General features: G+C 66.3%; 42 protein-coding genes (2 of these 42 running past the window's edge). 23 read left to right on the top strand and 19 right to left on the bottom strand.

The features are described 5' to 3' along the window. A protein-coding gene (locus tag ACNI3R_RS17415; protein ID WP_426185669.1) for a nuclear transport factor 2 family protein crosses the window boundary here: on the top strand, positions 1-227 show its 3' end. The gene continues 295 nt to the left of window position 1, outside the view; the window shows 227 of its 522 coding nt (coding positions 296-522); the start codon falls outside the window, past its left edge; its stop codon occupies positions 225-227. A gap of 43 nt (positions 228-270) precedes the next feature. Here the strand turns inward: ACNI3R_RS17415 and ACNI3R_RS17410 are convergent, their stop codons facing one another. Genes ACNI3R_RS17410 through ACNI3R_RS17400 form a run of 3 tightly spaced genes read right to left on the bottom strand, consistent with a single transcriptional unit; the run spans position 271 to position 4,328 of the window. Beyond that, entirely contained in the window at positions 271-1,365 is a 1,095-nt protein-coding gene (locus ACNI3R_RS17410; RefSeq protein ID WP_426185667.1) for an NADH:flavin oxidoreductase, read from the bottom strand. A 35-nt stretch (positions 1,366-1,400) separates the two neighbouring features. Continuing rightward, the gene (pcaF, locus tag ACNI3R_RS17405; RefSeq protein ID WP_426185665.1) at positions 1,401-2,606 is read right to left on the bottom strand and encodes a 3-oxoadipyl-CoA thiolase; all 1,206 of its coding nucleotides are present in this window, start codon (positions 2,604-2,606) and stop codon (positions 1,401-1,403) included. A gap of 45 nt (positions 2,607-2,651) precedes the next feature. Next, complete coding sequence (locus ACNI3R_RS17400) at positions 2,652-4,328, bottom strand: long-chain fatty acid--CoA ligase (RefSeq protein ID WP_426185663.1); 1,677 nt, start codon at positions 4,326-4,328, stop codon at positions 2,652-2,654. 270 nt (positions 4,329-4,598) lie between these two features. Between ACNI3R_RS17400 and ACNI3R_RS17395 the strand changes: the two genes are divergently transcribed. The 6 genes from ACNI3R_RS17395 to ACNI3R_RS17370 all read left to right on the top strand — a co-directional run bounded on the left by ACNI3R_RS17395 (position 4,599) and on the right by ACNI3R_RS17370 (position 12,953). Continuing rightward, positions 4,599-5,747: an acyl-CoA dehydrogenase family protein gene (locus ACNI3R_RS17395; protein WP_426185661.1), complete on the top strand. Its 1,149-nt coding sequence runs from the start codon at positions 4,599-4,601 to the stop codon at positions 5,745-5,747. Between the two features lie 29 nt (positions 5,748-5,776). Continuing rightward, positions 5,777-7,810 (top strand): 3-hydroxyacyl-CoA dehydrogenase NAD-binding domain-containing protein, encoded by a 2,034-nt coding sequence (locus ACNI3R_RS17390; RefSeq protein ID WP_426185659.1) that lies wholly within the window; start codon positions 5,777-5,779, stop codon positions 7,808-7,810. Positions 7,811-7,859: 49 nt separating this feature from the next. Continuing rightward, positions 7,860-8,630: an enoyl-CoA hydratase/isomerase family protein gene (locus ACNI3R_RS17385; RefSeq protein WP_426185657.1), complete on the top strand. Its 771-nt coding sequence runs from the start codon at positions 7,860-7,862 to the stop codon at positions 8,628-8,630. Between the two features lie 335 nt (positions 8,631-8,965). After that, positions 8,966-11,131, top strand: coding sequence for an asparagine synthetase B family protein (locus ACNI3R_RS17380; protein WP_426185655.1), 2,166 nt, complete (start codon positions 8,966-8,968; stop codon positions 11,129-11,131). Then, positions 11,128-11,871, top strand: coding sequence for a hypothetical protein (locus tag ACNI3R_RS17375; protein WP_426185653.1), 744 nt, complete (start codon positions 11,128-11,130; stop codon positions 11,869-11,871). The genes ACNI3R_RS17380 and ACNI3R_RS17375 overlap by 4 nt, the downstream gene beginning before the upstream one ends. Continuing rightward, positions 11,868-12,953, top strand: coding sequence for a GSCFA domain-containing protein (locus ACNI3R_RS17370; protein WP_426185651.1), 1,086 nt, complete (start codon positions 11,868-11,870; stop codon positions 12,951-12,953). The genes ACNI3R_RS17375 and ACNI3R_RS17370 overlap by 4 nt, the downstream gene beginning before the upstream one ends. 3 nt (positions 12,954-12,956) lie before the next feature. On the opposite strand, the gene ACNI3R_RS17365 is transcribed toward ACNI3R_RS17370, so the two are convergent. Further along, complete coding sequence (locus ACNI3R_RS17365; protein ID WP_426185649.1) at positions 12,957-13,925, bottom strand: methyltransferase domain-containing protein; 969 nt, start codon at positions 13,923-13,925, stop codon at positions 12,957-12,959. Between the two features lie 119 nt (positions 13,926-14,044). On the opposite strand from ACNI3R_RS17365, the gene ACNI3R_RS17360 reads away from it, so the two are divergent. From ACNI3R_RS17360 to ACNI3R_RS17345, 4 genes are all read left to right on the top strand, one after another. Then, entirely contained in the window at positions 14,045-15,229 is a 1,185-nt protein-coding gene (locus ACNI3R_RS17360) for a sulfotransferase family protein (RefSeq protein WP_426185647.1), read from the top strand. Beyond that, positions 15,226-19,131: a glycosyltransferase gene (locus ACNI3R_RS17355; RefSeq protein WP_426185645.1), complete on the top strand. Its 3,906-nt coding sequence runs from the start codon at positions 15,226-15,228 to the stop codon at positions 19,129-19,131. Before ACNI3R_RS17360 ends, ACNI3R_RS17355 begins: the two co-directional genes overlap by 4 nt. A 96-nt stretch (positions 19,132-19,227) precedes the next feature. Then, positions 19,228-20,214 carry a M23 family metallopeptidase gene (locus tag ACNI3R_RS17350; RefSeq protein WP_426185643.1) on the top strand — a complete coding sequence of 329 codons (987 nt, stop codon included), beginning with the start codon at positions 19,228-19,230 and terminating at the stop codon, positions 20,212-20,214. A gap of 76 nt (positions 20,215-20,290) precedes the next feature. Then, positions 20,291-21,553, top strand: a complete 1,263-nt coding sequence (locus ACNI3R_RS17345; protein ID WP_426185641.1) for a glycosyltransferase — start codon at positions 20,291-20,293, stop codon at positions 21,551-21,553. 76 nt (positions 21,554-21,629) lie between these two features. On the opposite strand, the gene ACNI3R_RS17340 is transcribed toward ACNI3R_RS17345, so the two are convergent. The 7 genes from ACNI3R_RS17340 to ACNI3R_RS17310 all read right to left on the bottom strand — a co-directional run bounded on the left by ACNI3R_RS17340 (position 21,630) and on the right by ACNI3R_RS17310 (position 32,766). Then, positions 21,630-23,051, bottom strand: coding sequence for a calcium-binding protein (locus ACNI3R_RS17340; RefSeq protein WP_426185639.1), 1,422 nt, complete (start codon positions 23,049-23,051; stop codon positions 21,630-21,632). A gap of 245 nt (positions 23,052-23,296) precedes the next feature. Continuing rightward, positions 23,297-24,802 carry a calcium-binding protein gene (locus ACNI3R_RS17335; RefSeq protein WP_426185637.1) on the bottom strand — a complete coding sequence of 502 codons (1,506 nt, stop codon included), beginning with the start codon at positions 24,800-24,802 and terminating at the stop codon, positions 23,297-23,299. 610 nt (positions 24,803-25,412) lie between these two features. Continuing rightward, entirely contained in the window at positions 25,413-27,020 is a 1,608-nt protein-coding gene (locus ACNI3R_RS17330) for a calcium-binding protein (protein WP_426185635.1), read from the bottom strand. Positions 27,021-27,194: 174 nt separating this feature from the next. Next, positions 27,195-27,950, bottom strand: coding sequence for a sulfotransferase domain-containing protein (locus tag ACNI3R_RS17325; protein WP_426185633.1), 756 nt, complete (start codon positions 27,948-27,950; stop codon positions 27,195-27,197). Position 27,951: 1 nt separating this feature from the next. Next, entirely contained in the window at positions 27,952-29,355 is a 1,404-nt protein-coding gene (locus ACNI3R_RS17320) for an HlyD family type I secretion periplasmic adaptor subunit (protein WP_426185631.1), read from the bottom strand. Beyond that, complete coding sequence (locus tag ACNI3R_RS17315; RefSeq protein WP_426185629.1) at positions 29,352-31,088, bottom strand: type I secretion system permease/ATPase; 1,737 nt, start codon at positions 31,086-31,088, stop codon at positions 29,352-29,354. The genes ACNI3R_RS17320 and ACNI3R_RS17315 overlap by 4 nt, the downstream gene beginning before the upstream one ends. An 88-nt stretch (positions 31,089-31,176) precedes the next feature. After that, positions 31,177-32,766 carry a TolC family outer membrane protein gene (locus tag ACNI3R_RS17310; RefSeq protein ID WP_426185627.1) on the bottom strand — a complete coding sequence of 530 codons (1,590 nt, stop codon included), beginning with the start codon at positions 32,764-32,766 and terminating at the stop codon, positions 31,177-31,179. Between the two features lie 324 nt (positions 32,767-33,090). On the opposite strand from ACNI3R_RS17310, the gene ACNI3R_RS17305 reads away from it, so the two are divergent. Together ACNI3R_RS17305 and ACNI3R_RS17300 are read left to right on the top strand one after the other, a co-directional pair. Then, complete coding sequence (locus ACNI3R_RS17305) at positions 33,091-37,398, top strand: glycosyltransferase (RefSeq protein ID WP_426185625.1); 4,308 nt, start codon at positions 33,091-33,093, stop codon at positions 37,396-37,398. Positions 37,399-37,416: 18 nt separating this feature from the next. Beyond that, positions 37,417-39,954: a class I SAM-dependent methyltransferase gene (locus ACNI3R_RS17300; RefSeq protein WP_426185623.1), complete on the top strand. Its 2,538-nt coding sequence runs from the start codon at positions 37,417-37,419 to the stop codon at positions 39,952-39,954. A 69-nt stretch (positions 39,955-40,023) separates the two neighbouring features. Here the strand turns inward: ACNI3R_RS17300 and ACNI3R_RS17295 are convergent, their stop codons facing one another. From ACNI3R_RS17295 to ACNI3R_RS17270, 6 genes are all read right to left on the bottom strand, one after another. Beyond that, the gene (locus tag ACNI3R_RS17295; RefSeq protein WP_426185621.1) at positions 40,024-40,995 is read right to left on the bottom strand and encodes a class I SAM-dependent methyltransferase; all 972 of its coding nucleotides are present in this window, start codon (positions 40,993-40,995) and stop codon (positions 40,024-40,026) included. A 94-nt stretch (positions 40,996-41,089) separates the two neighbouring features. Further along, positions 41,090-42,244, bottom strand: coding sequence for a class I SAM-dependent methyltransferase (locus ACNI3R_RS17290; protein ID WP_426185619.1), 1,155 nt, complete (start codon positions 42,242-42,244; stop codon positions 41,090-41,092). A 113-nt stretch (positions 42,245-42,357) separates the two neighbouring features. Then, entirely contained in the window at positions 42,358-43,524 is a 1,167-nt protein-coding gene (locus tag ACNI3R_RS17285; RefSeq protein ID WP_426185617.1) for a lipopolysaccharide biosynthesis protein, read from the bottom strand. 29 nt (positions 43,525-43,553) lie between these two features. Then, a complete protein-coding gene (locus tag ACNI3R_RS17280) occupies positions 43,554-44,348 on the bottom strand; it encodes an ABC transporter permease (RefSeq protein WP_426185615.1) in 795 nt (264 codons plus the stop codon). Further along, positions 44,345-45,613, bottom strand: a complete 1,269-nt coding sequence (locus ACNI3R_RS17275; protein WP_426185613.1) for a glycosyltransferase family 4 protein — start codon at positions 45,611-45,613, stop codon at positions 44,345-44,347. Before ACNI3R_RS17275 ends, ACNI3R_RS17280 begins: the two co-directional genes overlap by 4 nt. A 42-nt stretch (positions 45,614-45,655) precedes the next feature. Next, a complete protein-coding gene (locus ACNI3R_RS17270; RefSeq protein WP_426185611.1) occupies positions 45,656-48,001 on the bottom strand; it encodes a glycosyltransferase family 4 protein in 2,346 nt (781 codons plus the stop codon). Between the two features lie 249 nt (positions 48,002-48,250). On the opposite strand from ACNI3R_RS17270, the gene rfbC reads away from it, so the two are divergent. The 5 genes from rfbC to ACNI3R_RS17245 are packed head-to-tail and all read left to right on the top strand — an operon-like array spanning position 48,251 to position 52,137. Further along, positions 48,251-48,817 (top strand): dTDP-4-dehydrorhamnose 3,5-epimerase, encoded by a 567-nt coding sequence (gene rfbC / locus ACNI3R_RS17265; RefSeq protein ID WP_426185609.1) that lies wholly within the window; start codon positions 48,251-48,253, stop codon positions 48,815-48,817. 2 nt (positions 48,818-48,819) lie between these two features. Next, entirely contained in the window at positions 48,820-49,878 is a 1,059-nt protein-coding gene (gene rfbB, locus ACNI3R_RS17260; protein ID WP_426185607.1) for a dTDP-glucose 4,6-dehydratase, read from the top strand. After that, positions 49,875-50,777, top strand: coding sequence for a dTDP-4-dehydrorhamnose reductase (gene rfbD, locus ACNI3R_RS17255; protein ID WP_426185605.1), 903 nt, complete (start codon positions 49,875-49,877; stop codon positions 50,775-50,777). Before rfbB ends, rfbD begins: the two co-directional genes overlap by 4 nt. Next, positions 50,774-51,643 (top strand): glucose-1-phosphate thymidylyltransferase RfbA, encoded by an 870-nt coding sequence (gene rfbA / locus ACNI3R_RS17250; RefSeq protein ID WP_426185603.1) that lies wholly within the window; start codon positions 50,774-50,776, stop codon positions 51,641-51,643. The genes rfbD and rfbA overlap by 4 nt, the downstream gene beginning before the upstream one ends. Next, the gene (locus ACNI3R_RS17245; protein WP_426185601.1) at positions 51,643-52,137 is read left to right on the top strand and encodes a Crp/Fnr family transcriptional regulator; all 495 of its coding nucleotides are present in this window, start codon (positions 51,643-51,645) and stop codon (positions 52,135-52,137) included. The genes rfbA and ACNI3R_RS17245 overlap by 1 nt, the downstream gene beginning before the upstream one ends. Before the next feature lie 4 nt (positions 52,138-52,141). Here ACNI3R_RS17245 and ACNI3R_RS17240 read toward each other — a convergent pair whose 3' ends face one another. Continuing rightward, a complete protein-coding gene (locus tag ACNI3R_RS17240) occupies positions 52,142-52,366 on the bottom strand; it encodes a hypothetical protein (protein ID WP_426185599.1) in 225 nt (74 codons plus the stop codon). 117 nt (positions 52,367-52,483) lie between these two features. On the opposite strand from ACNI3R_RS17240, the gene trxB reads away from it, so the two are divergent. Next, positions 52,484-53,455: a thioredoxin-disulfide reductase gene (gene trxB / locus ACNI3R_RS17235; RefSeq protein ID WP_426185597.1), complete on the top strand. Its 972-nt coding sequence runs from the start codon at positions 52,484-52,486 to the stop codon at positions 53,453-53,455. 41 nt (positions 53,456-53,496) lie between these two features. Here the strand turns inward: trxB and ACNI3R_RS17230 are convergent, their stop codons facing one another. After that, on the bottom strand, positions 53,497-53,769 hold the full coding sequence (locus ACNI3R_RS17230) for an acyl carrier protein (RefSeq protein ID WP_426185595.1): 273 nt from the start codon (positions 53,767-53,769) through the stop codon (positions 53,497-53,499). 126 nt (positions 53,770-53,895) lie between these two features. Between ACNI3R_RS17230 and ACNI3R_RS17225 the strand changes: the two genes are divergently transcribed. The 4 genes from ACNI3R_RS17225 to ACNI3R_RS17210 all read left to right on the top strand — a co-directional run. Further along, positions 53,896-55,434: an acyl-CoA ligase (AMP-forming), exosortase A system-associated gene (locus tag ACNI3R_RS17225; RefSeq protein WP_426185593.1), complete on the top strand. Its 1,539-nt coding sequence runs from the start codon at positions 53,896-53,898 to the stop codon at positions 55,432-55,434. After that, entirely contained in the window at positions 55,431-56,672 is a 1,242-nt protein-coding gene (locus tag ACNI3R_RS17220) for a pyridoxal-dependent decarboxylase, exosortase A system-associated (protein WP_426185591.1), read from the top strand. The genes ACNI3R_RS17225 and ACNI3R_RS17220 overlap by 4 nt, the downstream gene beginning before the upstream one ends. A gap of 105 nt (positions 56,673-56,777) precedes the next feature. Then, entirely contained in the window at positions 56,778-57,422 is a 645-nt protein-coding gene (locus tag ACNI3R_RS17215; protein WP_426185589.1) for an XrtA/PEP-CTERM system exopolysaccharide export protein, read from the top strand. A gap of 32 nt (positions 57,423-57,454) precedes the next feature. Next, on the top strand, positions 57,455-57,671 hold the 5' portion of the coding sequence (locus ACNI3R_RS17210) for an XrtA system polysaccharide chain length determinant (RefSeq protein ID WP_426185587.1). 1,307 nt of this gene lie beyond the right edge of the window; only the first 217 of its 1,524 coding nucleotides appear in the window; its start codon is at positions 57,455-57,457; its stop codon lies off the right edge, out of view.

Below are 57,671 nucleotides of genomic sequence, written 5' to 3'. Positions count from 1 at the left end.
AGCGTCAGCCGGGGCCCGAGGGCGGGATGAAGCAGTGGGACATGAAGGGCCGCTATCTCGACTGGTTCGTCGAGCGCGACGGCGAATGGCGCGTGCTCAGGCGGCAGGTGGTGTTCGACTGGGTCGAGGAAATGCCGCTGCCGACCGCGAGCGAAGCCGAACGTTTCGGCTTGCGCCAGCCGATCGGATCGCGCTGGCCCGACGATCCTGTCTATTCGATCGGCTGAGCGGGAATGGGGAGCGCCGGAGCGTTCCCCGCCCCGCAGGACATCAGACCAGGCTGGCGAGGGCCTCGCGCGAGAAGGGGCGGATCTCGTCGACCTTTCCGTCGCGGATCTTGGCCGCCCATTCGGGATCGCCGATCAGCGCACGGCCGACCGCCACCAGATCGATCTCGCCGTCCGCCAGCATCTCTTCCAGCCGGTCGAAATGCCCGGCGTCGACGTCCGGATCGACCCCGGTGCGCGTCACCAGAAACTCCTCGCTGAGCCCGACCGAACCCACCGTGATGACCGTCTTGCCGGTCAGCTTCTTGGTCCAGCCGGCGAGGTTGAGCCGGCTGCCGTCGAACTCGGGGGTCCAGAAGCGGCGGTTGGAACAGTGGAAGATGTCGACCCCCGCATCCGCCATCGGCACGACAAAGGCTTCGAGCTCCTCCGGCGTGGCGAACAGGCGGGCGTCATACTCCTGCTGCTTCCACTGCGAGAAGCGCATCGAAATGGGGAAGTCGGGCGCGGTCCGGCGGCGGCATTCGCGGACGATCTCCAGGCCGATCCGGTAGCGGTCGGCGCCATAGGCGTCGTCGCGGAGGTTGGTGGGCGCCCAGAAGAACTGGTCGACCAGATAGCCATGCGCAAAGTGGAGTTCGATCCCGTCGAAGCCGATTGCCCGGGCGTCGGCGGCCGCCTGCCCGTAAGCGAGGATGATCCGCTCGATCCGTTCGGCGGTCAGCGCATCGCCATTGGGCTGGTCGGGCGCGAACAGGCCCGAGGGAGAGACCGCCGGGACTTCGGGCGTGCTCGTATTTTCGGCTTTGCGTGCGGCGCCGACATGCCATAGCTGGGGGAAGATGCGCGCGCCGGCCGCGTGAACGGCGTCGCAGATCGCCTGCCAGCGCGGCAGCGCATCGGGGCCATGAAAGACGGGGATGTTGGCTTCTGCGAGCGCGGCGGGATCGTCGATCGCCGTGCCCTCGGTGATGATCAGGCCTACGCCCGCAGCGGCGCGGCGGGCATAATAGGCCAGCACATCGTCGCCGGGCAGGCCATCGGGGCTGAAGCGCCGGGTCATCGGCGCCATGACGATGCGGCTCGGCAGCGTCAGCGGACCCTGGCGAAAGGGCTGGAAGAGGGTATCAGCGACCATGATGCGCTCCGCTATGCAGGATATGTGGAGGTCTGTCAGACCCGTTCGATCGCGAGGGCAAGGCCTTGGCCCACGCCGACGCACAGCGTGGCGAGTCCGCGCCGGCCGCCGCTGCGCTCGAGTTGGTTCACCAGCGTCGTCACCAGCCGGGCGCCCGACATGCCGAGCGGGTGGCCGAGCGCGATTGCGCCGCCCTGCGCATTGACCTGGGGGGCGTCGTCGGGAAGGCCGAGCGCGCGCAGCACCGCCAGCGCCTGGCTGGCGAAGGCCTCGTTGAGTTCGATCGCGTCATAATCGCCTATGCCATGGCCGAGGCGCGCGAGCAGCTTGCCGACGGCATCGACCGGGCCGATGCCCATGATGCGCGGCTCGACGCCCGAACTCGCCATGCCCAATATCCGGGCGCGGGGCGTCAGGCCCTGGGCGCGGGCGGTCGCCTCATCGGCGACGATCAGCGCGGCGGCGCCGTCATTGACCCCCGATGCATTGCCGGCGGTGACGCTGCCGCCTTCGAACAGCGGTGCCAGCCGGCTCAGCTGCTCGACCGTGGTGTCCGGGCGGCCATGCTCGTCCTTAGCAAAGCGCACGGTTTCGCCGCGCTTCCGGCCAGGGACGTCGACCGGCACGATCTCGGCCTTGAACAAGCCTTCCGCTTGCGCACGTCCGGCGCGCTGCTGGCTGCATATGGCGAAGGCGTCCTGGTCGGCGCGGGCTATGCCGAACCGTTCGGCGACATTCTCGCCCGTGCGGGGCATCGATTCGCTGCCATAAAGGCGGTCCATCGCGGGATTGACGAAGCGCCAGCCGATCGTCGTGTCGAACATTTCCTGCGATCGTCCGAAGGCGGTCGTCGCCTTGCCCATCACATAGGGCGCGCGGCTCATGCTCTCCACGCCGCCGGCAAGCGCGAGCGCCATTTCTCCGGCGCGCACTGCGCGGGCGGCTGTCCCGATCGCTTCGAGGCCCGAGGCGCACAGCCGGTTGAGCGTCACGCCCGGTACCGAGGCGGGAAGGCCCGCCAGCAGCAGGCTCATCCGCGCGACGTTGCGATTATCCTCTCCCGCCTGGTTGGCGCAGCCAAGGAACACCTCCTCGATCGCGGCCGGGTCGAGCGATGGGTTGCGCTCCAGCAGGGCGCGGATCGGAACGGCGCCGAGATCGTCGGCACGGACGCTGGAGAGCGATCCGCCGTAGCGGCCGATAGGGGTGCGGATCGCGTCGCAGATGAAGGCTTCAGGCATTGTGATGTCCGGAGAAAGGAGAGGGTGTCGAAACGGATCGGCGCTTTACGCCGACCGGATCAGATGATCGCCGAAGCGCTCACGCAGCGCATATTTCAGCAGCTTGCCGGTCGCGCTGTGCGGCAGTTGGTCGACGACAATGATGTCGTCCGGCAGCCACCAGCGCGCGACCCGCGCCTCCAGATGGCGCAGGATCGCATCCTTGTCGAAGTCGGCACCGGGCCGCAGCGTCACGAGCATAAGCGGGCGTTCCTGCCAGCGCGGATGGGTCGCGCCGATAACGGCCGCTTCGGCGATGCCGGGGAAGGATTGCGCGGCGTTTTCCAAGTCGATCGAGGAGATCCATTCGCCGCCCGACTTGATCACGTCCTTCGACCGGTCGGTGATCCGAAGGAAGCCGTCGGGGGTGATCTGCGCGATGTCGCCGGTGTCGAACCAGCCATCGCTGTCGGTGGCGGAGGCGTCGCGCCCGAAATAGCGGTCGATCACCCATTGGCCGCGGACCTGCAGCAGGCCGGTGGCGGTGCCGTCATGGGGCAGGGGTACGCCCTCTTCCGACAGGATGCGGATGTCGACGCCATACATGACGCGGCCCTGCAGGGCCTGGAGCGCGGTCAGTTCGGCGCCTTCGAGTCCCTGCTGATGGGCGAGCGGGCGGCAGACGGTGACGACGGGGCTGGTCTCGGTCATGCCCCAGGCCTGGATGACGTCGATCCCCAGAAGCGCACGGAAGCGCTCGATCAGCGCCGGAGGCGGTGCCGCGCCGCCGATGAAGACCCGGTCGAGCGCGAGAGCGGAGCGCGCATCGGCATCCAGCCGCTCGACATGGTCGACGAAGCTCATCCAGACGGTCGGCACGCCCAGCGCGAAGGTCGCCTTCTCCCCGGCCATCAGCGCGAACAGCGAAGCCGGGTCGAGCGCGGAGCCCGGCAGGGCGAGTTTGGCCCCGCACATGGCCGCGGCAAAGGGCACGCCCCAGGCGTTCACGTGGAAGAGCGGCGTTACCAGCGCGATGCAGTCGCGTGCGGAGAGCGCCATCGAATCGGCCGTGCAGGCCGACAGGCAATGGAGCACGGTCGAGCGATGGCTGTAGAGCACGCCCTTGGGATCGCCGGTCGTGCCCGAGGTATAGCAGAGCGTCGAGGCGGCATTTTCGTCGACTTCAGGCCATTCGGCCATGGGCTCCGCCCCTTCGACCAGCTCGTCGAACGAGACCAGATTCGGGAGGCCGCTTTCGGGCATCTCGGAGCGGGCGCTCAGCACTATGATCCGCTCGACCGAGGTCAGGCGGTCGACGATCGGCTCGACGAGGGGGAGCAGATCCGGATCGACGCAGAGCAGCCGTGCCCCGCCATCGTTGAGGATATAGACGAGGTGATCGGCGTGGAGGCGCGGGTTGACGGTGTGGAGCACATGGCCCGCCGAGGTCACCCCGAAATAGAGTTCGAGGTGCGGCATCCGGTTCCACGCCAGCGTGGCGATACGGTCGCCCTGGCTGATCCCCAGCCGCGCGAGCGAAGAGGCGATCCGTCCGGCCCGGTCCCGCACCGCCGCCCAGTTGGCGCGTTCCAACTGACCGTCATGGCGGCGCGCGACGATTTCGCGGCGGCCGTGATGCAGGGCGGCATGGTCGATCACCGATCCGATCGTCAGCGGCCTCGCCTGCATCAGGCCGCTCAAGGTGGCTGCGCCGGCAGGCGCTCCGAACCTGGGCAAAGACATGTGCGCTCGTCGATCCTCTCTCCAACAGTGCGATTCACTCTTCCACGGGCACACCGCCAATTCGACCGGATCGCACGCACTGGCGCGACTATCGCGGACGTGATGGCAGGCGGCCGCGCCGACATGGAGGTATCGCATACGGAATAGCGGCAGGTGGAAGGGCGCCGAAATTGCGTCGCAGCCCTTCCGCAATAGGGTCCGCTGGTCTTTGCGTCCGGAGCGGGTTCGACCGGCTCCGGACCGTCCCGCCCGTACGGATGAGTGAACCGGATGCCCCTCGACAGCGAAACCTTCGATCTTCTGCTCGGCGCGGTCCGCCGCTTCGTCGACGAAAGCCTGATCCCCGCCGAGGCCGAGGTCGCCGAGCAGAACCGCATTCCCGATACCATCGTCGCCGCGATGCGCGACCTGGGCCTGTTCGGCCTGTCGATCGCCGAGGATTTTGGCGGCCTGGGGCTTACGATGGAGGAGGAGGTCCGCGTCGTATTCGAGCTGGGTCGGGCTTCGCCGGCCTTCCGCTCGATGGCGGGGACCAATATCGGCATCGGATCGCAGGCAATCGTGATCGCCGGCAGCGACGAGCAACGCCGCCATTATCTGCCCCGCCTCGCCTCGGGTGAGATCATCGGCAGCTTTGCCCTGACCGAGCCCGATGCCGGGTCCGACGCAATGTCGCTGCGGACCCAGGCGCGCCGCGACGGCGATCATTATGTGCTGAACGGCACCAAGCGCTACATCACCAACGCACCGATCGCGGGCCTCTTCTCGATCATGGCGCGGACTGGGGAGGGAAGCGGCGCCGACGCCATCTCCTGCTTCCTGGTCGAAGCCGGAACGCCGGGGCTGGTGATCGGCAAACCCGACAAGAAGATGGGCCAGGCGGGTGCGCTGACCAGCGACGTCATCCTCGACGACTGCCGTGTGCCCGCGTCGACGCTGCTGGGCGGCATCGAGGGGAACGGCTTCCGCACGGCGATGAAGGTGCTCGACAAGGGGCGGCTCCACATAGCGGCGCTGTGCATCGGCATGGCCGAGCGCCTGATCGCCGAAGCCGCCGGCTTTGCGACGACGCGCAAGCAGTTCGGAGAAACGATCGGCAGCTTCCAGCTGGTCCAGGCGATGATCGCCGACAGCCAGGCGGACATGCTGGCGGGCCGGGCGCTGGTGCTGGAGACGGCACGCCAGCGCGACCGGGGCGAGCGGGTCACGATGGAGGCAGCCTGCGCCAAGATGTTCGCCTCGGAAATGCTCGGCAAGGTCGCCGACCGCGCCGTCCAGATCCATGGTGGGGCGGGCTATATGGCCGAATATCCGGTCGAGCGTTTCTATCGCGATGCGCGCCTCTTCCGCATCTTCGAAGGCACGACCCAGATCCAGCAGCTGATCATCGCGCGCGAAGTCCTTCGCCAGTTCGCCTGACGGCAATCCAAGACAGCGAGACCCGATCCATGATTTCCACGACCCTCGACGGCGGCATCCTCGTCGTCCTTGCGGACAATCCGCCGGTCAATGCCCTCGGCGCTGCGCTGCGGGCAGCGCTCCATGATGCGATCGTCCAATCCGCGAGCGACCCTGCGGTCGAGGCCGTCGTGATCGGCTGCGCCGGTCGCACCTTCTTCGCAGGCGCCGACATCCGCGAATTCGGCCAGCCGCAGCAGGAGCCATCGCTGGTCGCCCTGATCGCGGCAATCGAGGCATCGGAGAAGCCGGTCGTCGCGGCGATCCACGGCAACGCGCTGGGCGGCGGGCTGGAGGTGGCGATGGCGTGCCATTACCGGCTCGCGACCGCACCGGCGAAGCTCGGCCTGCCAGAGGTCAAGCTGGGCCTGCTGCCCGGCGCCACGGGGACGCAGCGGCTGCCCAGGCTGGTCGGCATCGCAGAGGCTTGCCGGATGGCGGTGTCGGGCGATCCGGTCGATGCGCCGGCAGCTGCCCGGATTGGCCTCGTCGATCGCATCGTCGAGGAGGCCGATCCGCTGCCCGGCGCCATCGCCTATGCGCGAGAGATTGCCGGCAAGCCGTTCGTGCGGACGCGCGACCGCGCGGTTACCGGCGATGCGGGGGCCATCGAAGGCTATTTCGAACGCAACCGGTCCAAGCTGCGTGGTCTCGATGCGCCGATCGCGATCCGCCGCTGCCTCGAGGCGGCGATGACGTCGCCATTCGACGAGGGCGTGGCGCTCGAGCGCGAGGGATTCGTCCGGCTGCGCGATGGCGATCAATCCAAAGCGCTGCGCCATTATTTCTTCGCCGAACGCGCCGCCGCCAAGATCGACGGGCTCGATGCCGCCGCCGCGGCTTTGCCGGTGCAGAAGGTCGGAGTCATCGGCGCCGGCACGATGGGCGGCGGAATCGCAATCAACTTCCTGATCGCAGGCTTCGACGTGACCATCGTCGAGCAGGACCAGCAGCGGCTCGATGCGGGTGTAGCGCTGCTGCGGGACAATCTGGCGAAGACCGCGCGGCGCAAGGGGCTGGCCGCCGACCGGGTGGACGCCATGATGGCGCGGCTCTCGCCCAGCCTGTCCTACGCGGCGGTGGCCGACTGCGATCTGGTGATCGAAGCGGTGTTCGAGCTGATGGACGTCAAGAAGTCGCTGTTCGCGACGCTCGATGGCATCGTCAAACCCGGTGCGATTCTCGCCTCTAACACCAGCTATCTCGATCTGAACGAGATAGCGGCCGTGACCGGCCGCCCGGAATCGGTCGTCGGGCTCCATTTCTTCTCGCCGGCCAACATCATGAAGCTGCTGGAGGTCGTGCGTGGTGCCCGCACGTCAGATGCCGTTCTCGCCACCGCGATGCAGCTGGCGCGGCGGATAGGCAAGATCGGCGTCGTCTCGGGGGTCTGCTACGGCTTCATCGGCAACCGGATGCTGGCCGCGCGCCAGCGTCAGGCGATGAAGCTGATCGAGGAAGGCGCCAAGGTGGTCGAGGTCGACCGGGCCCTGACCGACTTCGGTCTGCCCATGGGGCCGTTCCAGATGACCGATCTTGCCGGCCTCGACATCGGCTGGGATCCGCGCACAAGCGCCGGGCGTACGATCCGCGAGCGACTGTGCGAAGCCGGGCTGCGCGGGCAGAAGAACGGCCGGGGCTTCTACGACTATGACGCCGAGCGCAACCGGACCCCGTCGCCCGAGGCGAAAGAGATCATCCGCCGCTTCGCCGAGGATCATGGCGTTGCCCAGCGCAGTATCGATGCGAACGAGATCGTCGAGCGGCTGCTTTATCCGATGATCAACGAGGCCGCGCTGATCCTTGAGGAGGGTATCGCGCAGCGCGCGTCGGACATCGATGTGGTGTGGGTGAACGGCTATGGCTGGCCGGCCTGGCGGGGAGGGCCGATGTTCTGGGCCGGGCAGGTGGGGCTGGTGAAGGTCGTCGACGGGCTGCGCCGTCATGCGGCATCGCTGGGACCGGACTTCCGCCTGTCCGACCGGCTGGTTCAGGCAGCAGAGTCCGGCGTGGCACTGTCATGAAGCCAATGTGCCACCGATTGGCGCGCGATGATGAAGGAGCGTGGGCGTAATGCGTGATGAGGCCATGATCGATCTCGAACGCGGCGAAGATATTGCCTGGCTGCGCCTGAACCGCCCGCATCGGCTGAACGCGCTCACGACCGAGATGCGGCGTGAGTTGCTGCAAACCCTCGAGACGGTGCGGGCTGATCCGCCGCACGTCCTGATCGTTACCGGAAACGGTCGGGGTTTCTGTGCCGGGCAGGACCTCGGCGAGCGGCTGGGCCAGGTCGAGCGTGGGGAGGAGATCGACCTGCGCGCGTCGCTGGCCGACACCTATAACCCGGTCATCCGGGCGCTGGGCGACCTGCCCTGCGTCACGCTGGCAGCGATCAACGGGGTCGCGGCGGGGGCGGGCATCGGCATCGCGCTGGCCTGCGACATGGCGATCATGACCCGCTCTGCGACGCTGGCGCTCGCCTTCGGCAAGATCGGCCTTGCGCCCGATGCCGGGGTGAGCTGGCGCCTCGCCCGCCAACTGGGGGAGGCGAGGGCGCTGGCGCTTGTGCTGTCGAGCGCGGTGATCGGGGCCGAGCAGGCGGTGGCCTGGGGGTTGGCGGCGCAGCTGGCTGAGGATGAAGTCTTCGCGAGCGATGTTGCGGCACTGGCCCGCCAGTTGGCGACCGGCTCGATCGAGGCGCAGCTCGCCACCCGGCGCCTCGTCCGCGATCCCGCAGCCCATCTGGACGATCAACTGGCGCGGGAGGCGGAAGAGCAGGGCGTGCTCGGTCGCACCGACTATTTCCGGAACCGGCTGCGGTCCTTTTCCGCCAAGGCGTGAGAAAGCGGCATTCGGGCAGCGAGTCGCTCTCCGCCAGTCGTCGATGCTCGGTGAGATGGGTGAAAATGCATCCAAATCCGCGACGGTTTCTATTGTAGTTCATGACCTTATATGGGACATGCAGGCTGGATGAAAGTTTGGCTCGCTGCACGGTTTGAGCTTGCTTTACCGGGCCGATGGGCTAAACCAGACAGGTCATTAGTCAGAATCCTCCAGAGAATAACCCGGCCCACAAAGCCGGGTTATTCGTTTTTTGGGCTGGAGTGATCGCAGGGTCAGGCTTCTCCCGCTGAGCGGCCTTTCCCTTGCGAGGCAAAGGCGGCTAGGCACGGGCGATGGCGCTCTTCCTCCTCTGGCGAGAATCCCTGCAAACGGCCGATCCGGCCTCGATGCTCGTCGAACTCGGCGCTCATGCGCATATTGCCGACGCGCACCGCCGGGTTTCGACATTCGAGACGGTGACGGGACGGTGGCGGCTGCTCTGCTGGCCGACCGCGACCCATTTCTATCAGCCGGATGCTCAAATCTGGCACGACGACGCGCTCGGTCTCTGCATCATCCATGGCCTGATCTGGCGGATGCGCGACGGTGCGGCAGAACTGCTCGATGCGGCGGCCGTGGCGGCCTTGCTTCGCACGCCCGGCGACCGGCTGCCCGATGATGCTGGCGGCGAATATGCGATCGCGCGGGTCTTTGCCGACGGCAGCCTGATGGCCTTCTCCGATCGAGCTGGCTTGCATCAGCTGTTTCGCGGGCGCGACGGGCAACCGGTGCTGTCGAACCGCGCCTCCCTTGCTGCCGCTTGCCTCGGCGACCGCAGCCCCGATCCGGTGGCGCAGCGATGGCTGGCCGCCATCGGCTATCGTGCGGGCACGGCTACGGCCTTCGCCTCGGTTGTCCAGATCGGACAGGGCCGGACGCTGACGATCGATGGCGACGGCTCGCGAGAAGAGGGCGGCCGGTTGGATGGCTTCCTTCCGCAAGGCCCGCGCGGCTGGTCCGCAGACCATAGCGAAGACCTTGATCGCGGCATCGCGCAGGCGCAGGCGGCGATCGGGCTCGGCATTCCGGCGGACGGGCCGGTCGATCTCCCGATTACGGGGGGCAAGGACAGCCGGGTCGTGCTCGCGCTGTGCCTGGCGATGGGACTGAGAGACCGGCTTCGGCTGTTCACGCGCGGCTATGAAGGTCATCCCGATGTCATCGCCGGCCGTGGCATTGCCGAGGCGCTGGGCCTGCCCCACCGCCGCGAAGCCCCGCATGGCAGCGATGAGCCCGCCTTCTGGTCGCGCGAGCGCTTCTTCGCGAAGCTGGCGGCGCAGGCGTGGCAGAGCGACGCGATGGTGGGCGGCTGGGACCTTATCCTCGGCGAGTCGCTTGGGCAGGAGACGCTGATCAGCGGCCATATGGGCGAGGTGCTCAAGGCCTATTCCAAGAAGCGGCTGCCCGAAGGGCCGCTCGATCCCGCCGCCATGGTCCGGTTGCAGGCGCCGTTCGACCCGATGGATGTGCTCCTGCCCGAGGCGCGCGTCGCGCTGGAGGCGGAATTGCGCGCGCAGATGGACGAGGCGCGCGCTGCCGGCGCTGTCGAGGCGGATCTTCCCGATCTCTTCTATTTTCGCAATCGCTTGCCCAACTGGCTCGGCGCGATCCGGGCAATCAAGTCGTTCGAGCGGCAGCCGGTCGTGCCCCTGGGCGCACCTGCGCTGCTGGACCTGGCTTTCCGCCTGACGCCGGAGGAGCGTGCGCGCGAAGTGCTCCACTACCGGATCATCGAGCGGACCGCGCCCGAGCTTCTGCCGCTGCCCTTTGCGCTGCAGGCATGGGATGCCGCGCTGGGCGAGGGCGCAGCGCGTGCCGACCCGGTCCGGCCGGCGGCCGGGGCGCCTCCGGTCTTCGGCAACTGGCAATATTCGCTGAACCACAATGTTGCGATCCGAGCGGCTTTGACGCGGCTGATCGAGGCCAGCCCCGATCTGACGCTCTGGGCCTCGGTCGATCGCGCGGCGCTGCTCGACCGGTTACGCCATCGGCGGTTCGATATGTTCGATGCCATCAGCATGCTCGGGATCGTGATCGCTCTGCTCCACGATGCCCGGCTGGCGACACCCGTTCGGCTTGGCGAAGCAAGCGGGCCGGCCGATACTCCGGGCGGTTTTTGCGACCTTGCCGATCTGCCGAGGGTCGATGGCTATCTGGATGCGGTGGTGGAGGAGGAAGGCAGGCTCCGCTTCGATGGCTGGGCCTTTTGCGGAGCCTGGCCTGGAGCCCAGCCGGCAATCGAAGTTCGGGTGGCTGGAAGGGTGCTCGCCATCGCGGCCGCCTCGAACGATCGCCCCGACCTCATCCCGCATGGGATGGGCGATGGCCGTCACGGCTTTTCGATTGTCGTGTCGCGTGATCTGCTGCGTCCACTGGTAGACGAGTCTGGGGAAGTGGAGGTGGTGCTGACACCCTTCGATAGCGATGGCGAGATCTGCCGCCGGATGGTCCGTCCATGAGCCGGGCCATTCTCGTCATCGGGCAAAGCCATGTCGCTGCGATCCGCTCCGCCGCAAAGGCGCGGAGGGAGGCCGATCCCGACCGGCCGCGCACGAGAGTGATCCACACGCTGGAAGAGCGCTACGCCCCCGAGATGATCGGCGCGGGCGAGGAGGCGCGCTTCTCGCCCGCGCTGGAGGAAGCGATTCGCGATCAGATCGCGCGCCACGATCCGATCCGGGCGTCGGTCAGCGGGGGCAATGTCCACAATGGCTTTGCCCTGATCCGCCACCCCCGGCCGTTCGATTTCCTGCTCTCGACAGAGGCTGGGCCGCCGCTCGATTCCGCCGCCGAGCCGATCATCGAGGCGATGATGCAGACCGCGCTCGAAAGCGCGCTCGACCACGACCGGGCGCGCCTGCGCGAGATCGCGCGGATCATGGGGCCGGGCGTGATCCAGATCGAATCGCCGCCGCCGCTGGCCGATGACGCGCGGATCGCCGCGCTCGCCGACGGCTATTTCCGCGAGCGCGGCATCGCTGCTCAGGGTGTCGCGCCGGCCCCGCTGCGCTACAAGATGTGGCGGCTCCATTCGCGCATCGTCGCGGGCTACTGCGCCGATCTCGGCCTTCGCTATCTGCCCGTCCCTGCCGAGACGCAGGACGGGGAGGGCTTTCTCCGGTCGGAACTGGCGGGCGACGCGACCCATGGCAACGAAGCCTATGGCGAGGCGATCATCCGCGCATTGGAGGCGATGTGAGCGACCATCCCTATCGCGGCCTGCCCGAACAGGCCTATTGGCGGCGCGCCGTGGTTGGACGCGGGCCGGCGATCGACCCGGTGGCGGGGCCTTTCCTGCGCCTCGATCCGACCGACAAGGTAGCGACGGCGGGCAGCTGCTTCGCCCAGAACATCGCGCGCTATCTGAAGCGCAGCGGCTTCGGCTATCTCGTCAGCGAGACGGCGCACCCGATCATCCCCCCCGCAGTGGCGGAACGCCATGGCTATGGCCTGTACAGCGCGCGCTACGGCAATATCTACACGGCGCGCCAGCTGCTCCAGCTGATCGAGCGCGCTTACGGGCGGTTCATGCCGTCGGTGGATATCTGGGATGCGCCGGGCTGGGGCGGGCGGGTCGTCGATCCGTTCCGGCCCACCGTGGAGCCCGAGGGCTATGCGAGCGCGGCCGAACTGCACGCCGACCGCGCCTGGCACCTCGCCTGCGTACGCGAGATGTTCGAGACGCTCGACGTGTTCGTCTTCACTCTGGGCCTGACCGAGGCTTGGGAATCGGTCGAGGACGGGGCGGTCTATCCGGTCTGCCCCGGCGTGGCGGGCGGGCGCTTCGATCCGGCCGCGCATCGCTTCCGCAACTTCCGGGTGTCGGAGATCGTCGCCGATCTGTCCGCCTTCGTTGCAGCGCTGCGCGCGGTGAACCCGGCGGCGCGGATCATCCTGACCGTGTCGCCGGTCCCTCTGGTCGCGACGGCGAGCGGCAATCATGTGCTGAGCGCCACGACCTATTCGAAGTCGGCGCTCCGCGCGGCGGCACAGGAGCTTTGCGAGGACCTGCCCGCGGTCCATTATTTTCCCTCCTATGAGATCATCATGGGGGCGCCTGCGGGAGCGCGCTATTTCGCCGAGGACATGCGCAACGTGACCGAAGAAGGCGTGGCGCATGTCATGTCGGTGTTTATGCGCCACGCGGCCGGGATCGAGGCCGCACCGGCGACCGCATCGGTATCGCCCGACGCGCTCGAAGAGGACGAGACGCTGAGCGCCGCGCGCGACTGGGTCCGGCTGATGTGCGACGAGGCGCTGCTCGACGACGGGCCCGACTGAGTCTCAGAGCTTACGGGCGACCAGCGTATTGCCCGCTGCATAAGCGGCTCGCGCCGGTTCCGGCAGCGCGGCCAGGATCCGGCTCCAGAAGGGACCGCCCGGCGGCTGGTCGAGCAGGGCGCCGACGCTCATCGCGCGGAGCTCGTCGCGCAATAGCTGGTCCTCCAGCGCTTCGAGCAGCCCGCTCAACTGCCAATGCAGCGCATGGTCGGGGGTCTGGTTGCCCTCGGTGGCGAGATGCAGCCGCTCGAAGCCGGCGTCGAACAGCCGGGCGAGGCCCTCACGCGTCGCGTTGAAATAATGTGACGGATAGCCGTGGACGGGCACCAGGAAGGGATAGTCGATGAACACCCGCCCGCCGGGCTTGAGCATGCGCCGGAACTCGGCGGCGGCCTCCCAGGGCGAGTCCATATGCTCCATCACAGCGAAGCAGCCGATTCCGTCGAGCGACCCGTCCGCGATCGGATAGCGGCAGGCCGGTTCCATCACGATGTCGGCGCTGCGCGAGGGATAGACTTCCAGATAGAGGCAGTTGTCGAAGGTCCGCGTGCGCCGCCCGCATCCGACGTCGAGATAGAGGCCCTGCGGATCGGCGCGCACCGCCTCGACGAACAGGCCGAGCCCCGGATTGGCGGACTCGTCGTCATAGTCACCCAGATCGTGGCTCGCCCCGCCATAGGCGATGGGGAAACTGTCGGCGGCATCGACGAAGCGGAAGCTGCCGCCCGCGCCGCGCGAAGGATCGAGGATCGGGGCGAAGCGGGCATATTTCGCTTCGGCACGGGTGCCCGCCAGCCCGGCGGCGGCGCGGGTGAGCTGCTTGCGCCCTTCGCGTCGGCCATGCCGCTCGAAATGCTTCCACGCATCGCCCCCCGCCGCGACGTGGCGGGCGACGTCGGCATTGGCCGCGAGATAAAGCTCTTCGACGAAATTCTCGTCGGTGGCCGGTTCGAACCGCGTGGGATCCTGCATCGCGTCTGCCTATCGCCATCCATCCGCGAGGGCCAGCGCGTAACCGCAGGCGCGCGCTGCCTCTGTCATTTCACGCCGCCAGCGGCTAGTCGTTCCGACCGATGATCAGGGAGACGAGATTGGGCGCCGACACCCGCCAAGCCCGCATAGCCATTTTGATCCTGGGCATGCACCGCAGCGGCACCTCGGCCCTGACCCGCCTGATCGGCCATCTGGGGGCTGCTTTGCCCGCCGATGCGATCGAGGCGCATGCAGACAATGCGCGCGGCTATTGGGAATCGGCGGCGGTGGTCAAGGCCGGCGATCAGTTGCTCCGCGTCGCGCGGTCGAGCTGGTTCGACGTCCGTCCGCTCGATCTGTCGCGGCTCGAACCCTCGGCACTCCGCTCGCGCAAGGACCGGCTGTGGGAGGCGATGGTGGCGGCCTTCGGTGATGCCGCGCTGATGGCGGTCAAGGATCCGCGCCAGTGCCGCTTCGTGCCGACCGTGGTCGAGACATTGGCCGAACATGGCGTGGCGAGCCGTGCGGTGCTGATGCTGCGCGATCCGGCCGCGGTAGCGCGCTCGGTTGCCCGGCGCGACGGCACCACGCCGGCTTTCGCCCAGCTGCTCTGGTTGCGCCACATGATCGAAGCCGAGCGGGCGACCCGCGGGCTGATGCGCGCGGTCGTCGACTATGATTCGATGCTGGCCGACTGGCGCGGGACCGCCTCGAGGCTGCTGCCGCTGACGGGCGCAACCATGCCCGAGGGCGAGGAAGCGGCGGCGATCGACGCCTTCCTCGATCCGGCCCTGCGGCACCATGTCGGCGGCGCGGAGGAATTGGCGGCACCCCTCGGTCCCATCGTCGCGGCAGTGCGCGACGCCATTGCCGCCCTGGCAGACGACGATAGCGACGCGGCACGCGCCCGGCTCGACCAGGCTTATGCGCAACTCGACGCCATGCCCTGGCTGGTCGACGACATCATCCATGACGAGCTGCGCCATCGCCGCGTCGGAGGCGGAAGCGAGCCGGAAACGGCTTCGGACGGGGCTGCTCCCGCTCCGGTCGTGCCCCGCCCGTCCTTGCCCGCGCCCGATCCTGCGCTCGCCGATTCGGTGGCGCTGATCCGCGAGAGCGGGCTGTTCGATGAGGGCTGGTATCTCGCTACCTATGCCGACGCGGCGGAGGCCGGGATCGATCCGATCGAACATTATCTGACGATCGGCGCGCCGCAGGGGCACAAGCCCAATCCGCTGTTCGATACCGCCTTCTACGCGCGGCAGATGGCGCGGCGGCTGGCGGCGGCGGGGGTGTCGGCATGAAGTGCGCGATCGTCCTCCACCTCTTCTACCCCGACGTCGCGCTCGAACTGATCGACCGCGTCGCGCCGCTCGCTGGGGACGTCGACCTGTTCGTGACGCACAGCGTCGCGCTGACCGACCAGGTGCAGGCAGCGCTCGACCGGCTCTCCCGGCCTGCCCGCATCGTCGAGGTGGCCAATCGCGGCTGGGACATCGGCCCGTTGTTCGAGCTGCTGCCGCAGCTGCGCGCCGAGGGCTATGAACTGGTCGGCAAGCTGCACAGCAAGAAGGGCGGGTCGGGCTATGCGCCCGAATGGCGCCAGCTCGCTTATGACGGGATGATCGCCGACCGCGACCTGGTAGGCCGCATCCGCGAGGCCTTCGCCGCCGATCCGGGCCTGTCGCTGCTGGGGCCTCGCCGGCTCTACAAGTCGGTCGCCAGCCATATGTTTCGCAATGCGGAGCTGCTGTCCGACCTCGCCCCGCGCCTGACTGCACCGTCCTATCCGCCGGCCGACTGGGGCTTTTTCGCCGGCACCTTCTTCTGGGGGCGCCTGTCGCTGCTCGAGAAGGTCGCGACGCTCGCCGACTTCCGCGACGCCTCGCCCAACCAGGATCGCGACGGCGCCCTGGGCCATGCGGTCGAGCGGCTGTTCGGCCTTGCCCCGATCGGGCTGGGCGGTCGGATCGGACTGGTCGAGGATGGCGTGATCGAGATCGTCCAGGCGCCAGGCACCCCCTCGCACGAACCGGTGATCCAGACGCTGGTCGACGCCGCCGGCCTGTCGACCGGGCCGGTCGACGAGGCGCTGGCCGCGCTGATCGCCCGCCATAACCCTCTGATCGACTATATCCGCCATGGCCGCGAGGCCGATGCGCTCGACCCCAATCTCTATTTCTCGTCGAGCTGGTACAACAGCATCCATGCCGACGTGCACGCCGCCGGTATGCTGCCGCTGCACCATTATATCCACCATGGCGCCGCCGAGGGGCGGTCGACCGGGCCGCTGTTCGACGGCCAATATTATCGCCGCAGCTATGGCGATGTGCAGGGCGATCCGCTGCGCCATTTCCTCGAAACGGGCGCTGCGGAGGGGCGGGTGGCGATCCCGGTCAGCCGGCCGAGCTACGAGACCAGCGACGAACGCCCGCGCCGCTTCTACCGCCATTTCGACATCGTCCGCGAGGAAGCCTTCCTGCGGTCGATCGCAGACCTGCCCCAAGACGTGCGCGAGCGGGCCGATGCGACGCTGGTCAGCGTGGTCATGCCGGCCTGGAATCGGGCGGACCGAATCGCGGCGGCGATCCGCTCGGTGCTGGCGCAGAGCCATGGCCATTTCGAGCTGCTCGTGGTCGATGATGGCTCGACCGACGGCACCGCCGAGATCGCCGCCGCCTTCACCAGCGACCCGCGCGTCCGACTGATTCGGGGCGCCCATGGCGGGGTCAGCGCGGCGCGCAATCTGGGTCTGGCCGAAGCGAAAGGCGAGATCGTCGCCTATCTCGACAGCGACAACAGCTGGAAGAGCTGGTTCCTCGACGTGATGACGTTGTTCATGACGGCCGAAGGGCTCGATACCGCCTATTCGGGCATCGCCCTGCGCGACGAGATCAACCAACTGACCGGCTATCGGGGCGACGATTTCGACTGGGACGCCTGCCTCGCCGAAAATTATGTCGACCTCAACGCCTTCTGCCACCGCCGCGCGCTGGTCGACAGCCATGGCCCGTTCGATACCAATTTGCGGCGCATGGTCGATTGGGATCTGATCCTGCGCTACGCCAAGGGACGCATGGTCGGCTATGCGCCCTTCGTAGGCTGCGAATATCATGATGCGCGCAGCGATACCGGGCGGATCACCGTCAGCCAGCCCGCCGCCTTCCAGGCGCTGGTGCGGACGAAGAACCGGCTCGGCCTGCCGACCGGCGCCGACGCGCATGAGCTGGCGGCGGCGCTGCGCCTGAACGTGGCGATCAAAATCGCCGCGCCCGAGGAGGAGAAGGCCGCCTGGGGCGACTTCCACTTCGCCGAAAGCCTGGCTGCGGCGATCGAGCGTCTGGGCCATGGCGTGCGGATCGACTTTCGCGGCCGGTGGCACGGCCATTCGATCGCCAGCGAGGATCTGGTGATCGTGCTGCGTGGCCTGATCCCCTATGAGCCGCGCCCCGGCCAGATGGCGTTCCTGTGGAACATCAGCCATCCCGATCAGGTCGGCTTCGACGAATATGACCGCTACAGCCGCGTCTATGCCGCCTCGGCCTCGACCGCCGCGCTGCTGGCGCCGATCGTCCGACCGCCGGTCATCCCGATGCTGCAGGCGACCGATCCGGAGCGCTTTCATCCGCTGGAGGAGCGACCCGAGGCGCCCGATGTGCTGTTCGTCGGCAATTCGCGCGGCGTCGACCGGGCGATCGTCGGCTGGGCGATCGAGGCGGGGCATCCGCCAGCGATCTATGGCGACGGCTGGGCCGGGCGAGTGCCGGACGATCTCGTCCGCGCCGCCAATGTCGACAATCGCGACCTGGGCCGGCTCTATGCCGGGGCCGGGGTCGTCCTCAACGACCATTGGGAGTCGATGCGCGCCTTCGGCCTGTTGTCGAACCGGCTGTTCGACGTGGTCGCCGCCGGGGGCAGGGCGGTGTCCGACGCGGTGCCGTCGATGGCCTCGGTGTTCGGCGATGCGGTGCGCCAGGTCGGTAGCGCAGCTGAGTGCCGGACGGCGATCGACGAGATGCTGTCGGCGCCGCGCGACGAGGCGGCGCTGGCGGCAGCGGCGACCGAGGTTCATGCGCGTCACAGCTTCGACGCGCGGGCGCGGACTTTCATCGCCGACGCCTTCGCCATCCTGGGCCTGCCAGCGCCCTTCGCTGTGGAGGCGCAGCCGAAGGACGATCGGCTGGCGGTCCATATCGTCGCCCGCAACAGCCCGATCGGGCCGCAAAGCTCGGCCTTCATCCGCCTCGTGGCGCCGCTGACCGACGAAAGCATTGCCGGGCGGCTGCGCCTGACCCTTGGATCGCCCGACGACCCGCTGCCCGATTGCGATGTCTGCATCGTCCAGCGCACCGCGCTGCCCACCGTCGAGGCGGTCGACGCGCTGGTGCGTCAGCTGGGAGCCATGGGCGCGGCGCTGGTGGTCGATGTCGACGACGCCTTCCGGCTGATCGGCCCCGATCATCCCGAGCATGATCTCTACCGGCCCTATAATGTGGCGCTCGACCGGCTGGTTGCGGCGGCGGCGGAGACCTGGTTCTCGACCCCCGAGCTCGCCGAGGCCTATGCCGCGCTGGCGCCGCGATCGGTGATCGCGCCCAATGCGATCGACCCGCGTCTCTGGCGCGACTGGCGCAAGCCGCGCCCGATGTCGTTCGCCGGGCCGAAGGTGCATATGCTCTATATGGGCACCCACACCCATGGGGCGGATTTCGCGCTGGTCAGGCCGGCGCTCGACCGCCTGTTCGCCGAGCGCGGGGACGCGTTCGACGTGACCCTGATCGGCGTCGCGCCCGATGTCGAACCCGCGCCCTGGCTCCTCCGGCTGTCGCCGCCGGCCGAGGCGGTCAGCTATCCGCGCTTCGTTCGCTGGCTGCGCGAGCAGGGACCGTTCGATCTCGGGCTGGCGCCGCTGGTCGACAATGCGTTCAACCGTTGCAAGTCGGACATCAAGGCGCTCGATTATGCTGCGCTGGGGATGCTGCCGCTGGTGTCGGACGGCCCCGCCTATCGCGCCGATGTCGCACTGGCCCGCCATATCGTGCTGGTCGGTGACGACGACTGGCAGGGCGCGCTGTCAGCCATTCTCGACGATCGCGCCGGCGCGGCGGAACGGGCGAGGGCGCTGCACGACTGGCTCTGGTCGAACCGGGTGGTGGCGAAGGGGGCTGCCTCGCTTGCGGCACGGCTCGAAGCCTATCGGCGCTGACCAGGGGATAGCGCGAACGGCCTTTTCGTTCATGCGGGGTAAGGCGCGACAAGGCAGAACGCTTACTGTCGCACAGCTTCTCAGGAAGGACGATCGATGAAGCCCTGGCCCCTGATGACGCTCGCCGCACCGGTTCTGCTCGGTGCCGGGGCCGACATGCCGCAGCTCGGCAAGCCAATCGCCTGCACGCTGGGCAAGGATTGCGCGATCCAGAACTATACCGATCTCGACCCAAGCCCCGCCGCCAGCGACTTTCGCTGCGGCAGCCGCACCTATGATGGGCATAATGGCACCGATTTCCGGCTGCACAGCATGGATCAGCAGCGGCGCGGCGTCGCGGTGCTGGCAGCAGCCGATGGCAAGGTGTTGCGCGTGCGCGACGGGGTTCCCGACGTCTCGGTGAAGGAGGCCGGGCAGAGCGAGGCGGTGGCGCAGGCGATGTGCGGCAACGGTCTCGTCATCGAACATGCCGGCGGGCTCGAAACCCAATATTGCCACATGGCCAAGGGCAGTATCGCCGTTCGGCCCGGCCAGCAGGTAAAGGCAGGGGAGCGGATCGGTCTGGTCGGCCTGTCGGGCAACACCGAATATCCGCACCTCCACATGACGGTGCGCAAGGACGGCAAGGTGGTCGATCCCTTCGCTTATGGCGCGACGGCCGGGCAATGCGGCGGTGGACGCTCGCTCTGGTCAGCCGGTAGCGGGCTGACCGGCGCCTATCGGCCGGGCGAGGTGCTGCTGACCGGCTTCGCGACCGGCCCGGTGACGATCGCCTCTGCGCGCGAGCATGGCGAGGCGCAGCGGCCCGCCCCCGACAAGAGCGCACCCGCGCTGGTCGCCTTCGTCCAGGCGATGGGTCTCAAGGCGGGCGATGTGCAGCGGCTGATCGTGACCGGCCCCGACGGCAGCGTGCTGGCCGACAACCGCGCCAAGCCGTTGGAAGGTGACAAGGCGGAATGGTTGATCTTCACCGGCCGTAAACGCCCTGCGACCGGCTGGCAGTCCGGGCGGTACGAGGCACGCTATGAGGTCGTGCGCAACGGTAAAGCGCTCGTCTCGGAGCGTTTCTCCGTGACGCTGTGACCGCCTTTCGGCTATCCGGTCGCCTCATTGGGCGGCATGTGCCGCCGACGCCTGAATATCGGGATAGCCCAAGCCGATGCGCATATTGATCGTCCACCAGAATTTTCCCGGCCAGTTTCCGGCCATTGCCGATGCGCTGGTGGCGCGGGGCGACGAGGTGGTGGCGCTTGGGAGCACCAGCGCCACCGAACGGCCCGGCGTGCGGCTGGTCCGCTGGACGAACAAGCGCGGGACGACCCAGGGCATATTGCCGATCGCCGTGCGCGCCGAGGCGGATCTGATCCGCGGCACGGCGGCGGCGCAGGCGGCGTCGCAGCTGGCGGCGAGCGGCTTTCGCCCCGATGTCATCATCGGCCATCCCGGCTGGGGCGAGACGATCTATCTGCGCGAGATATTTCCCGACGCCAGGATCGTCCTGTTCGGCGAGCTGTTCTACCGGACCCACGGCGCCGACATCAATTTCGACAGCGAGTTCGAGGCGCCCGACCTGCCGCAGATGCTGCGGACCCACGCCAAGAACGCAACCCAGGTGCTGGCGATGACGACCGCCGACCTGATCGTCTCCCCGACCCAGTTCCAGGCATCGACCTATCCCGAGATCTTCCGGCCGATCCACCGCGTGCTGCACGAGGGCGTCGACCTGTCGGCTGCTCGCCACAATCCCAGGGCAGTCGTTCGCCTGCGCGATCGGCAGGAGCTTCGCCCGGGCGCGCCGGTGATCACCTTCATCAACCGCAATTTCGAGCGGCTGCGCGGCTTTCACATCTTCATGCGCGCGCTGCCCGATTTCTTCCGGCAGGTGCCCGAGGCCCATGTCCTCGCGATCGGCGCCGACGGGAACGGCTATGGCGGCGCGCGCGCCGACGGCAAGCACTGGCGCCATGCTATGCTGGAGGAAGTGGGGAGCGGCATTCCCGAGGGGCATCTGCACTTCGTCGGCCGGGTCGATCACAAGGCGATGATCGACATCCTCTCGGTCGGTGCGGCGCATGTCTATTATACCTATCCCTTCGCCCTCTCCTGGTCGCTGGTCGAGGCGATGGCGTGCGAATGCCTGGTGCTGGGGTCGGATACCGCACCGGTGCGCGATGCGATCGATAATGGTGTCGAGGGCGTCCTCAACGATTTCTTCGACGTGGGCGCGCTCAGCGCCGCCATGGTCCGGGCGGTGCGCGAGCCCGAGGCCTTTGCCGATATGCGCAAGGCCGCCCGTGCCACGGCGCTGGCGCGTTTCGATCGGGAGAGCGTCGGCGTTCCCGGCTGGCTGCGCCTGATCGACGATATCGCCGAGGGGCGGGTTTCCGCCGACCTCGCCGAGGTTGCGAGCGTGGCTCGCTGAGCGCGAGCGGCCGGTACGAGAGCAAGAAAAGGGCGGCCTTTCGACCGCCCTCCCGAATCCGATAGGCTGTGGAGGCTCAGCCTTCGAAGATGCCCGTGTCGACGAAGCTGTCCGCCGTCAGTGTCGTGACGCCGTTGAGGGTGATCACCGAATCGACCGCGCCGTCCTGGCCACCTGCCCGGTAGAACAAATAGGTGTCTGTTCCGACGGTGAGCGCCAGGACCTCATTATCGTCGACCGTGGCGGTCGCGGCATAGTCGAAGGCGGCCGCGATCGTGGTGAACTGGATGCCTGGCGCTGATGCGACGTCGACGACCGCGAAGGCGAGGTCGATCCTGTCGCCGGTGCCGAAGTCGGTGATCCGGTCGGTGAAGGTCACGTCGCCGACCTCCAGGCTCTGCGCCTGCGTGCCGATGAAGGCGAACAGGTCATTGCCATCGCCGCCGCTGAGGATGTCGACGCCGTCGCCACCGATGATGGTGTCGTTGCCCGCATCGCCCTGGATGATGTCGTTGCCGGCATCCCCGTTGAGGATGTCGCCATCGGCGCCGCCGCGCAGCGAATCATTGCCGGCGCCGCCGGAGATCTCGTCCTCGCCCTTATTGCCGTTGACGGTGTCGTTGCCGTCGCCTCCGGAAATGGCGTCATTGTCGGCGCCGCCGAAGATCCGGTCGCTGCCGTCGCCGCCGACCAGCGAATCCGCGCCGGCATTGCCCTGCAGATAGTCGGAGCCGTCGCCACCGCTGAGGCTGTCATTGCCGTCGATGCCGCCCGCAGCGCTCTGTCCGTACAGACGGTCATTGCCGTCGCCGCCGGACAGCGTGTCCGCGCCGCTGCCGCCGTTGACGATGACAGTCGTGTCGGAGCCATTGGCATTGAAGACGTCGTTGCCGTCGTCGAGGGAGATGTTGAACAGGCCGGTGCCGTCTGCATCGACGGTCACGCTGTCGTCGCCGGTCCCGCCGCTGACGGTGACCGCGCCGCCGCCGTTCAGCAGAATTTCGTCATTCCCGACCCCGCCGGCAATGACCAGGTCTTCTGTTGCCGTGGAGGTGATGCTGTCATCGCCTGCACCGCCATCGATCGAGCCGCCACCGAAGGCGGTAATGTCGTCATTCCCGTCGCCGCCCGACAGGGTCGCCGCGCCGGTGCCGATCGATTCGATCGTGTCGTTACCGGCAAAGCCGTAAAGATAGGAGCCGTCGTCGCTGGTGTTGAGGGTCGGGTTGTCGGACGCGTTGGAACCGATTTCCAGCGTCGCACCGCTACCGGCGATGAACGAGCTGACGAACTGGATGCTGCTGCCCGAAAGCGCGGGGCCGGGGAAGGAGAGGGTCTTGCCGTCGGCGGTCACCGTGGTGATGTCGAACGCGTTGCCGCTGTTGGTGACGGTGACGTCGGCCGGGGTGATCGCGGTCGCGGAGAAGGTCAGCGTGTCGCCGGCCATCAGATTGGCGGCTTCGGCCGAGGTCATCGTCTCGAACACATAATTGGCCATGGGAAACTCCAGTTGGACGTGGCGGGATCATCGGGCGCGCATCACCGGGATGGCGATCCGCTGCCTGAAACGCCGAAGCGGCCAACAAGGGTCTGGAATGAAGCGAGATTTTCGCCGGAACGTGCTGGCGGGTCGATGGATGCCGCCCGGTGGGCGGGCGCCTGATCGGAATGAGGCGAAGTCGGCTTGCAAAAGAAAAGGGGCGACCTTTCGGCCGCCCCGATCCCTTTCTCTGTTCCAACGGATCAGATGCCGAAGCCGAAGGCGCGCGGTACATCGAAGAAGTCCGCGTCAACGAAGCTCGCCGTGGTGATCGTAGTCACACCGTTGAGGGCAATCGCCGAGTCTACCGAGCCCTGATCGTTCCCCGAATTGTAGAACAGATAGGTGTCGGTACCGACGGTGAGGGCCAGAACCTCGCCTTCTTCGACCTCAGCATCGTTCGCATAGTTGAACGCGGCTTCGATAGTGGTGAAGATCAATCCCGGAGCCGAAGTGACATCCGTGACTTCATGGCCAATGTCGATCAGGTCGCCGGCCGAGAAGTCGGTGATGCGATCGGTGAGCGTGTCGCTGCCGATGGTGGCGATGGCTGCGTCGGTGCTGCCGAACACGAAGACGTCGTTGCCGGCCCCACCGGTCAGGATGTCGATCGTGTCATTGCCTGCACCGCCGATGAGCGTGTCGTTGCCGGCATCGCCGAGGATGACGTCGTTGCCGCTGCCGATGATATTGGCGTTATTGCCGTCAAAGCCACCGTAAATGATGTCGTCATCTGCGCCGCCGCGCAGCGAATCATTGCCGTCGCCGCCGTCGATCTTGTCGGCACCCTTGTTGCCGTTGACGGTGTCGTTGCCGTCATTGCCACGAATGAAGTCGTTGTCGGCACCACCGAAGATGCGGTCCGAGCCACGGCCGCCATCGAGCGTATCGGCGCCGGCATTGCCCTGCAGATAATCCGAACCATTGCCGCCCGAGATGATGTCGTTGCCATCCGCGCCGCCAGCAGCGCTCTGGCCATAGAGGCGGTCGTTGCTGTCGCCGCCCTCGATGGAGTCGGCGCCAGCGCCGCCTTCGACGATCGACGTCGCAGCGCTGCCGTTCGATTCGAACAGGTCGTTGCCGTCGCCCAGGCTGACGTTCAGCAGGCCGCCATCGTTGCTGAGCTGGACATTATCGTCGCCCGCGCCAGCGGTGATCGTGACAGCCGCTTCGCCGTTCAGAGTAACGGTATCGTTACCGGCGCCGCCCGTGACGACGACCGAATCGTCCTCGGTGGTCGCGCCGCCCAGAGTGATGACGTCGTTGCCGGCTCCTCCGTCGATCGAGCCGCTGCCGTTGAGCGTGATGTTGTCGCTGCCGTCACCGCCCGAAATGGTCGATGCGCCGCTCCCCGTCGACAAAATCGTGTCATTTCCCGCGAAGCCATAAATGTACGAGCCGTCGTTGCTCGTGCCCAGTTCAAGCTGGCCAGGCCCCTCATCGGCGCCATTGGTGCCAACCACCAGGGTCGCGCCGCTGCCGGCGATGAACGAGCTGGCGAACTGGATATTCGCGTCCGACAGGGCCGCACCCGGGAAGGAGAGCGACTTGCCGCCTGCGGTCAGCGTGGTGATGTCGAAAGCGTTGCCGCTGTTCGCGACGACGACATCGGCCGGGGTCAGCGTGCTGCTCGAGAATCTGAGCGTGTCAGCCGACGTGAAAATCGCGGCATCGGCCGAGGTCATCGTTTCGAACGTATAATTCGCCATCATTAACTCCAGTTGGCCCCGGCCGCGAGCGGCGTTGAGAAGGCAGCAGCGCCCTGTCGGCCGCTTATATCATGAGAACCGAAAGCGCCTAGAGCGTTTTCGAACCAGATGGAATCATCTGGTGACTCGGAAAACGCGGTAAAACAATAATCTAGAGCGATCTGTCCGATGCAATCGGAACGGATTTCGCTCTAGTGGTTTTGGGTCCGTAACTGCCGGCTGGCAAGATCGACGGGACAGGCCATCTCCTGCTCTCTTCCCGGCGAAGTGGAGGCTGTTGTGCCCCGTTCTCTGCGGTGGGTTCCGGAAGTGTCGGGAGTGCGCTTTTCAGCTTCGAACCGGGTGGCGTCGGGAAGCGGGGGCGTGCCGAATCGGTCGGTGGCGCGACAGGTCGAGACGGAGAGCCCGAGCTAAGGTGGCCAGCAGACGAGGCCCTTGGCGGCGGCGCTGGTCTGAGCTGATCGATGTCGATCGTCTCGGACCGTCATCCGGAAATGGCAGATCGAGGTCGGGAGGCTTGGAATGTCCGTCGGGAAGCTGCGATATCAGCGACACAAAAGAAAAGGGGCGGCCTTTCGGCCGCCCCGATCCTTCGATCCATCCTGACGGATCAGGCGGGTTCGACGAAGCTCGCATCGGTGAGCGTCGTCACGCCGGTGAGGGCGATGACCGACGAAGCGGCACCGCCGGTCCCAGCTGCATCGTAGAACAGATAGGTGTCGGTGCCGACGGTCAGAGCGAGAACCTCACCGTTGGTGATATCGGCATCCGCAGCATAGTTGAACGCCGCCGTCACGGTGGTGAAGATCAGGCCCGGAGCAGCGCTGACTTCGGTCACTTCGTAGCCCAGGTCGATCTTGTCGCCGGTTGCGAAGTCGGTGATGCGATCGGTGAAGGTGTCATCGCCGTCGATCAGACGGTTAGCGTCGGTCGTGCGGAACACGAACACGTCGTTACCAGCGCCACCGGTCAGGATATCGGCGCCTGCGCCACCGGTGATCGAGTCATCGCCGGCATCGCCGAGGATCACGTCGTTGCCGATACCGCCCAAGATGGTGTCGTTGTCGGCACCGCCACGCAGCGAGTCATTGCCATCGTCGCCGCTGATGTTGTCGGCGCCCTTGTTGCCGTTGACGGTGTCGTTGCCGATGCCACCGGTGATCGCGTCGTTATCGGCGCCACCAAAGATGCGATCCGAGCCGTCGCCGCCGTTGAGCGTGTCAGCGCCGGCGTTGCCCTGAATATAATCGGAGCCGCCGTTGCCGTTAATCAGATCATTAAGATCGTCGCCGCCAGCAGCACTCTGACCATAAAGACGGTCATTGCTGGTTCCGCCATTGAGCGTGTCGGAGCCCGCACCGCCTTCGACGATCATAGCACCATCGGCGCCGGTCGAGGTGAGGGTGTCGTTACCGTCGCCCAGCGAGATGTTCAGCAGGCCGTCGCCCGTGACGGTCACCGAGTCGACACCAGCACCGCCCGTGACGGTTGCTGCGGCATTACCAGCCAGAGTGATGCTGTCATTACCAGCGCCGCCCGTAACGACGACCGAGTCCTCGTCAGTGCTCGAGCCGCCCAGGGTGATAACGTCGTTGCCGGCGCCGCCGTCGACCGAGCCGCCGCCACCGAGGAAGATGTCGTCGTTGCCGTCGCCGCCAGAAATGGTGCTCGCGCCCGATCCGTCAGAAACGAGGTCATCGTCACCACCAAAGCCATAGACGTAAGAACCGTCGCTGTCGGTATCGACACCGGCTTCGTCGCTGCCGTTGGTGCCGACCGCAAGGGTCGCGCCGCTGCCGGCGATGAACGAGCTGACAAACTGAATGTTCGCGCCCGAAAGAGCCGAGCCCGGGAAGGAGAGCGACTTGCCGCCGGCGGTCAGCGTGGTGATGTCGAAAGCGTTGCCGCTGTTCGCGACGACGACATCAGCCGGGGTGAGCGTGCTGCTCGAGAAGGTGAGGACGTCGCCGGTCGTGAAATTGGCGGCGTCGGTCGACGTCATTGTTTCGAAAGTGAAATTAGCCATTAGAACCTCCAGTTGAACCTTACCCGGGCAAGCAGCGCGCAACCTCCCGTATTCACGAGCGGGAGGCGCCCCTTGCCGCCCGCGAACCGATCCCCCACGGCATGGTTCGACGAGCAAGCCCAGCACGTTGCTTAGCCAAGCTTTCTCAACCGCGCAACAGACAAAAGCGCAGCGCAGCATGGCTTTCTTCATGCGACGAGCCGCTATTTTCTATGCGGTCTGCAATGCTTGCGGTCGGGAAAGGCGCCGATTTTCGTAGAAAGGCGATCACAGCGACGAAACGAGCGCCTGTCGGGAAGCAGCAGGCGCGGTTTTCCGCGATTATTTCTGAACCAGGGCAGGTCCTGCGCGGCCGGACCTATGTCCTCAGCGATGCCAGGCGCTTGTGCCGAGCCCGGTAAGCCGTTCGAATCGCCGGAGGTCTGTGCGGTAGAGTTCGGCCAGCAGGGCCCGGTCGTCCGCCGTCAGCCGCGACGGATAATCGACATCGTCGCGCGCCTCGTGCACGCTGCGGGGCAGCACGCACGCCGGTGCATCGACCCCGAGGAAGCTGCAGACCGACGCGATCGTGGCGGCAGGATCGCTGCGGAGATCCTCGGATCGCAGGAACAGGCATTGCGCGCGGGGAAAGCTCCGCAGCAGCCGTTCGACCTGCGCGCCGTAAAGGCCTCGCTCGACATAGCTGAACACGCGGTGATGGCCGGGCGCCTGCGGATCGCCGGGCGTCAGGCGCGCGCGGCCTTCGCGGATGCACCATGCGAAGGGCTCGCGCTCCTTGCGCTTGGCATATTCCATCTTCCAGTGTGACCAGGCGCGTTCGACGGGATTGCGGAAGATCAGGATCATCCGCATCGCCGGATTATAGCGGGCGATCCGCTCGATCGCGTTCGGCCAATAGAGATAGATCGGCGTCGCCTCGCCCCACAGGCCGGGCCGGTCGGGAAAGAGAGCATGGTAGGAATCGGTGTCGGGCCGGCACCAGTCCTGCTCTTCGTCGTCGAAGAAATGCGCTTCCTTGACGTCGGGCAGATGCAGGCCCGGCACCTCGCACAGATATTCGAACAGCGCGCTGGTGCCGCCCTTCTGGACCCCCGCGACGAGGAAATCGACCTTGCGGGTCATCTCAGCGTTCGCGGAGGGCCGTGCGCATGGAGTCGGTGAAGGGTTCGAGCAGATAGTCGATGATCGTCCGCTCACCCGTCACGATCGCGACGCTCGCCTGCATGCCGGGGACGAGGCGGACATTCGGTCCGGCCTTCGCGATCTGCTCGGCGGGCACGGTGATCTCGACCAGGAAGTGGCTCTGTCCGGTCTTGTCGTTGACGCGGGCGTCGGCCGATACCAACGTCACCTTGCCGTCGACCGGAGAGACGAGGCGCGGATTGAAGCCGACCAGCGTCACGCGCGCGGGCATGTCGCGACGTACGTCGGACACGTCGCGCGGCGAGACCTCGGCGGCGACCACCAGCTTGGTGTTGGACGGCACGATCTGCAGCAGCACCTGTCCCGCACCCGCAATGCCGCCCTTGGTGAACTGGGTCAGGTTGAAGACATAGCCGGCGACCGGCGCGCGAATCTCCGTCTGCTGCAGCATCATCTTCGCCGAGCGCAGCTTCGGGTCGGCCTCTGCCAGCTTCTCCTGCGCGGCGCGGATGCCATCGGCGACCTCGGTCTGGTGCTTGTCTTCGAGCTGGGCGATCTGCAGGCGGACCTGGCCGATCGACTGGCGCGCGCGGGAGATGTCGGACATCGCCGATCCCTTCTGCCCGCGCACCTGCACGGTGCTGCGTTCGAGCGCGAGAAGGCGGCTGTTGGGGGCATAGCCCTGCCGCGCCAGTTCGCGCACGCCCTGCAATTCCTCACGGATCAGCTTGCCCTGATCTTCGATCGCGTCGGCCTGGATCTGCAGTCCGGTGACCTGGGTCTGCAATTGCTGCGCCTGCGAATTCAAGACCATCGCCTGGCTGCGGTAGAGGGTCATCCGGGTGTCGAACAACGCCCGCTGCCCGTCGAGCAGGGCGGCGACATTCGGATCGGTCGCGGCGCGCGCGACCAGGTCCTGAGGGAAGGTGACCGAGGACGCGTTGGCCGCCTCGGCCTGGAAGCGGGCGATTTGCGCACGGGCGCTGTCGACCGCGCTTTGGAAGATGTCGACGGCGGCTTCGGACTGGGTGTCGTCGAAGCGGATCAGAAGCTGGCCCTGCGCGACCTTCTCTCCTTCGCGAACGAGAATGTCGCGGACGACGCCGGCCTCGAGCCGGCTCAGCGTCTTGCTGTTGTCCTCGACCTTGATCACGCCCTGGGCAAGCACCGCTCCCGAGACGCGGAACAGCGATGCCCAGATCAGAAGGACGATGATGAGGAGCAGAAGCGCGATGCCGCCCTTCGCCATCGGGTGGCGCAGCCGGCGTTCGATCTCCTCGTCGCGGGCGGCGAAGGCGGCAGCCGGATCGACCGGCTCGCCCTCAACCGTCTCGCTGGAATCGGGGCGCGCGATGGCGCGGCGCAGGTCGGCGAGCAGCTTCATGGCTTGACCTCCGCCAGAGCGGGGCTCGGCGGCTTGCCCTGTGGCGCCTGCGGCGGGTTCAGCGCGCGCAGCACATCCTCGCGCGGGCCGTATTTCTCGATCCGGCCGGCGCGGATCATCATCAGCTTGTCGGCCTGCGACAGGACGCTCGGCTTGTGCGACACCATGACGATGGTCGTGCCCTTTGCCCTGAGTTTGTGAAGCGCCTCGGCCAGCGCCGTCTCGCCGTCGGCGTCGAGATTGGCGTTCGGCTCGTCGAGCACGACCACCTTGGGATCGCCGTAGAGGGTGCGGGCAAGGCCGACGCGCTGGCGCTGACCGGCCGACAGTACCGATCCTGCCTCGCCCAGTTCGGTGTCATAGCCCTTGGGCAGGCGCAGGATGAGGTCATGTGCGCCGGCCAGTTGCGCGGCGGCGACGATGTCGGCGTCCTGTGCGTTCGGCAGGAAGCGGCAGATATTGTTGCGCACGGTTCCGGCGAACAATTCGGTGTCCTGCGGCTGATAGGCGACATGGCGACCGAAATCGCTGCGTTCCCAGCTATAGACGTCGGCCCCGTCGAGCCGGACAGTGCCGGTGCCGGGTTTCCAGATGCCGACCATCAGCCGCAGCAGGGTCGATTTGCCCGCGCCCGACGGACCGATCACGCCGACCATCTCGCCCGGGACGATGATGAAGCTGGCGCCCATCAGGATCGGTGCGGGCGACGCCTTGGTGGTGAAGCTGACCCCTTCGAAGGCGATGCGTCCGGTGGGGGTCGGCAGCTGGGTCGACAGGACGGGCGGCTCGAACTCGGCGAGGACCTTGTCGAGGCGGGCGTAGGATTGCGATGCCTCGAACAGCATCTTCCAGGAGGCGACGAGGCGTTCGATCGGCGCCAGCGCGCGCGAGGCGAGCAGCATGTTGGCGAACAGCAGGCCGGAGGCGATGTTGCCGATGATGACCAGATAGGCGCCGACCGCGATCGTCGCGACCTGGATGCCCATGCGGACGAAGCGGATCGCGGCCTGATAGAAGCTGCCCTGATCGCTGGCGACGATGTTCATCCGCTGCGAAATCTGGCGATAGGTGAACCAGGCGCTGCCGAGCATCGGCAGCATGCCGAGCGCGCGGACGATTTCGGAGTTGCGCAGAGCGGCGTCGGTGAAGGAATAGCTCTTGATCGCAGCGCTGCTCGCTTCCTTGAGCGCGGCGTGGGTCGCCCGATCCTGCAGGATGGCGAGCAGCAGCAGGAGGAGCCCGCCGATCGTCGTAACGGCACCGATCCAGGGATCGATCACGAACAGGACACCGAGAAAGATCGGCATCCAGGGCAGATCGAACAGCACGCTGACGGCAGCCCCGCTGATCGCCGCACGCAGCGTGTCGAGGTCGCGCAGCGCCTGCGCATGCGATCCGCCGACGCGGCGGACGACCAGATCGAACAGCGCGGCGAAGGTCGGGCTCGCCAGTTCGCGGTCGAAGGCGATGCCGAAATTGGACAGGGTCTGCGTGCGATAATGGTCGAGGATGCTCGAGACCAGGAACACGACCAGCGCGCCGAAGGTCAGGACGAGCAGGGTCGATCCGCTATGGCTGGCGAGCACCCGCGAATAGATCTGGTTGGTGTAGATCGGCAGCGCGAGGAACAGCAGATTGCTGAACAGGCTGAACACAGCGGCCGCCGCAAAGGCCTTCTTGCCCTTGGCCAGCGCGTCGTTGATCATGTTCTTCTGAAACAGGGCGGAAATCATCGCGCAGTCATTCCCGTTTGCGGCGTCCGCCGATCATCGCTTGCTGGCCGGCCTGATATCATCGCGGCCGCCGGACGGCTAAATCTTTTCATTGGGGCTCCGCGGGGCGGGGCGGCGGATTGCCATAGTCGCCGAGCAGCGCCGGAATCTCCTCGGCGGCGATAACGCGGCTCTTGCTGATCGGGGTCAGCGGTTCGTTGACGACGCTCTGCGGCGGCGTTGCGGGCAGATCGAACTGACCGGTCGGCTTCGGCTGCCCGGCGCCGCGCAGATCGGGCTTGGGCTTCGCATTGGGGCTGGCCGATCCCAGCCGGTCGAGCAGCATCACGAAGGGTTCGGTCGGCGAAACGCCACGCCAGCGCACCTTGTTGAATTCGGCGTCGGGGTCCCTGGCGGGAATGGCCGAGTTGACCGTGCGCGCATCGAGCCGGCCCATGGCGAGCAGCAGCGAGGCGCGTGCGACATATTCATTGTAGCGGTTGGACAGGAGCCCCAACTGCGCCGAGGCGAGCTCCTGTTCGGCGTTGAGCACGTCGGTGGTGGTGCGCAGCCCGTTCTGTTCCTCGAGCCGCATGCCGGCGAAGGTCACCTGTGCGGCCTCGACCTGGCGGCGCCCGGCGGTAACGGCGATGCGGGCCGAACGCAGCTGGTTCCACGCGATCACGACGTCCTGCAGCGCCTGGCGCCGTTCGCCGTCGAGCGCGGCCTGCGCGGCACCATTCTGGTCCTGCGCCTGGCGGATGCGCGACTGGATCGCACCCGCCTGGAAGATCGGCTGGGTGATCGTGATCTGCGCCTGAACGTCGGTGCGCAGCTGGCGGCTGTCATAGGGCGACAGTGGGCCGAGCTTGCCGGCCGAGGCGGAGATGGTCGCCTGCGGCCGCTGGTTGCCGCGCTGGGCCGCGACATTGGCGCGGGTCGCCTGTTCGTTGTAGCGGGCCGCGACGAGATTGGCATTCTCGTCGTCCGCAATGGCGAAGGCCTCGTCGATGCTCTCGGGCAGGCCGCCCAGTTCGGGCAGCGGCTGAAGATCGCGTGGCTCATGGCCGACGACGAGCAGATATTGGCCACGGCTGACTGCCAGCTGCGCTTCGGCAGCCGCCACCTGAAGCTCGCCCGCTGCCAGCCGCGCGTCCGCCTGGGCGACGTCGGTGATGGTGGCGTCCCGCACATTGCGCCGCGCGCGCCGTTCGGCGAGCTGCTCCTGGAGCGCCGCAATATTTTCCTTGGCGACCTCAAGCCGCTGCTCGTCCCGCAGCACGGCGCCATAGACCTCGATCACGCGCTGGACGGTCTCGCCCTCGACGCGACGCAATATCTCCTGGCTTTGGTCGACATTGGCGCGCGCCTGGGCGATCGCCCCGCGCACCCGTCCGCCGGTGTAGACCGGCTGGCGGACGCTGACGCTCAGCTCGCCCTGATTGCTATCGCCGGATCTGCTGCCGAATTTCGGCCCCAGCTTCTGATATTCATAATTGCCGGTCGCGGTGAGCGAGACGGTCGGGCCATATTGGCCCCGCGTCTGGACATAGCTTTCATTGGTCGCCTTCTGGCGAAAGCGTTGCTCGACCAGCGTCGGATTGGTCGCATAAGCGGATTCGACCGCGTCCATCAGCGTCTCTGCCGAGACCGAAGGCGCCCACGTTGCGAGCGACAGGCCGAGCAGCGAGCCGGCCATCAGGCGCGCTCGATCAACCGCTTGCGGAAATCGACGGGTGCTGCGCTGTCTTATGAGGATCATCCAGTTCGCCGTCATTGCGTCGACGGCTCCTTCGGGGATCGCCGCTCGTGCCGGGCCGCCCCCATAGCCGCCTGTGCGCGGGAGTCAATCATGGCCGCCGCCTTGCTGCAGCCTTAACGACTTGCGTTTGAATGCAGCTTCTTCCTAAGAGGCAGGACCGGCGCGGCCGGCGCAACCGCCCCGCGGCACCTTCGATCAAGAGTTTTCCGCCATGCGCGCTCCTCCTTTCGTTCCTTCCGTCATCATGACAGCGTGTCGGGGATGATGGCGGGCTATTGGCAGCGAAGGGCTATCCGGCGGGCCTTCCAGAAAGGGTCTGCGGCACGCGATGCGCGGGACTGGCGCTCGGCGGCGAACCATTATCGCCGCTTTCTCGCGGCACGGCCCGACGATTTCGCGATCTGGGTCCAGCTCGGCCATATGCTGGCCGAGTCAGGCGACCATGGCGAGGCCGATGCCGCCTATCGCCAGGCTTTCGCGCTCAAGCCCGACGACGCGGACCTGGCCCTGTGCCGGGGACATCTCGAACGGCGCCGGGGCGATCTAGACGCCGCGATCGAATTCTATCGCCGCAGTTTCGAACTCGACGGAAACGAGCACGCTGCCCGCGCGCTGGACGAACTTGCTCCGCCGCCGCCCGAGGAGCCCGCTGTCGAAGAGGCTGAGCTGCCGGTCGAGGAGGCCGAGGTTGAGGAGGTGCCCGAACCCGAGCCCGAACCCGAGCCCGAGCCCGAACCCGAACCCGAACCCGAGCCTGAGCCCGAACCCGAGCCCGAGCCCGAGCCCGAGCCCGAGCCGGCACCCGCATGGGGCGGCCGGATAGAGGGATGGTATCTGCGCGGCGTGTCGGGCGTGCTGTTCGATCTGGACGGGGCAGACGCGGCTCCGGAGACATGGGTCGAGTTTCGCGAGGGCGACCGGCTGGTGGGGCAGGCGACGCCGGCCCGGCGCGACGACGGGATGCTCGAGTTCCGCGCTGTGCTGGATGTCGAACTGGGCGAGAATGGCGAAGGTGCAGAGGTCGTGGCGCGGCGCATGCCCGACGGGTCGCCGCTGGAGCCCGGCCCGATCCTCCTCTTTCCGCCCTCGCGCCATCCCGAGGATCACGCGGTGGCCTGGTCGCTGCCCGCCGTCACCGTCAAACCCTTTGTCGGGGATGCGCGGGGCGAGGTGGCCCTGTTCGTCACCCATTCGCGCAGCGGCAAGGTCAAGCCGCATGTCCTTCCTTATATAAGGGCGCTGAAAGCGGCGGGGCTGTCGGTCCTGCTTATCGCCTCGGTCGATCGGCCGTTCGATCCGTCGGCGGAGTTGCTGGATCTGGTCGACGGCATGCTGGTCCGCCGCAATGGCGGCTACGACTTCGCCGCCTGGGCCCATGCGCTCAAGCTCGATCCCCGGCTCTACGGCGCCGCGACGCTCTATCTGGTCAACGACAGCGTGCTGCCGGCGGCCGATCCAGCCCGGATCGCCGCGCTGATCGGTGAAATCCGCGCCCGCGACGCCGATCTGGTCGGCCTTACCGAAAGCCATGAATGGCGCTGGCATGTGCAGAGCTATTTCCTTGCGGTGAAGAGCCGGCTGCTGTCGTCGCGCGCCTTTCACGGCTTCATGGACGATGTTCGCCTGCTGACCCGCAAGGACCATGTGATCCGCGCCTATGAGGTTCGCCTGGCCGAACTGGCCGAGGAGAGCGGGCACAAGGTCGACATCCTCTACCCCAGCGCGACGGCGATCAACCCCACCCTGTTCGGCTGGCGCGCGCTGGTCGAGGCAGGGATGCCGCTGGTCAAGCTGCTGCTGCTGCGCGGCGCTTTCAAGACGGTCGATATCGAGGGCTGGCAGGACTTTCTTGCGGCGCACGGTTTCGACGCCACGCTGGCGGAAGCGGTCGTCATCGCCGCCGCCGAAGAAGGTCCGGTCGACGATGGCGGGCGGTTGCTGGCGCGCCGCCTGCCGGAGCAGGCAGCGGCCGACGACCGGCTCAAGGTCGCCTTTTTCGGTCCCTGGAATTACGACAATGGCCTGGGCTCGGCGAGCCGGGGCATCATCGGCGCGCTGCGATCGACCGGCGTGCGGCTGAACCTCCACCCGATCCACAAGCCGTTCCACGTCCACCAGCCGCTGACACCGCCGGTCGACATCGTCGACTTTGCGGGGCCGGCCGATGTGGCGGTCGTCCATCTCAACCCCGACAGCTGGCACCTCCTGACCGACGATCAACTGGCGGCGATCGGCGCGGCGCGGCACCGGATCGGCTATTGGGTCTGGGAAATGGGCCACATCCCGCCGGCCTGGCGGCGCAATTTCGGCGCGGTGGATCGCATCTGGGCGCCGAGCCATTATTGCGCGGACGTCTTCGCTGCGGGTGGCGACGTGCCGGTCGACGTCGTTCCGCACGTCGTGCCGATCGCAGAACCGCTCCCGATAGATCGCGCGGCGAGCCGTGAAAGGCTGGGCCTGCCTGGCGAGCGTCGGACGATCCTCTACACCTTCGACGGGTCGAGCTATCTCGTCCGCAAGAATCCGGCGGCGCTGGTCCGCGCCTTCGCGGCGTCCGGCCTCGCGGCGCGCGGCTGGTCGCTCGTCCTCAAGACCAAGTATCTGCTCGACCGGCCCGAGGAAGGGGCGGCGCTGCGTGCGCTGGCCGAGGGGACCGAGGGCGTCGTCCTGATGGACCGCTCGATGACCGCCGACGAACTGGCGGAACTGCTCGCGACGGCGGACATCTACGCATCGCCGCATTGTTCGGAAGGCTTCGGTCTGACCGTTGCCGAGGCGATGGCGATGGGCAAGGAGGTCGTCGCGACCGATTTCGGCGGCACCCGCGACTTTCTCGATGCGGAAAGCGGCTGGCCGGTGCGCGCGCATCCATGGACGCTGGATCAGGATTTCGGCCATTATACCAGCGGCGGTAGCTGGGCGCGGGTCGACGAACCGGCGCTGTCGCAGGCGCTGATCATGGCCGCCGACGCGGTCGAGGCGGGTGACGCCAGCAAAGGCGCGGCAGCCCGTGCCCGGATCGCCGAGCGGCTGTCGCAGGCGGCGGTTGCCGGGCGGATACGGGAGAGCTTCGACCATCTTGGCACGGCCGCCGAGCCGCGCGGGCTCAGCTTCGCGGTCAACGCACGTGCGGGCATGCCGGTCGAGCATGTCGCGTTCGGCGACGGGCTGCACATGCTGTTGCTCGCCCCCGACGGCGCGCTGGAGAGCCTGGTCCCGCCCGAACTGCCCGAGGATGACGATGGCTGGGTGGTGCTCGCCCCGCGCGGCAGCCGGCTCGCGCCGATGTTCGAGCGCGCCTGGCGTGATGCGCGCCAGATCCGGCCCGACGCAGGCATCTTCTTCGGCGACGACGTTGCGGTCGAGGCGGCCCGCCCGATCGACCAGCTCCGTCTGAAGCCCTGTTTCGACCCGACGCTGCTGGTGGCGCAGGACTGTATCGGCGCGCCGCTGATCGTGAAGGTCTCGGTGCTGCGCGACATCGGCCTCGACCCCGCAATGGGCGGTGCAGTGCTCGACCATCTGCTGTTGCGCGCCCACCATGCAGGCGTGCCGATCGCGCGGATCGCGCAGGTGCTGCTCTGCCATCCGGGCGAGCGACCGCAGGCCGACCCGGTGACACGCCGCCGCATGCTGGAAAGCCTGCCGCCCTATCGCGATCATATGTTCGTCGCGGGGCGGTCGCCCGGAACGCTGGTGCAGCGCCGGCGCTTCGGCAGGAGCTTTCCGGAGGTTTCGCTGGTCATCCCGACCCGTCGCAGCCGGATCCCGGACAGCCGGACCACCTATGTCGACCGCCTGTTGAAGGCGGTCGCGAAGGTCGACTGGCCGATGGACCGGCTGACCGTGATCGTCGGCGACGATGTGGCGGGCGAGCCGGCCTGGGCGAAGCGCGACTGGCCCTTCACCCTGCGCCGGATCGAGACGCTGCGCGGCGCGGACGAACCGTTCAACTATGCCGCGAAGATGAATCAGCTGTGGCGCGCGGCGAGCAGCGAGCAGATCGTGTTGATGAACGACGATCTGCTGCCGGTCGACGGCGGCTGGCTGCGCGCACTGATCGGCTTCGCGCTCGACGAAGGCTTGGGCGGGGTCGGCGGGCGGCTGCTCTACCCCGACGGGCGGCTGCAACATGCCGGAATCGCACCCCTGTTCGGCGCGATCGCGCATCCCTGGGCGGGCCGGACGACCGATCGCGCCACCTATCAGGACTGGGCGTCGGTGCAGCGGCAATGGTCGGCGGTGACGGGCGCGCTGTTCGCGACGCGCCGCTCGGTGCTCGAACGGATCGGCGGCTTCGACGAGCAGTTCACGCTCGAATATAACGACATCGACATGTGCCTGCGGATGCGGGCGCTGGGCCTGCGGATCGTCTGCACACCGGATGCGGAGATGGTCCATGCCGAAAAGGCGTCGCGCGGCGAGATGCCGGCGGGCGGCGATCAATATGCCCTGTTCATGCTCCGCTGGAAGGCGTGGCTGGCGCAGGATCCGTCCTGGCATCCGGCGCTCCGCTGGGACAGTTTCGAGGTGATGCCGGTCGACGACCGCGGGGCGTGGTACCGATGACCGGCCCGAAGCCCGTTCATGGCTGAACCGATCATCCGCGAAGACGGCGGAGCGTCCGCGCTTCCGCCCCGGTTCGATGCGGCCTTCTATCTGGCGACGAACCCCGATCTCGATGTGGCGCCGTCCGAGGCCGAGGCGCATTATGATCGCGAGGGGCGGGCACGGGGCCTCGTGGCTTCGCCGCTGGCGTTGCGCGAAAATCTCGTGGCGATGATCGCCGATGGCCGTTCGGTGCTGGAGATCGGCCCTTTCTGCAATCCGCTGCTCAGGGGGCCGGCAGTCGCCTATCTCGACGTGCTCGACGCCGGACAGCTCCGTGCGCGGGCGCAGGCCATCGGCCTCGATCCTGCCGGTTGTCCCGACCATGTCGACTATGTCGGCGGGCTGGAACAGGTGCGGCGCCGTTTCGACGCCGTGGTCAGCAGCCACGCGATCGAGCATCAGCCCGACCTCGTCCACCATTTCCAGCAGATCGAACGCATCCTCGAGCCCGATGGACTGTTCTGCCTGATCATCCCCGACAAGCGCTACTGCTTCGACCATTTTCTGGCCGAAAGCACGATCGCGCAGGTGCTGCAGGCGCATCGCGAGCAGCGCCGGACGCACAGTCTGGCGAGCATCGTCGAGCATGTCGCGCTGACGACGCACAATGACAGCCAGCGCCACTGGCAGGGCGATCATGGCGAAGCGGTGCCGGCCGATCGGGTGGCGCGGCTGCGCAAGGCGATGCGTGACCACGACTTCGCACTGGGCGGCTATGTCGATGTCCACGCCTGGTATTTCACGCCCGACCGCTTCGCCGAGATCGTCGAGGGCCTCGGCGCGCTGGGTTTGATCGGGCTGGAGGTTGCGGGCCTCTATGATACGGCGCGGGGCCGCAACGAGTTCTGCGCGGTGCTCCGTCTGTCCCCCGAGGCGCGGCGGCTGGCGGCGAATGCGACAGGAGGGCCGGATGTCGTGCTCGTGCAATGCGCGGGCGGGGAGGGCTATGCTGCCGCCCGCGCCGTGACGGCGCCGAACATCCAAGCCTATGCGCGGCGCCATGGCTATCGATATGCGCTGGCACAGGCGGACACCGCTTCGTTGGCCGGGGATGGCTGGGCGGTCATGTTCGGCCCGGACGGATTCATCGGCGACCTCGATTTCGACCTGTCGGCCCATCTGAACGGGCGGGACGATCGGCTCGCCATCGCGCCGCCGGAGGGGGATCTCGCGCTCGGCGCGCGGGGGAGGATGCCGTGGCTGCTCAACCGCGGCCATGTCGGGGCGCAACGCCTGATCGCGGCGCTGGAGGCGGCGCATGACAACGGGAAGGCTGATCTGCCCGCGCTTCTGAGCGGGCTCGACCAGGCCGATGCGCTGTCGATCGAACGCGATCCCCAACTCGGCGGACAGCTGTCCGCCTTTGCCCGCTTCGCGCCTGTCGCGTCCACATCAGCCGAGGGGCTCGAAGCGCTTGTCACAGCGGTCACGGCATCGCTTGCGGCGGTCGATCCGACGGTGGTGCCGGTGCGATCGGCCGAAGGCGGCGATCGCTGGTCGGCGCGATACGCCCACCAGCATGGCCTGACCCTGCCGCTGATCGAAGCCCCTGCCGCCGTGCCCGACATCGCGAGAGCCGCCCGTCTGCGCGGCGCGTGGGAGCGCGCCGGGGGACCGGAGGAGATCGAGCGTCTGCCGACCCGGCTGCGTCCGCTTGCTGCGATGCTGGCAGCGGCGGATGACGAGCGCCTGGCCGAGGAACTGGCCGCGCTGGGCCGGTCGCGGGCGGCACAGGGGCTGCTCGGCGGCGACCGCCAGCACGCCCGCGCGGCCGATCCGGCCTTCGCTGCCAAGCTGTCGCGCTGGACCTATGACAAGCTCGTCTCGCTCGCCGAGGCGGTCGGTTGCCTGCGTCTGGAAAACCCGGAAGCCGGCCCTTGGGGCGACAATGGCCGGCGCGATCCGGCCGAACTGTTCGCCGCGATCGAAGCTGCGCTGGGCGCGGATCTTTCGCCGCCCCCGTCGATCGGCGCCTATCTCGGCATAGGTGTCGGCGGTGGTCGGGTCATCCACATGCGCATGCTCGATGCCATTCATGCGGCGTGGCGGGTAGGGCAGCTGGCCGACCAGATGACGCCGTCAGGCGGTCGGGACGTCGAGGTCCATGTCGGCGAGGTCGGTGCCGGCATCGGCCTTGCGGCCTTTTATGCGCGGCGACTGGGCCAGCCGCGCTGGACGCTATTCGACGGCCCGACCGCAGCGCTGCTCCAGCAGCATGTTGCGGGAGACGGAGGCGTCACGATAGGGCCGTCGCAACTGGCGCAGGCGAATGTGGACCTGCTCCTGAACAGCGATTCGCTCCCCGAAATGCCCGAGGCCGAGGCGCTCTCGATCCTGCGACTGGCCCACGAAGGCGGCGTCCGCGGGATAGTGAGCATCAACCAGGAGGCGGCCCAGCCCGGCATCGTCCCCGTTGCCACGCTGGTCGCCAAGGCAGGAGGATACACGCTCGTCAGCCGCCACCGCCACTGGCTGCGAACTGGCCATGTGGAGGAGGTCTATCGGCGGCTGTGAGGCGAGGGAGGTCCTTGCTACTGAACTTCCGTGGCGTTGCTGAGCCGCAAGCTTAGGGTTTGTAAGCAGTCAGTGGTCTGTGCAAGCCAGCGGGACCATCTGGTCCGCAGGATAGCTGGAGTATAGCCAGTCGGGTTTACCGGCGATAGGCGCTCGTTCAGCTTTGCGCCACCGACTGAAGATATACAGTCCCAGCGTATCGCGACGCGACTTTATCAACTCCCATAGATCTGGTGATATATCGATGTCGCCAATGTCGTCCCCGTGCACATCGGACGTGAACATTTGATCTGGATCGAACCCGCAAAATGGCATGAGAGAATTTAGCTCTCCGACTGAGAACTCTCGATTGTGGCGTCCGTAAGGGCCATATGCTGAATAGGGGTCGTGAATATTCAACCCGGCAACTATGCGATGGACGTTGGCCATTCGGGCGATGTTGGGCGTGGTGAGGATGAGCCAGCCGCCAGGTTTCAACACGCGCCAAATCTCTCTCAGCGCACGTAGGGGATTCATCTGCAGATGCTCAATCACCTCGCAGAAGAGCACGCCATCGAAGCTTGCGTCGTCGTAAGGAAATCGTGACGGAGGTGGTGCTTCGACATTCACGTTTGAATAGACGAAGTGGTGGTCCTCTCGCGATCCGGTTGGCGCAACCACGCTAAGCGACTGGCTTGCAGTCCCTTCTGTTGCCGAAAAGAAGTTGGTGTATTGGGAGCGGATGCCTGGCCTGAACCATCGTATCAACAGCGAGGTGAACCACGGGGCGCCTCCGATCTCCAGAACCTCTCCGTGTTGATCCGGAACTAAGCCTACTGTTCGAATGAAGCGTTCACAATCGTGCCGGGCATAGGCAGCCATTTCATTCGGCGCGGCACCTTCGATCGCAGTGCTGCAAAGGGACTGGCAAATTGCCTCCCGGGAATGTCCGCCCAATTCCTCCAGAGGGGGGCGCAGGCTGCGCATGGTAGGAGGTGCGCCGTGACCCTGCTCGACGATCTTGCCGATACCTAGTGTGCTGGCGATTCTGGATATCGTCACTTAAGATCTCTCCGTGATGCGCCGGTCATCGACAATGTGATCCGCATCTGTCGACTGCCTTTTCATGGTGGGATTCGATAGGCGTCGGTGAAACCTATAATCTGCGCTGAAACTCGTAAACCTGGGCCCAATGCGAGTTGGGATCATGGTAGTGGTTGCAGCGGAAGCCATTCTGATCAAATAAAGAAAGCAGAAAATCCTTCTGGAAGCCGAGTTCGAGCCATCCGCGAATGCGCATAACCGCGACGTTCTCCCAATCCAGACGAAAACCCCAGAGATAAGGTAATTCTGGGCATAGCTGATCGAAAATTGGCTCGCCTGCCAATATAATCTTCCCTGAATCCTTTAGTAGCATAGGAAGCCTTGATATAAATTCTTTGAAATCTATGCAGTGGTGGAAGCTCTCGTAAAAGAAGATCAGGGAATAGGCATTGGCAATGCCCGCTGGATTTAATCCGAATTGACCGACATGCGGTCTCAGATCGACCGAATAACGCTCCGCCGCCGTCGCCACCGCGTTGCAAAAATGTGGATTTACGTCGACCGTGTCGACTCTTGCACCGAGCCTTGCGAGTGCCAAAGCTGTCTGGCCGTAGCCCGCCCCATATTCGAGCACCCGGTCGCCGGGACGGACGCCGCTTCGCATGATGATATGACCCATCGCCATCAACTGCGCGCCCGCGAAATGGCTGTCTCCCGAAGCATAGAAGGCGGGTCTATAGATCGCATCGAGTTCAGCGATTTCGGGTGTGTCCTCGTTCCGGAGCGGGTCATATCCCTGTCGCCCGGTTATCGTTTCCCACAGCCTGAGCATCTGGTGGGAATAATCTTGTCCTAGCGGATCTAGCGTCGCGTCAAACCACTCCGGCAAAATCAGGGATTTGCCGCGCCATCGATCACCGTTGCCGCGCTCGAAATCTGCGGCAACCTCGTCAAGATCTTCTATCTTGATTCCACCATCCTGGTGGCGGAACGCATTCAACCGTGACTGATATTCTGTAGAGCGCACCAGCGCGACCAACAGAGCGATTCGATCGCCAAGCTCTTGGTGATGCTCGATGACGTGCGCATTTTCGGGCTCGCGTCCCAGAACAGCCTGATATCCATCCACGATATCGGCCGGAGTAAGCTGAGTCTGAATCGCTTGGTCCATTCCGTCGATCAATCGCGGGTTGCCCTTCGTTGCTGCCGGTGTCCGCCCATTCCTCGATAGAAGGGTATGGAGGAGATTGCTGTATTTCATCGCCATGGCCTCCCGCTTCGATGGACGAAGACCGGACAAGGCGCATCACGGGCGCAGGTAGTGAGCGCAGTGGATGCGCTCTGCCGCGTGAATGTGGTTTTGTTGACATGAATGAGCACTCACAGTGAATGCTCGCGGACGCCTGCTGCCAGAAGCCAGCCGATGCCGTAAGCGACCAGTAGCGACAGGAAGATCGTCAGCAGGGTTTCGCCCCTTTTGGGAAACTCCGACTTCACCGGCATGTTCGGATCGACCACGCGGACGATGTAGAGTTGCTGCTTCATCGCGGCATCGCGCGCTTTTTCGAGATTGGCGGCTGCGACTTCGTATCGTTTGGCGGCGAATTCTTGCCGGATCTGCAGGTCCTGATAATTGCCAAGTCGGGCGGCGATGGCTCCGCCGCCACTGGTCAGCTTGCCCGACTGGCCGGCGACCTGCGCCTCCAGCGCGCGAACGCGGGCCAGGGTCGCGACATATTGCGGGCTCGAAGGGGCGATGATGCCCTTCATCGCATTGAGCTGGGCCCGCGCGTTGGTGAGTTGGCCCTCCAGCGTCGCAACGAGGCCGATCTGCGCCTTGCCCGAACCCTCGGGGTCGAGATCACCTCGCGCCTGACGGAAGCTGGTCATTTTCGACTGGATTTCGAGCAGGCCCTGCTCGGCCTCGGCCAGCTGCCGCCGCGCGCTCGCGAGCTGATCGGTCTGGCTGCGTCGGTTGATCTCGTTGACCCGGCCCTCGCCCAGCGCCAGCAGTTCGTTGATGATCGCATAGCTGTCGGACGGGCGGAACGCGCGCACCTGCAAGCTGGTGATACCGGAGTCCTGATTATATTTTACACTGACCTGCCGACGGTAATAGCGCAGCAGCATCTCGGGCGTGGGCTGCGAGAACCACAGCCGCGTCGCCACATCCGCTTCGGGCCGACGGAAGCGTTCGACAAGATTCAGCTTGTCGTTGATCCTGCTCACGACCTGCTGTGAATCCAGATAGTCATTGACGCTCATTGCCTCGCTTCGGGAGGGCGACATGCCCCCGCCAAGGCCTAGAAACTGACTAAAGCCGCTCGTCGGCATCGGCGAGGCATCAGCGGTACGGACGATGAAATGCGCTTCCGACTGATATTGGTCGGCCGCTACGATATAATAATAGAGCGCCGCCAGAAGCGTCGGAACGACCACGATCGCGAGGAACCATTTGTTCCGCCCCGACCAGGCACGGACGTTCTCCGACCAGTGCGGACGCTCGACGAGCGCGTCGGCGGAGTGCGGCTTGATGATTCCGTGCATCGATTATCCAGAAGTTGCAGGCTGAGACATTAGCGGACGTGTATGCGCTTGCGAAGCCGGCGGATGCCCAGCAGGCCGGTGTAAGTAAACACAGCGCACCAAGCCACCGCATAGCCCGGATAGAGATGTTGCGACGAAGCGACTTCGAACATCCCATAGCGGATGATTTCGAAGATATTGACCATAGGAATCCAGTCCAGGGCTTTTTGCAGGGCTGGCGGAAGCCAGTCCACAACAAAGAAAGCGCCCGACAGAGGCATCATGAAGTAGGATATTGGGTGGACCAATCGCTGCAGCGTTGGTCGCTCGAAGGTCACTGCCGTGACGTTGAGACCCAATGCGAACGATATCCAGACCATCATGGCGATGCCGCCCATGGCATATAGCGGCCGCGCCGGTAGCTGGGCGAAGCCGAGGAGAATGAGCAACGAATAAAGAATGATGAACGTGGTGACACAGCCCGCTGTTTCCACCACGACACGCGCAATGGAGAGGTTCAGAACCGAAACCATGCGGTGATACATCAAGGGCAGGTTGCTCTCGATGATGCTCTCGGCTCGATTGAAAACGCCGCGAAAAATAATGAAGATGCAATAGCCGACGACAGAAAGGGCCACCGGCGGTATCGTTGAGCCGAGATGCCCCGGCTGAAAGGCGTGGATTGCGCCGACAACCGTCGCCAGCATCATCGGCTCGCCGATCATCCACAGATAGCCGATGTTGTTGCGGCCGAAGCGCGTGTGCAACTCGCGCAGGACGAGCGCCCCCACGACGTTCATCTGATGCGTCAGATCGTCGTAGAAGGAAGAGCGGACGGCGGTCATTTCGCCATGTCTCCGCGCGCATCGATGTCGCGAACAAGGTCAAGCACGGTGGCGATATGCGCGTCCCATGTGGGTGGTGTCCAGTCCCGCATGCGTTCCATCTGTCGCAATCGCGCGGCGGAACCGTCCCGCGCATAATCGGTGATCGCCGACAGCCAGCCCGGTCCGTTGAGCGGATCGAGGAAATCGGGGACAGAGCCGCCGGCCTCGCGCAATGCGGGCAGGTCGCTGCAGAGGACTGGGGTGCCGCTCAGCAGTGCTTCGGTCACCGGCATGCCGAAGCCCTCGGCGAAGGACGGACACAGCAGCGCGCGGGCGTTGCGTAACAGGGTGCCTACCGCGCGATCGGGCAGGCCGGACAGTTCATGGACATGGCCGCGAATGCTGTCGCAGCGTTCGAGCATGTCGACGACATTCTCATTCTCCCAGCCGCGCCGCCCGACGATCGCCAGGTGCGGCGTGGCATCCGGACCGAGCGTCTCGATCATCCGCCGCCAGAGATTGAGGAGGAGGAGATGGTTCTTGCGCGGTTCGATCGTGCTCAGGACCACGAAATAGGGCGGCGTGAGGCCGGCGGGCAGTCCCGCGTCCGAAGGCAGCGGGTCGCAACCGAGATGGGCGACGCGCATGGCCGGCGTCCGCTCGCGCAGGAAGGCGGTCACGGAGTCGGCTGTGGCCTGGCTGTTCGCGATCAGCCCGTCCGCGCAGGCGCCCAGCGTCTCGATCCGACGGCGATGGGTCGCGGCGCCGTTGGGCCGGGCATATTCCGGATATTCGATCGGGATGAGGTCGTGCACCAGACACAGAAAGCGTGCGCCTTCGCTGCGCAGCTTTGCCCGCACCCGATCCGGTCGATCCAGATGGTGCGGGGACGCCTGCAGATAATAGCGGCGAGCACCGGCTGCCGGACGCGGGACTGCGCGCGGGCGAAGCCGGGCGAGGGTCCGTGCCGCGGCGATGGTCAGTTCGCGACGTGACGGAGTCCGGGCGCTGGCCCAGCGTTCCTCGGTCTCGTCGAGGAAGCGCAATACAGCGTCTAGCGGCAGCCGGCCGTAGCCGCCGAGCGGGCTAATTGCTGCGAAATGCAGTCTATTGGGTGCCTTGTCCAGCAGCTGGCGGGCATAGACCAGCTCGACCCGGTCGATCCCCGTCGGCATCGCGTGCAACATGCGCGACAGAAGGCGGGAGATGTCGAGAATGATCTCGATCCCGTCGGGCAGCACCTGTAGCCCCGATGCCAGAGCGGCCCTCTCGCGCGTTGTCATGCCAGCGCTATCGGCGAAGGCCGGGCGCGGGGCAAGAGGGCTTCACCTGTCGCGAAAGGCACTCAGCGCATCGAGCCTGTTCAGCGCCACGGCTTCGATGAAATCGAGCCGCGCCGTCGTGTCTTCGGCCGCGAGCAGGAAGAAGCCGCGCACGAAATAGGTCGGCAGCGTTCCATCGGCAGCGGGCAGGGCGTCGAAGCGGATGTCGAGCGCATAAGGTGCGGCAGAGGCAGGAAGATCGCAGCTGACCCACTTATCCTCGTGAATGCCGATATCCCCCGACATCAGCTCCGTGCCGTAGCCAAGCGTCCACTGGCAGGGAAACTGCTCGTCCCCCCCGAACTGGAACAGCATCCGGACGGCCGTCTCATGCGCTGGCATGGGAAGCGTCAACGCGGCGCCGTCGCTCTTGATCCGACAGCCCCGATGCTCGGGCGGATGCCAGCCGAGATTGCTGCGGTAGATCTCCGCAGTCTTCATCCCGCGCCAGATCCGCACCTCCTCGTTCCGGGTCAGCGCGTGCCATGCGCCGATCCGCGCCGGCGTATTCGGAAGGGCGAGCGGCTTGCCTGCGTCGCGCAGTGCGAACCGGTCGAGATCCTGGCCGATCTGCCGGGCGAGATCGCTCCAGGAACGCGGCTTGAAGTCCGCTGCGATGCGGGCTTCCAGCGTGTGGCGATAGGCGCCATCGAACATCAGCCGGTCTGCGGCCTCGACCAGCGATTGTACAGATCCCGCCTCGACATAGACCGCAAAATCGCCGCCGGCCTGCGGTAGCGAGGCTGCGTCCGAGATCAGCGGGACCTTGCCGTAACAGAGCGACTCGGTCACCGGCAGGCCCCAGCCTTCGTAGAGGCTCGGATAGAGGGTGAAGCGGCAGCTGCGATAGAGCAGCGCCAGTTCCTCGTCGGACAGGCGCGACAGCATCGTCACCCGCTCCGCCAGCACCGGATCGTCGGTCAGGCGCTGATAGATCTGGCTGTTCAGCCAGCCCTGGTTGCCGACGCAGACCAGCTTCGGCACCGCCGAGGGACCATGGCGGGCGATCAGCTCGGCCCAGGCCTCGAACGCGATCAGGTGGCCCTTGCGCGATTCGATCGTCGACACGAACAGGACGAAATCATCGGCTTCGAGAGACCATTGTCCAAGCGCGCTGTCGGGCAGACGCTTGCGCTCCGGCTTGCGGAAGTCGGTGTCGAGCGCGATCACGGCGACATCGTCGCGGTCGACGGTGTAGCCGAGCTGCGCCGCCACTGCGATCAGGTCGTCGCGGGTTGCATCCGAATTGACCAGGAAATGGTCGGCATGATCGAACACCCCGATCACCCAGCTGATGAAGTCCTGAGTCAGCCCACGCACGCAATGTTCGGGGGTGATGATCGGGATCATGTCGTGGACGAAGGGGACGTAGCGGATGCCGCGCTTCGCCTTGGCCTCGCGCACATAGAGAAAGTAGTTCTGCAGCCACCAGCTGGTGCCGAGATTGATCAGCGATGCGCCTTGCGGGAAGTCGAACGGCTCTGTCAGCGACAGGAACAGCCGCAGCCGGTCCATCGCCTCGACCCATTCGGGCGCGGTGCGATCGCCGCTGGCGGTGCTCAGCCGGGCGATGGCGCGCATATGCTCCAGCGGAAGCTCGAGCCAGTCTTCGCGCCCGTCGATGAAGCAGCACAGCCTTATGTCGCGGTCGCCGCCCTCCTGAACCGCGCCCTCGATCGTTTCGATCTGGACGCGCTGGATCCCGGTCGGCAGGCGCGCATTGCGATAATAGGCAATCAGATCGGATATATCGAAAACCAGCGTATGCCGCTGTTCGCCCGTGCTGACGGGCTCCGCCATGTCCTCGGTCAGGATCGCGCGAAGCTGTGTCAGCAGCGGCAGCTCGCCCTTACGGGGTGCGAGCGGCGCGACCGCCCGCTTGAGCAGCGCCGGCAGCGTCTCGCGCTGCTTGTGCCGGGGGCGGTGGTTGATCAGCCAGAGCAGCTCGTCGCTGGTCTCCGGGCTGCAGTCGCCGGCGTGAAGGGCATGGAGGAAGGAAAGGATCGCCTTGTCGACAAGCCCCATGCGCTTCTGCAGATGTGCGAGATGAACGAAGGCGTCGGCCTCCAATGGCCGCAGCTTCGTCGCCTCGCCATAGGCTTCCAGCGCCGCGTTGGCCGCCCCGCGCTCCTTTTCCGCATGACCGAGTTGTACCCAGATCGCCGCGAGATCGGGCTGTTCCTCCAGCGCGGCGCGATAAGCGGCCGCCGCTGCGGCCCAGTCTCCGCGACCGCGCGCCGCGTCGCCGGACGCGACCAGCCCTCCCGCTGCGCCGGAGGACGGCACATCGCGTCTCGGATCGGACGGCTGTCCGCCGAGCTTCCGCAAAAGCTTTCTGCCGAGCTTCATGCGCCGCGTGCTCTCAAAACACGCTGGCTCGATGGCGCGACCGGAAAATGCCGCGTCACGCAGCTATAATTATTATGTAATATCAATGCCATGAAGTATGTTTGACCTGTCCCCACACAGAAGGCACTGGTACTGCAGCCTTTGGTGCGCCGCAATATGGCTCGGGAAATTATGATGGTGTCACCTCGGCACTGGACAGGGGCGGCAATGCCTGCGAACCGGCGCAGGTTCGATGGCAGGAGCCGTATATTGCCCGTCAGATTGATCAAGACCCGCCGCTTCGGCGATGATCGTGGTTGGTTTTCCGAGACATATCGCCGGGACCGCTTCGTCGATCTCGGCGTTCCCGACCTCTTCGTCCAGGACAATCACAGCTATTCGCGGCACGTGGGAACCCTTCGTGGCATTCATTTCCAGGCGCCCCCGCATGCGCAGGCTAAGCTGGTTCGCTGCGTCCGTGGGCGGATAATCGACTATGCGGTCGATCTTCGCGCCGGGTCGCCGACCTATGGCCGGCATGTCGCGGCTGAATTGTCCGCAGACAATGGCGACCAGCTCTACATCCCGGTCGGCTTCGGCCATGCCTTCGTGACGCTCGAGCCGGACTGCGAGGTCAGTTACAAGGTGTCGGACGTCTATGCCCCAGAGACCGACGGCGGCATCGCGTGGGACTGTCCGACCCTCGCCATAGACTGGCCGCTCCCGTCGTCCGGACCGATCCTGTCGGACAAGGATTCGGTCTTGCCTCCCCTCCTCGGCTGGGCCAGTCCCTTTCACTATGACGGCGTGCCGCTCGGCCCGCTTTCGGAGGAGTGACGATGCGTATCCTGGTCACCGGCGGGGCGGGTTTCATCGGCTCCGCGCTGATCCGCCACCTGATCGGCGAGACGACGCACGAGGTGCTCAACCTCGACAAGCTGACCTATGCCGGTGTGCTGACCTCGCTCGCGCCGGTCGGCAACAATCCCCGCTATCGTTTCGTCCAGGGCGACATCTGCGATGCCGAGCGGGTCCGCTCGCTGTTGGCCGAATTCCAGCCCGACATCGTTGCCCATCTCGCCGCCGAGAGCCATGTCGATCGTTCGATCGACGGGCCGGGCGCGTTCATCCAGACGAACGTCGTCGGCACCTACACGCTGCTCGACCAGGCGCTCGCTTATTGGCGCGCGCTCGATGGCGAGCGGCGGGCGTCCTTCCGCTTCCACCATATCTCGACCGACGAGGTCTATGGATCGCTGGGCGACGAAGGCCTGTTCACCGAGAGCACGGCCTATGATCCGCGCTCGCCCTATTCGGCTTCCAAGGCTGGCTCCGATCATCTCGTTCGGGCCTGGGGGCATACCTATGGCCTGCCGGTGCTCGTCACCAATTGCTCGAACAATTACGGGCCCTATCATTTTCCCGAAAAGTTGATCCCGCTGATCATCATCCGTGCGCTCGCCGGGGAGCCACTGCCCGTCTATGGCGACGGCTCGAACGTCCGCGACTGGCTCTATGTCGAGGATCATGCCCGCGCCCTGCGCACCGTCTTCGAGCGGGGAACGCCCGGCGAGACCTATAATGTCGGCGGCAATTCGGAACGCCGCAACATCGCGGTGGTGCAGGCGATCTGCGCCGCGCTCGATCGCCTGCAACCGCGCGCCGACGGCCGGGGCTATGCCAGCCAGATCAGCTTCGTCGCCGACCGGCCGGGGCATGACCGCCGCTATGCGATCGACGCGAGCAAGATCCGCGACCAGCTGGGCTGGGAACCGCAGGTCTCGTTCGACGAAGGGATCGAACGGACCGTGCGCTGGTATCTCGACAACCGACCCTGGTGGCAGGAGATACTGGACAGGCGCTATGCCACGGAGCGGCTGGGCCTCGCGACCGGATGAACCAGCGCCATATCCTCGTCACGGGCGGTCAAGGGCAGGTCGGGCTGGAGATGGCGCGATTGTCCTGGCCCGAGGGCACCGTCGCTCTCTTCCCGACGCGCGCAGACCTCGACCTCGCGTCGCGCGACAGCATCTGGGCCTATCTGGATCGCCATCCTGTCGATGCGATCGTCAACTGCGCCGCCTATACGGCGGTCGATCGCGCCGAGGAGGAGCCCGATCTCGCCTTTCGCATCAATGGCGAAGCGGCGGGGTGGCTGGCCGAGGCCGGCCGTCCCATCGTCCATCTGTCGACCGACTATGTCTTCGACGGCACAAAGGCCGGGCCCTACGCCGTCGACGATCCTGTCGCCCCGCTCGGCGTCTATGGTGCGTCGAAGCTGGCGGGCGAGCGCGCGATACTCGGCGGCAGGGCGAGGGCGCTGGTGCTGCGGACCGCCTGGGTCCTGTCGGTGCACCGCCACAATTTCCTGAAGACGATGCTGCGGGTTGCGCAAACCGCGCCCCGGCTGCGCGTCGTCGACGATCAACGCGGTTGCCCGACGGGTGCGGCTGACATTGCCGCCACCGTGCAGACGATTCTGTTGCGGATGCTAGACGATCCGTCTGCGCCGCTGGGCATCCAGCATTTCGTCAATGACGGCGAGGCGAGCTGGTGCGGACTGGCGCGCGAGATCTTCCGGATGAGCGCGGAGCGCGGCGGACCCGTCGCCGAGGTCGAGGCGATCACGACGGCGGACTATCCGACTCCCGCGCGCCGGCCGGTCAACTCCCGGCTGTCGACCGCCGCGCTGCACGAAGCTTTCGGCATCGAGCCTCGCCACTGGCACGCGGCCGTGGGAGACATTATCGATGAACTGCTCGGGCCGCCGGCCCGGAATCAGGGGATGAACGCGTGAAGGGCATTATCCTGGCGGGCGGCGCGGGGACGCGGCTCCACCCGATGACGATGGTGACGTCGAAGCAGCTTCTGCCGGTCTACGACAAACCGATGATCTATTATCCGCTGTCGACCCTGATGCTGGCGGGCATCCAGGAGGTGCTGCTGATCTCCACCCCGCGCGACATTCCCTCCTTCCAGGCGCTGCTCGGAGATGGTCGCCAGTGGGGGATGGAGATCAGCTATGCCGTGCAGCCGAGCCCCGACGGTCTGGCGCAGGCTTATATCATCGGCGCCGATTTCGTCGGCAACGAGCCCTCCGCGCTGATCCTCGGCGACAATATCTATTATGGCCATGGCGCGACCGAGCTGTTCCGCTCGGCGGCGACGCGGCGCGACGGCGCGACCGTCTTCGCCTATCATGTGACCGATCCCGAGCGCTACGGGGTGGTCGAGTTCGACGCCGCAATGCGCGCCGTGTCGATCGAGGAGAAGCCGCAGCGGCCCCGCTCCAACTGGGCGGTGACCGGCCTCTATTTCTATGATTCCGACGTCGTCGAGATCGCCCGCTCGCTCAAGCCTTCGGCGCGCGGCGAGCTCGAGATCACCGACGTCAACAGGGCCTATCTCGACGCCGGCAAGCTTTCGGTCGAGCTGATGGGGCGCGGCTATGCCTGGCTCGATACCGGAACCCCCGACAGCCTGATCGAAGCGGCGGAGTTCGTCCGTACGCTCGAAAAGCGCCAGGGATTCAAGATCGCCTGCCTGGAGGAGGTGGCCTATCTTCAGGGCTTCATCGATGCCGGACAGCTCGAACGCCTGGCCGATGCCCTCGGCAAGAGCGCCTATGGAACTTATCTGCGGGATCAAGTGCGAAAGCGTTGATGAAGAACGCCCGCTACATCGCCGCCGGTCTGAGCGACGCCGACATGCTCTGGCTCCTCTCCGTCGGCACGCTGCGCAGCCTCAAACCGGGCGACATGCTGGTGAGCGCGGGCAGGCCCGTGAACGAGATATTCTTCGTGCTGGCCGGCAGCGTCGCAGTCCGCCTGCGCGACGGGACGCAGGTCGCGCGGCTGGGCGTCGGCGATGTGGTGGGGGAGATGTCCTTCGTGGAGCGTCATTCCCCGCTCGTCTCGGTGCTGGCCGAGGAACCCGTCGAGGTTCTCGCCATCGCCCGCAAACTCATCCTTGACCGCTTCGAGGAGCAGCCGGTGTTCGCGGCGCGCTTCTATCGGGCGCTCGCGATCTTTCTGTCCGAACGCCTGCGTGAGACGACCGCCGTGGTGCAGGCGAAGGCCGGTGAAGGGCAGGACGACAAGGACGACCGCGATGCCCGGGCGCGCTTCGGAAGACTGTTTCGCCGGTCAGCCAGCTGACGGGTCAGCCCTTCATCGCATTGCCGATGGCTTCCAGCGCCTCAGGGAGATGGTGTCGCAGTTCTATGACGGGATCGGCTGCAATATCCTTGGACAGCAGCCTTGGCACCGTGAGGGCGACCGCAGCGGCAAACAAGCAGGTGAACAGCGCGAAGCGCGCAGCCGCAACGCCCCGTCTGTCACGCAGGAGCGTCGCAGCAAATTTGTGGCATGCCAGACGTGCGGTCATCGTCATCCGATTACCGAGCGAAAGCTAAGCCGGGGTAAAGGCGGGGCGGTTGCCAAAGCGGGGGCGGCGTCCCTATCTGCACATCCGAGAATCACCCGCATCACCGGAACGACACCCATGACCGCCACCCACTCGACCCGCATGTTGATCATCGGTTCCGGCCCCGCCGGCCTTTCGGCCGCGATCTATGGCGCCCGCGCCGGCATGGCGCCGATCGTGGTTCAGGGAATCCAGCCCGGCGGACAGCTGACCATCACCACCGATGTCGAGAATTATCCGGGATTTCGCGAGGTCATCCAGGGCCCCTGGCTGATGGAAGAGATGCGCGCCCAGGCCGAGCATGTCGGAGCGACGATGGTCTGGGACATGATTTCCGAGATCGATCTGAGCGAGCGTCCCTTCCGGCTGAAGGGCGACGGCGGCACGATCTATGTCGCCGATACGCTGATCATCGCGACCGGTGCGCAGGCCAAATGGCTGGGCGTCGAAGGCGAGATGGAGCTGGGTGGCAAGGGCGTTTCCGCCTGCGCGACCTGCGACGGCTTCTTCTACCGCGGGAAGAAGGTTGCGGTCATCGGCGGCGGCAACACCGCCGTGGAAGAGGCGCTGTACCTGACCAACCACAGCCATGACGTGACGCTGATCCACCGTCGCGACTCGCTGCGGGCCGAGAAGATCCTGCAGGAGCGGCTGTTCGCCCATCCGAACATCAAGGTGCTGTGGAATCAGCAGGTCGAGCGCTTCGTCGGCGGAGAAGGCAATGCCGGGCTCGTCGCGATCGAACTCAAGGACACCGTCACCGGCGCGGTATCGCAGCTGGAGACCGACGGCGGCTTCGTCGCGATCGGCCACAGCCCCTCGACCGAGCTGTTCCGGGGGCATCTGGATCTCGACGAGGACGGCTATCTGGTGGTCGAGAAGGGCGGCACCCGGACCAACATTCCCGGCGTGTTCGGCTGCGGCGACGTCGCCGACAAGGTCTATCGTCAGGCGGTGACCGCTGCTGGCATGGGCTGCATGGCCGCGCTGGATGCCGAGCGTTTCCTGGCCGAGGCGGATTTCGAGGCGCGGGTTACCGTCGACGCCTGAGCCCTACCTACTTGGGCGGGGCGGCCGGCCGCCCCGCTCGTTCAGCGCTTGAGCTTGCGCTCCACGAACGCCAGCAGCGCGCCGAAGCTTTCCAGCATCTCGCCGTCGACCTCGTCATCGTCGATGATGATGTCGAGCCGGTCTTCGAGCGCCGTCAGCAACCCGGCGACCGCCATGGAATCGAGTTCGGGCAGTGATCCGAACAGCTGCGTGTCGGCACCGAACCCGTCGACGCGCGCGACATCCAGCGACAGGCTCTCCACGAGAACGGCGCGAACGGCTTGCTCGGTGCTCTCGAAATCGGCTGCGCTCACGTCGGATGGTCCTCGCGGTTCGGAAGTGGCGGCTCCCTAGACGCATTGATGGCGCGGAACAAGATTCGGATAGGCATTGTCCGCAGCCGGTTGCCCATCCCGCCGCCAGTCCCTAGCTGTCAGGCGATGCCCGTCGTCGCAGATCCCGTTCCCCGCCCGCTCGATCATCTCGCCCTTCGCGGCGATCGCTCGGCGCCTGCGCTCGTGGACCGGAACGGGCTGCTCGACCATGCCGGGCTCGACGAGGCGGTCGGGCGGCTGGCCGCCGGTTTGAAGGCGCGCGGGCTGCATCCGGGTGACCGGGTGGCGAGCTGGATGGCCAAGGGCAGGCTGGCCTGCATTCTCCCCCTCGCCTCCGCCCGCGCCGGGCTGGTCCATGTCCCGATCAACCCGCAGCTCAAGCATCATCAGGTATCGCACATCCTGACCGACAGCGGCGCCCGGCTGCTGATTGCCGGGCAGGGGCGTGCCACGACGCTGGAGGGAGAAGACAGGCCGGGGGACTGCGCCTTGGCGATCGAGGAGGAGGAGGGGGGGGCGCTGCTCTCTTCCGGCGATGAGCTGCCGCCGTCCGTCGCCGATCCAGCTGACCTTACGGCGATCCTCTACACGTCGGGGTCGACCGGACGGCCCAAGGGGGTGATGCTGAGCCATGCCAATCTCTGGCTCGGCGCGGTGTCGGTCGCCCATTATCTGGGCCTCGATAGCGACGACCGGACGCTTGCGGTGCTGCCGCTGAGTTTCGATTATGGGCAGAACCAGCTGTTGTCGACCTGGGCGGCCGGGGGCTGTGTCCATCCGCTCGATTATCTGACCCCGCGCGACGTGATCCGCGCGGTAGGACGGCATGGGATTACCACCCTCGCCGGTGTTCCGCCGCTGTGGATACAGCTGGCAGAGGCAGACTGGCCCGCCGAGGCGATCGGATCGCTGCGCCGGCTGACCAACACCGGGGGACGGATGAGCGTCGCTCTGGTCCGGCGGCTGCGTGCGCTGTTCCCGGAAGCGCGCCTTTTCTCGATGTATGGGCTCACCGAGGCCTTCCGTTCGACCTATCTCGATCCCGCTCTGATCGATGCCCATCCCGACTCGATCGGCAAGGCGATCCCTTTCGCTGAAATCCTCGTCGTCCGGCCCGACGGCAGCGTGGCTGCCGACGATCAGCCGGGCGAACTGGTCCATGCCGGCCCGCTCGTGGCCCAAGGCTATTGGCAGGATGTGGAGCGGACCGCACTACGCTTCCGTCCGGCGCCGGCGGCTTCGGTGCATGGCGGCATCGCCGTCTGGTCGGGCGACACGGTGGTGCGCGACCGGGATGGCCTGCTGCGCTTCATCGGCCGCGATGACGAGATGATGAAGGTGTCGGGCAATCGCATCAGCCCGACCGAAATCGAGGAGGCGGCGATCACCAGCGGCGCGACGGCCGAAGTGGTCGCCCTGGGCCTGCCCGACGAGCGGCAGGGGCAGGTCATCTGGCTCTATGCGCGGCCTCAGGTCGACGATGCCGACGAACGCCTGCGCGATTGGTTTCGCCGGAACCTGCCGTCCTTCATGCAACCGTCGCACATCGTCTGGCAGGATGAATTGCCGCGCAACGCAAACGGCAAGCTCGATCGGGTCGCGCTGCGCAGCGCAGCCCTTGCCCAAGCGGAGAAGGACGCATGAAGCCCACCGGTCCCATTCCCGCCGATCATGTCTGGCAGGACGGCGCGCTGATGCTCGGTGGGCGGACCGCCGACGCGTGGGCCGCGCTCGCGGGCGATACGCCGCTATTCGTCTATGATCTCGCCATCGTGCGCCGAAAGGTGGGGCGCTTTCGCGCCGCCTTTCCCGGCGTGTCGCTCCATTATGCAGTGAAGGCCAATCCGCATCCCCCGCTGCTGGCGGCGATGGCGGGTCTGGTCGACGGTTTCGATATCGCTTCGGGCGGAGAGGCGCGGCTGGCGCTCGACGCCGGCATGGAGCCGCGCCGCATCTCCTTCGCCGGGCCGGGCAAGCGCGACCGCGAACTGGAAGCCGCGATCGAGGCCGGCATCACGATCAACGTGGAATCCGCGTCCGAACTCGACCGTGCGCTGGCGCTGGGTCGCGCCCGGGGCTCGACGCCACGCCTGGCCCTGCGGGTCAATCCGGACTTCGAGCTGAAGGGCTCGGGAATGAAGATGGGGGGCGGAGCCAAGCCCTTCGGGATCGATGCCGATCGCGTCGCCCCGCTGATCGGCCGTATCGAAGAAAGAGGCGGCGTCTATCGTGGCCTTCACATCTTCGCGGGGTCGCAGGCGCTCGATGCCGAGGCGCTGATCGAGGCTCAGGCATCTGCCGTGGCGCTCGCCGACCGGATCAGCCGCGACGCAGGCGTGGCGCCGCCGCACGTCAATCTGGGGGGCGGCTTCGGCATTCCCTATTTCTCCACCGACAAGCCGCTCGACGAAGCACGGGTGGGCGCGGCGCTCGCGCAGACCCTCGCCGGACGTGGGGCCATGCTTGAGTGCACAGAATTTACAATCGAGCTGGGGCGCTGGCTGGTGGGGGAGGCTGGCGTCTATCTGACGCGGATCGTCGACCGCAAGGAGAGCCATGGCGAGACCTTCCTGGTGGTCGATGGCGGCTTGCATCACCAACTGGCTGCGAGCGGCAATTTCGGTACCGTCGTGCGCCGTAACTATCCGATTTCTTTGACCAAAAGCGGAGAGTCGGATAGAGTGGAGACAGTCTCGGTGGTGGGCTGCCTCTGCACGCCGCTCGACCGTCTCGGAGATCAGGTGCAACTGTCGGTCGCAGGGGTCGGCGACCTAATCGCCCTGTATCTTGCCGGTGCCTATGGAGCGACTGCGAGCCCGGCTCGTTTTCTGGGGCAGGGAGAGGCAAAGGAATTAACCATAGACGGCGCCCGCATCCTGTGATTCTAAGCAATAGTTCAGGGTTTGTGCGGCATGACGCGGGGATTGGGGCGAATTGGGTGTGAAGATGGGGCGGATCAGCGTTGCAAATGCCCCGGAGGATCGGTGATGGCCATGCGTGCTAAGCTTTGGACGTCGATAGCTGCGGCCGCCTTCGTGGCGACGACCGCCCTGTCTCCCGTCGTCGCGGCCGAGAAGGAACTGCCGCCGGCGCCTTTCGTGCCACAAGGCGGCCAGCCCGGCGATGATTATACGATCGGCCCGCTCGACTCGCTGACGGTGTTCGTCTGGCGCAACCCCGAACTGGGCGCACAGGTCCAGGTGCGCCCTGATGGCCGCATCACCTTGCCGCTGATCAATGATATGGTCGCTGTCGGCAGGACGCCGACGCAGCTGTCCGACGACATTCACAATGCGCTGTCGACCTATATCAGCGACCCTATCGTTTCGGTGATCGTCAATAACTTCTCGGGCACCTTCGCCCAGCAGATCCGAATCGTTGGCGCCGCCGAGAAGCCGTCGACGGTTTCCTATCGCGCCGACATGACGTTGCTCGACGTCATGATAACGGTTGGCGGGCTGTCGCAATATGCGGCTGGCAATCGAGCCAAGCTCATTCGCTACAATCCTGAGACCAAGAAGCAGGAGGAATATCGCCTGCGGATCGACAGCCTCTTGAAGCGCGGCGACATCAAGGCAAATGTGAAGCTGCTGCCAGGGGATGTGATCATCATTCCCGAGAGCTTGTTCTGAGTCCGGTGACCGTGGGGGCGGCTGACTAGACGATGGAAGCGATCTACACCGAGATTCGCATCGCGCTCTACTCGATCTGGCGCATGCGCTGGCTCGCACTCGCGGTTGCCTGGGCCTTTTGCCTGGTCGGCTGGGTCATGGTCATGCGCGTTCCGGCCGCCTATGAAAGCAGCGCGCGCATCCAGGTGCAGGTGAAGTCGCTGTTCGGTGATGGCTCCGAGGGCGACATGCAGCGCAGCGTCGATCGCG

Source organism: Rhizorhabdus antheiae, from assembly GCF_049889055.1.
Lineage (GTDB): Bacteria > Pseudomonadota > Alphaproteobacteria > Sphingomonadales > Sphingomonadaceae > Rhizorhabdus.
This window is presented reverse-complemented; position numbering and strand designations above follow the sequence as displayed.

Bases quoted from the DNA above. Each gene is read 5' to 3' on its own strand.
- ACNI3R_RS17410 (WP_426185667.1), bottom strand. From the start codon at position 1,365: ATGGTCGCTGATACCCTCTTCCAGCCCTTTCGCCAGGGTCCGCTGACG.
- pcaF (WP_426185665.1), bottom strand. From the start codon at position 2,606: ATGCCTGAAGCCTTCATCTGCGACGCGATCCGCACCCCTATCGGCCGC.
- ACNI3R_RS17400 (WP_426185663.1), bottom strand. From the start codon at position 4,328: ATGTCTTTGCCCAGGTTCGGAGCGCCTGCCGGCGCAGCCACCTTGAGC.
- ACNI3R_RS17395 (WP_426185661.1), top strand. From the start codon at position 4,599: ATGCCCCTCGACAGCGAAACCTTCGATCTTCTGCTCGGCGCGGTCCGC.
- ACNI3R_RS17390 (WP_426185659.1), top strand. From the start codon at position 5,777: ATGATTTCCACGACCCTCGACGGCGGCATCCTCGTCGTCCTTGCGGAC.
- ACNI3R_RS17385 (WP_426185657.1), top strand. From the start codon at position 7,860: ATGCGTGATGAGGCCATGATCGATCTCGAACGCGGCGAAGATATTGCC.
- ACNI3R_RS17380 (WP_426185655.1), top strand. From the start codon at position 8,966: ATGGCGCTCTTCCTCCTCTGGCGAGAATCCCTGCAAACGGCCGATCCG.
- ACNI3R_RS17375 (WP_426185653.1), top strand. From the start codon at position 11,128: ATGAGCCGGGCCATTCTCGTCATCGGGCAAAGCCATGTCGCTGCGATC.
- ACNI3R_RS17365 (WP_426185649.1), bottom strand. From the start codon at position 13,925: ATGCAGGATCCCACGCGGTTCGAACCGGCCACCGACGAGAATTTCGTC.
- ACNI3R_RS17355 (WP_426185645.1), top strand. From the start codon at position 15,226: ATGAAGTGCGCGATCGTCCTCCACCTCTTCTACCCCGACGTCGCGCTC.
- ACNI3R_RS17350 (WP_426185643.1), top strand. From the start codon at position 19,228: ATGAAGCCCTGGCCCCTGATGACGCTCGCCGCACCGGTTCTGCTCGGT.
- ACNI3R_RS17345 (WP_426185641.1), top strand. From the start codon at position 20,291: ATGCGCATATTGATCGTCCACCAGAATTTTCCCGGCCAGTTTCCGGCC.
- ACNI3R_RS17340 (WP_426185639.1), bottom strand. From the start codon at position 23,051: ATGGCCAATTATGTGTTCGAGACGATGACCTCGGCCGAAGCCGCCAAT.
- ACNI3R_RS17335 (WP_426185637.1), bottom strand. From the start codon at position 24,802: ATGGCGAATTATACGTTCGAAACGATGACCTCGGCCGATGCCGCGATT.
- ACNI3R_RS17330 (WP_426185635.1), bottom strand. From the start codon at position 27,020: ATGAAGAAAGCCATGCTGCGCTGCGCTTTTGTCTGTTGCGCGGTTGAG.
- ACNI3R_RS17325 (WP_426185633.1), bottom strand. From the start codon at position 27,950: ATGACCCGCAAGGTCGATTTCCTCGTCGCGGGGGTCCAGAAGGGCGGC.
- ACNI3R_RS17320 (WP_426185631.1), bottom strand. From the start codon at position 29,355: ATGAAGCTGCTCGCCGACCTGCGCCGCGCCATCGCGCGCCCCGATTCC.
- ACNI3R_RS17315 (WP_426185629.1), bottom strand. From the start codon at position 31,088: ATGATTTCCGCCCTGTTTCAGAAGAACATGATCAACGACGCGCTGGCC.
- ACNI3R_RS17310 (WP_426185627.1), bottom strand. From the start codon at position 32,766: ATGGCCGGCTCGCTGCTCGGCCTGTCGCTCGCAACGTGGGCGCCTTCG.
- ACNI3R_RS17305 (WP_426185625.1), top strand. From the start codon at position 33,091: ATGATGGCGGGCTATTGGCAGCGAAGGGCTATCCGGCGGGCCTTCCAG.
- ACNI3R_RS17300 (WP_426185623.1), top strand. From the start codon at position 37,417: ATGGCTGAACCGATCATCCGCGAAGACGGCGGAGCGTCCGCGCTTCCG.
- ACNI3R_RS17290 (WP_426185619.1), bottom strand. From the start codon at position 42,244: ATGGCGATGAAATACAGCAATCTCCTCCATACCCTTCTATCGAGGAAT.
- ACNI3R_RS17285 (WP_426185617.1), bottom strand. From the start codon at position 43,524: ATGCACGGAATCATCAAGCCGCACTCCGCCGACGCGCTCGTCGAGCGT.
- ACNI3R_RS17280 (WP_426185615.1), bottom strand. From the start codon at position 44,348: ATGACCGCCGTCCGCTCTTCCTTCTACGACGATCTGACGCATCAGATG.
- ACNI3R_RS17275 (WP_426185613.1), bottom strand. From the start codon at position 45,613: ATGACAACGCGCGAGAGGGCCGCTCTGGCATCGGGGCTACAGGTGCTG.
- ACNI3R_RS17270 (WP_426185611.1), bottom strand. From the start codon at position 48,001: ATGAAGCTCGGCAGAAAGCTTTTGCGGAAGCTCGGCGGACAGCCGTCC.
- rfbB (WP_426185607.1), top strand. From the start codon at position 48,820: ATGCGTATCCTGGTCACCGGCGGGGCGGGTTTCATCGGCTCCGCGCTG.
- rfbD (WP_426185605.1), top strand. From the start codon at position 49,875: ATGAACCAGCGCCATATCCTCGTCACGGGCGGTCAAGGGCAGGTCGGG.
- ACNI3R_RS17245 (WP_426185601.1), top strand. From the start codon at position 51,643: ATGAAGAACGCCCGCTACATCGCCGCCGGTCTGAGCGACGCCGACATG.
- ACNI3R_RS17240 (WP_426185599.1), bottom strand. From the start codon at position 52,366: ATGACCGCACGTCTGGCATGCCACAAATTTGCTGCGACGCTCCTGCGT.
- trxB (WP_426185597.1), top strand. From the start codon at position 52,484: ATGACCGCCACCCACTCGACCCGCATGTTGATCATCGGTTCCGGCCCC.
- ACNI3R_RS17225 (WP_426185593.1), top strand. From the start codon at position 53,896: ATGCCCGTCGTCGCAGATCCCGTTCCCCGCCCGCTCGATCATCTCGCC.
- ACNI3R_RS17220 (WP_426185591.1), top strand. From the start codon at position 55,431: ATGAAGCCCACCGGTCCCATTCCCGCCGATCATGTCTGGCAGGACGGC.
- ACNI3R_RS17215 (WP_426185589.1), top strand. From the start codon at position 56,778: ATGGCCATGCGTGCTAAGCTTTGGACGTCGATAGCTGCGGCCGCCTTC.